Source organism: Cupriavidus sp. GW821-FHT07C08 (assembly GCF_059419025.1).
The window spans coordinates 1-57,671 of sequence record NZ_JBWKQZ010000010.1 but is presented as its reverse complement, the minus strand read 5'-3'; the positions used below and the strand labels follow the sequence as shown (position 1 = coordinate 57,671).

At 58.2% G+C, this 57,671-nt stretch carries 45 protein-coding genes and 2 pseudogenes (1 of these 47 running past the window's edge); 12 read left to right on the top strand and 35 right to left on the bottom strand.

Annotation, left to right across the window (positions count from 1 at the left end):
- The 7 genes from AC07UK_RS15095 to AC07UK_RS15065 all read right to left on the bottom strand — a co-directional run.
- Window positions 1-4,087 carry the 5' portion of a beta strand repeat-containing protein gene (locus AC07UK_RS15095; RefSeq protein ID WP_494687372.1) on the bottom strand. Its footprint begins 7,382 nt before the window's first position, so 4,087 of the gene's 11,469 nt are visible here — the first part of the coding sequence; it begins with the start codon at window positions 4,085-4,087; its stop codon lies off the left edge, out of view.
- Window positions 4,088-4,230: 143 nt separating this feature from the next.
- Entirely contained in the window at window positions 4,231-5,139 is a 909-nt protein-coding gene (locus AC07UK_RS15090; RefSeq protein ID WP_494687373.1) for a peptidylprolyl isomerase, read from the bottom strand.
- Window positions 5,140-5,157: 18 nt separating this feature from the next.
- Complete coding sequence (locus AC07UK_RS15085) at window positions 5,158-6,894, bottom strand: ShlB/FhaC/HecB family hemolysin secretion/activation protein (protein ID WP_494687414.1); 1,737 nt, start codon at window positions 6,892-6,894, stop codon at window positions 5,158-5,160.
- 35 nt (window positions 6,895-6,929) lie between these two features.
- A complete protein-coding gene (locus AC07UK_RS15080) occupies window positions 6,930-9,080 on the bottom strand; it encodes a two-partner secretion domain-containing protein (RefSeq protein ID WP_494687374.1) in 2,151 nt (716 codons plus the stop codon).
- 550 nt (window positions 9,081-9,630) lie between these two features.
- On the bottom strand, window positions 9,631-10,581 hold the full coding sequence (locus tag AC07UK_RS15075) for a hypothetical protein (protein ID WP_494687375.1): 951 nt from the start codon (window positions 10,579-10,581) through the stop codon (window positions 9,631-9,633).
- Between the two features lie 68 nt (window positions 10,582-10,649).
- On the bottom strand, window positions 10,650-11,261 hold the full coding sequence (locus tag AC07UK_RS15070) for a hypothetical protein (RefSeq protein ID WP_494687376.1): 612 nt from the start codon (window positions 11,259-11,261) through the stop codon (window positions 10,650-10,652).
- A gap of 171 nt (window positions 11,262-11,432) precedes the next feature.
- Window positions 11,433-12,329 carry a hypothetical protein gene (locus tag AC07UK_RS15065; protein ID WP_494687377.1) on the bottom strand — a complete coding sequence of 299 codons (897 nt, stop codon included), beginning with the start codon at window positions 12,327-12,329 and terminating at the stop codon, window positions 11,433-11,435.
- 217 nt (window positions 12,330-12,546) lie between these two features.
- On the opposite strand from AC07UK_RS15065, the gene AC07UK_RS15060 reads away from it, so the two are divergent.
- From AC07UK_RS15060 to AC07UK_RS15050, 3 genes are all read left to right on the top strand, one after another.
- On the top strand, window positions 12,547-12,792 hold the full coding sequence (locus AC07UK_RS15060; RefSeq protein ID WP_494687378.1) for a helix-turn-helix domain-containing protein: 246 nt from the start codon (window positions 12,547-12,549) through the stop codon (window positions 12,790-12,792).
- Between the two features lie 1,374 nt (window positions 12,793-14,166).
- A complete protein-coding gene (locus tag AC07UK_RS15055; RefSeq protein ID WP_494687379.1) occupies window positions 14,167-14,676 on the top strand; it encodes a hypothetical protein in 510 nt (169 codons plus the stop codon).
- A gap of 502 nt (window positions 14,677-15,178) precedes the next feature.
- Window positions 15,179-16,342: an RNA-guided endonuclease InsQ/TnpB family protein gene (locus AC07UK_RS15050; protein WP_494687380.1), complete on the top strand. Its 1,164-nt coding sequence runs from the start codon at window positions 15,179-15,181 to the stop codon at window positions 16,340-16,342.
- Between the two features lie 46 nt (window positions 16,343-16,388).
- Here AC07UK_RS15050 and AC07UK_RS15045 read toward each other — a convergent pair whose 3' ends face one another.
- The 7 genes from AC07UK_RS15045 to AC07UK_RS15015 form a co-directional block, all read right to left on the bottom strand.
- A complete protein-coding gene (locus AC07UK_RS15045) occupies window positions 16,389-17,075 on the bottom strand; it encodes a hypothetical protein (protein WP_494687381.1) in 687 nt (228 codons plus the stop codon).
- Between the two features lie 69 nt (window positions 17,076-17,144).
- Entirely contained in the window at window positions 17,145-19,469 is a 2,325-nt protein-coding gene (gene cap2-3 / locus AC07UK_RS15040; RefSeq protein WP_494687382.1) for an anti-phage 6A-MBL system cap2_3 protein, read from the bottom strand.
- Window positions 19,403-20,554, bottom strand: coding sequence for an anti-phage 6A-MBL system MBL-fold protein (mblB, locus tag AC07UK_RS15035; protein ID WP_494687383.1), 1,152 nt, complete (start codon window positions 20,552-20,554; stop codon window positions 19,403-19,405). Before mblB ends, cap2-3 begins: the two co-directional genes overlap by 67 nt.
- A 1,771-nt stretch (window positions 20,555-22,325) precedes the next feature.
- A complete protein-coding gene (locus AC07UK_RS15030) occupies window positions 22,326-23,627 on the bottom strand; it encodes a methyltransferase domain-containing protein (RefSeq protein WP_494687384.1) in 1,302 nt (433 codons plus the stop codon).
- Window positions 23,628-23,693: 66 nt separating this feature from the next.
- Window positions 23,694-24,266, bottom strand: a complete 573-nt coding sequence (locus AC07UK_RS15025) for a hypothetical protein (RefSeq protein WP_494687385.1) — start codon at window positions 24,264-24,266, stop codon at window positions 23,694-23,696.
- A gap of 139 nt (window positions 24,267-24,405) precedes the next feature.
- A complete protein-coding gene (locus tag AC07UK_RS15020) occupies window positions 24,406-26,013 on the bottom strand; it encodes a methyl-accepting chemotaxis protein (RefSeq protein ID WP_494687386.1) in 1,608 nt (535 codons plus the stop codon).
- Between the two features lie 73 nt (window positions 26,014-26,086).
- Complete coding sequence (locus tag AC07UK_RS15015; protein WP_494687387.1) at window positions 26,087-27,202, bottom strand: patatin-like phospholipase family protein; 1,116 nt, start codon at window positions 27,200-27,202, stop codon at window positions 26,087-26,089.
- A gap of 826 nt (window positions 27,203-28,028) precedes the next feature.
- Between AC07UK_RS15015 and AC07UK_RS15010 the strand changes: the two are divergent.
- A pseudogene (locus AC07UK_RS15010) lies at window positions 28,029-28,325 on the top strand (transposase); the annotation flags it as partial.
- Between the two features lie 39 nt (window positions 28,326-28,364).
- On the opposite strand, the gene AC07UK_RS15005 reads toward AC07UK_RS15010, so the two are convergent.
- Window positions 28,365-28,643 carry an HU family DNA-binding protein gene (locus AC07UK_RS15005; protein WP_494687388.1) on the bottom strand — a complete coding sequence of 93 codons (279 nt, stop codon included), beginning with the start codon at window positions 28,641-28,643 and terminating at the stop codon, window positions 28,365-28,367.
- Window positions 28,644-29,063: 420 nt separating this feature from the next.
- On the opposite strand from AC07UK_RS15005, the gene AC07UK_RS15000 reads away from it, so the two are divergent.
- Window positions 29,064-30,227, top strand: a complete 1,164-nt coding sequence (locus AC07UK_RS15000) for an RNA-guided endonuclease InsQ/TnpB family protein (protein ID WP_494687389.1) — start codon at window positions 29,064-29,066, stop codon at window positions 30,225-30,227.
- Between the two features lie 181 nt (window positions 30,228-30,408).
- A complete protein-coding gene (locus AC07UK_RS14995) occupies window positions 30,409-31,236 on the top strand; it encodes a hypothetical protein (protein WP_494687390.1) in 828 nt (275 codons plus the stop codon).
- A 733-nt stretch (window positions 31,237-31,969) separates the two neighbouring features.
- Here AC07UK_RS14995 and AC07UK_RS14990 read toward each other — a convergent pair.
- On the bottom strand, window positions 31,970-32,215 hold the full coding sequence (locus tag AC07UK_RS14990; RefSeq protein ID WP_494687391.1) for an AbrB/MazE/SpoVT family DNA-binding domain-containing protein: 246 nt from the start codon (window positions 32,213-32,215) through the stop codon (window positions 31,970-31,972).
- 85 nt (window positions 32,216-32,300) lie between these two features.
- Here AC07UK_RS14990 and AC07UK_RS14985 point away from each other — a divergent pair, with 85 nt between their 5' ends.
- Window positions 32,301-33,071, top strand: coding sequence for a hypothetical protein (locus AC07UK_RS14985; RefSeq protein ID WP_494687392.1), 771 nt, complete (start codon window positions 32,301-32,303; stop codon window positions 33,069-33,071).
- Between the two features lie 68 nt (window positions 33,072-33,139).
- Here AC07UK_RS14985 and AC07UK_RS14980 read toward each other — a convergent pair whose 3' ends face one another.
- The 5 genes from AC07UK_RS14980 to AC07UK_RS14960 form a co-directional block, all read right to left on the bottom strand.
- Complete coding sequence (locus AC07UK_RS14980) at window positions 33,140-33,388, bottom strand: type II toxin-antitoxin system Phd/YefM family antitoxin (RefSeq protein ID WP_494687393.1); 249 nt, start codon at window positions 33,386-33,388, stop codon at window positions 33,140-33,142.
- 119 nt (window positions 33,389-33,507) lie between these two features.
- Window positions 33,508-33,906, bottom strand: coding sequence for an AbrB/MazE/SpoVT family DNA-binding domain-containing protein (locus tag AC07UK_RS14975; protein WP_494687394.1), 399 nt, complete (start codon window positions 33,904-33,906; stop codon window positions 33,508-33,510).
- A gap of 58 nt (window positions 33,907-33,964) precedes the next feature.
- The gene (locus AC07UK_RS14970; protein WP_494687395.1) at window positions 33,965-34,255 is read right to left on the bottom strand and encodes a hypothetical protein; all 291 of its coding nucleotides are present in this window, start codon (window positions 34,253-34,255) and stop codon (window positions 33,965-33,967) included.
- Window positions 34,256-34,313: 58 nt separating this feature from the next.
- The gene (locus tag AC07UK_RS14965) at window positions 34,314-34,634 is read right to left on the bottom strand and encodes a hypothetical protein (RefSeq protein WP_494687396.1); all 321 of its coding nucleotides are present in this window, start codon (window positions 34,632-34,634) and stop codon (window positions 34,314-34,316) included.
- Between the two features lie 21 nt (window positions 34,635-34,655).
- A complete protein-coding gene (locus AC07UK_RS14960; RefSeq protein ID WP_494687397.1) occupies window positions 34,656-35,105 on the bottom strand; it encodes a hypothetical protein in 450 nt (149 codons plus the stop codon).
- A 1,298-nt stretch (window positions 35,106-36,403) separates the two neighbouring features.
- On the opposite strand from AC07UK_RS14960, the gene AC07UK_RS14955 reads away from it, so the two are divergent.
- Window positions 36,404-36,778, top strand: a complete 375-nt coding sequence (locus tag AC07UK_RS14955) for a helix-turn-helix domain-containing protein (RefSeq protein ID WP_494693877.1) — start codon at window positions 36,404-36,406, stop codon at window positions 36,776-36,778.
- Between the two features lie 15 nt (window positions 36,779-36,793).
- Here AC07UK_RS14955 and AC07UK_RS14950 read toward each other — a convergent pair whose 3' ends face one another.
- Window positions 36,794-37,039 (bottom strand): AbrB/MazE/SpoVT family DNA-binding domain-containing protein, encoded by a 246-nt coding sequence (locus tag AC07UK_RS14950; protein ID WP_494687398.1) that lies wholly within the window; start codon window positions 37,037-37,039, stop codon window positions 36,794-36,796.
- Window positions 37,040-37,293: 254 nt separating this feature from the next.
- Between AC07UK_RS14950 and AC07UK_RS14945 the strand changes: the two genes are divergently transcribed.
- Window positions 37,294-38,265, top strand: a complete 972-nt coding sequence (locus AC07UK_RS14945) for a hypothetical protein (RefSeq protein WP_494687399.1) — start codon at window positions 37,294-37,296, stop codon at window positions 38,263-38,265.
- Between the two features lie 10 nt (window positions 38,266-38,275).
- Here AC07UK_RS14945 and AC07UK_RS14940 read toward each other — a convergent pair whose 3' ends face one another.
- From AC07UK_RS14940 to AC07UK_RS14915, 6 genes are all read right to left on the bottom strand, one after another.
- Window positions 38,276-39,889, bottom strand: a complete 1,614-nt coding sequence (locus AC07UK_RS14940; RefSeq protein WP_494687400.1) for an IS200/IS605 family accessory protein TnpB-related protein — start codon at window positions 39,887-39,889, stop codon at window positions 38,276-38,278.
- The gene (locus AC07UK_RS14935; protein ID WP_494687401.1) at window positions 39,889-40,500 is read right to left on the bottom strand and encodes an IS607 family transposase; all 612 of its coding nucleotides are present in this window, start codon (window positions 40,498-40,500) and stop codon (window positions 39,889-39,891) included. The genes AC07UK_RS14940 and AC07UK_RS14935 overlap by 1 nt, the downstream gene beginning before the upstream one ends.
- Before the next feature lie 21 nt (window positions 40,501-40,521).
- Complete coding sequence (locus AC07UK_RS14930) at window positions 40,522-41,016, bottom strand: hypothetical protein (RefSeq protein ID WP_494687402.1); 495 nt, start codon at window positions 41,014-41,016, stop codon at window positions 40,522-40,524.
- A 285-nt stretch (window positions 41,017-41,301) separates the two neighbouring features.
- Entirely contained in the window at window positions 41,302-41,892 is a 591-nt protein-coding gene (locus AC07UK_RS14925) for an aminotransferase class V-fold PLP-dependent enzyme (RefSeq protein WP_494693876.1), read from the bottom strand.
- Window positions 41,879-42,658 carry an RNA-guided endonuclease InsQ/TnpB family protein gene (locus tag AC07UK_RS14920; protein WP_494687404.1) on the bottom strand — a complete coding sequence of 260 codons (780 nt, stop codon included), beginning with the start codon at window positions 42,656-42,658 and terminating at the stop codon, window positions 41,879-41,881. Before AC07UK_RS14920 ends, AC07UK_RS14925 begins: the two co-directional genes overlap by 14 nt.
- A gap of 138 nt (window positions 42,659-42,796) precedes the next feature.
- Window positions 42,797-43,945, bottom strand: a complete 1,149-nt coding sequence (locus AC07UK_RS14915; RefSeq protein ID WP_494687405.1) for a DUF4344 domain-containing metallopeptidase — start codon at window positions 43,943-43,945, stop codon at window positions 42,797-42,799.
- A gap of 95 nt (window positions 43,946-44,040) precedes the next feature.
- Between AC07UK_RS14915 and AC07UK_RS14910 the strand changes: the two genes are divergently transcribed.
- Window positions 44,041-44,361: a hypothetical protein gene (locus AC07UK_RS14910; RefSeq protein ID WP_494687406.1), complete on the top strand. Its 321-nt coding sequence runs from the start codon at window positions 44,041-44,043 to the stop codon at window positions 44,359-44,361.
- Window positions 44,362-47,637: 3,276 nt separating this feature from the next.
- Here the strand turns inward: AC07UK_RS14910 and AC07UK_RS14905 are convergent.
- Together AC07UK_RS14905 and AC07UK_RS14900 are read right to left on the bottom strand one after the other, a co-directional pair.
- A complete protein-coding gene (locus tag AC07UK_RS14905; protein ID WP_494687407.1) occupies window positions 47,638-48,780 on the bottom strand; it encodes a patatin-like phospholipase family protein in 1,143 nt (380 codons plus the stop codon).
- Between the two features lie 32 nt (window positions 48,781-48,812).
- Window positions 48,813-49,637, bottom strand: coding sequence for a ComEC/Rec2 family competence protein (locus AC07UK_RS14900; RefSeq protein ID WP_494687408.1), 825 nt, complete (start codon window positions 49,635-49,637; stop codon window positions 48,813-48,815).
- Window positions 49,638-49,926: 289 nt separating this feature from the next.
- Between AC07UK_RS14900 and AC07UK_RS14895 the strand changes: the two are divergent.
- A pseudogene (locus AC07UK_RS14895) lies at window positions 49,927-50,073 on the top strand (thiamine pyridinylase); the annotation flags it as partial.
- A 36-nt stretch (window positions 50,074-50,109) separates the two neighbouring features.
- Here the strand turns inward: AC07UK_RS14895 and AC07UK_RS14890 are convergent.
- Together AC07UK_RS14890 and AC07UK_RS14885 are read right to left on the bottom strand one after the other, a co-directional pair.
- Window positions 50,110-50,562 (bottom strand): hypothetical protein, encoded by a 453-nt coding sequence (locus AC07UK_RS14890; protein WP_494687416.1) that lies wholly within the window; start codon window positions 50,560-50,562, stop codon window positions 50,110-50,112.
- An 80-nt stretch (window positions 50,563-50,642) separates the two neighbouring features.
- Window positions 50,643-51,146, bottom strand: a complete 504-nt coding sequence (locus AC07UK_RS14885; RefSeq protein ID WP_494687409.1) for an IS607 family transposase — start codon at window positions 51,144-51,146, stop codon at window positions 50,643-50,645.
- 230 nt (window positions 51,147-51,376) lie between these two features.
- On the opposite strand from AC07UK_RS14885, the gene AC07UK_RS14880 reads away from it, so the two are divergent.
- Window positions 51,377-52,249 (top strand): hypothetical protein, encoded by an 873-nt coding sequence (locus AC07UK_RS14880; RefSeq protein WP_494687410.1) that lies wholly within the window; start codon window positions 51,377-51,379, stop codon window positions 52,247-52,249.
- A 193-nt stretch (window positions 52,250-52,442) separates the two neighbouring features.
- On the opposite strand, the gene AC07UK_RS14875 is transcribed toward AC07UK_RS14880, so the two are convergent.
- The 3 genes from AC07UK_RS14875 to flgK form a co-directional block, all read right to left on the bottom strand.
- The gene (locus AC07UK_RS14875; RefSeq protein ID WP_494687411.1) at window positions 52,443-53,183 is read right to left on the bottom strand and encodes a hypothetical protein; all 741 of its coding nucleotides are present in this window, start codon (window positions 53,181-53,183) and stop codon (window positions 52,443-52,445) included.
- A 973-nt stretch (window positions 53,184-54,156) separates the two neighbouring features.
- Window positions 54,157-55,386 carry a flagellar hook-associated protein FlgL gene (gene flgL / locus AC07UK_RS14870; protein ID WP_436224337.1) on the bottom strand — a complete coding sequence of 410 codons (1,230 nt, stop codon included), beginning with the start codon at window positions 55,384-55,386 and terminating at the stop codon, window positions 54,157-54,159.
- Window positions 55,387-55,432: 46 nt separating this feature from the next.
- Window positions 55,433-57,352, bottom strand: a complete 1,920-nt coding sequence (gene flgK / locus AC07UK_RS14865) for a flagellar hook-associated protein FlgK (protein WP_436224338.1) — start codon at window positions 57,350-57,352, stop codon at window positions 55,433-55,435.
- Window positions 57,353-57,671: the final 319 nt, after the last annotated feature.

Below are 57,671 nucleotides of genomic sequence, written 5' to 3'. Positions count from 1 at the left end.
CATCCCGACCAGCGCTGAGCACCAGCGTACCCACCGCGCTCGTGCTGGCGCCAAGCGACAGATCCAGCCCCGTGGAGACATTGAGCTGCCCACCGCCATGGATGCCTCCAGTAGCACGGAGACTGCCCTGGCGGGCCAGCAACGACAGGTCGCCCACCGACTCCACGACCCCACCGACGGCGATATCGCGCCCGGCGTCGACCGAGAGAACGGAACCCGCGGCAAACTTGCCGTTGACCGCAACATCCCGTACTGCGGCGACTTGAATGGCGCCGGCGGCCGCTGCGTTGCCATTGACCTGCACATCGCCACCACCACTGTTACCAAGTGCCTGCACGCTCAGTGTCGACGCGGATTCGAGATTGTTCACGGCGACGCTGTTGCCGCCGACAAGCTGAACGGCCTGTCCCTGGATCAGCCCGGCCTGAGCGATGTCGCGCCCGGCGGCCAGGGTCGCCTGTTGCGTGAATGTGATCGTGCCCGTACCAGCGAGGTCGCGCCCGGCCAGCAACTGGCCGCTGCCCTGACCATTGAGGACGCCATTGATGATGATGTCGCGGCCACTGGCAAGGGCCATGTCACCACTGCTGGTGGTGATGCCATCGAACTGGATGTCGGTGCCGGCCTGAATGCCAAGTGTGCCCTGGCTCGCGATGGTTCCCGTGTTCAGGACCGAGCCTACGGCCGCAGTCAGTGCGGTGTTTCCGGCAGACTGGATACCGCCACTGATGTTGAGGTTGCCCGCGGCAGATGCCGCGACATCCGCGCCGCCAACAATGACGCCAGTCAGGTTCAGGTCCTGTCCTGCCGAAAGGTTCATCGCCGAACCGGCCTGCACGTCGTGCAGGGTGGCGGAGCCCGCTGCCGTCACTTGCACTGAACCGCCGCGCAAAGAGCCGGTCAGGTTGGTGTCGCCCCCCGATCGCACCGAGGTGGCCAGGCCAAATGCCGTGTTGCCGTCTCCGCTGATGGTGCTGCCCGCGACCAGCGTGCCATTGCCCTGGCCGGCCAGCGTTCCGCCCAGCACGATGTCACCACCGGCCGTGAGAGCGGTATCGCCCAGCGCAGAGGTGGAGTTTGGCCCCAGGACGATCGCCTGTGCGGCATAGATGGCCAGATTGCCACCGGCCTGCAGGGTGCCAGCGTTGCTGACCGATCCGGTGCGCGCGACAACGGAGACATCCTCGTTGGATTGCAGCGTGCCGGCGATGGCCGTATCTCGCCCGGCATCAAGGTTCAATGCCCGAGCGGTTTGCAGGCTGCCATTGACCACGATGTCCCGGGACGCTGCGAGGGAGCCAGCACCCGCGCCCTGCACGGTGCCGTTGATATGGATATCCCCACCACCAGCCGTCCCTGCAGCGCTCAGGGCAAGGTCGCCGTTGGCCCGGACGTTGTTTACAGACACCGAGCCCGCAGCCACCCCGTTGATGGCATTGGCCACGAGGCTCCCGCCTACCGACAGGTCTCGTCCAGCGTTGATCGCTACGTTCCCGGCTATCGCGGCAGTACCACCGACATTCACATCGTTGCCAGCGATGAGCTGCGCATTTCCCCGGCCCGAAGCGGCACCTGAGATCGAAATGTCACGCCCCCCCGACAGAGCGATGTCGCCCACGGCGTCGGTGGCGCCATCCAGCGCGATGTCGTTGCCGGCACTGGCATTGAGCTTGTCGCCGACCGTCAGCTTGCCGGAAGACGTGACATTTCCCGTGGTCGCCGTGAGGCTCAGTCCGTTGACGGCCTGGATCGAACCACTGGCACCCACGCCGATGTTTCGACCCGCAGCCACGTCCACGCCGGCTCCGCCAGCCAGCGCACCATTGACCAGCACGTCGCGGCCGGCCGTCACGGCAGCGGCCCCGACGGCGGCTGCATTGCCGTTGAAGGCCACGTCGCCACCCCGTGCGATGACAGCGAGCGCACCGCCTGCCTGGACGTCCTGAAGGCTCACGCTGTTGCCCGCCTGCACCGACAGGTCATTCGACAGCAGCTTGCCGGTGAGCGCGACGTCATTGCCAGCCTGCAGGGTCGCGCTCTGACCAAAGGCAAGAGAGCCCGATCCAGTGAGATTCGTGCCAGCTCGCAATGTCCCATTCTGTTGGGCGATGAGCACGCCGGCGATATCAATACTATTTGCGGCCTGCAGATTCGTGTCGGTGGTGGCGAGCAGTGAGCCGGCAATCGACAGATTCCCGCCAGCCGTGACGGAGGTAGAGCCGCCGCTGGCCAGCGAGCCCGCGATCTGGGTGTCGCCCCCGACGTTCAGGGCGATATTGCCGTTGGCGGTGCTCTGGCCTGTGATGGCAAGATTCTGCCCCGCCGTCGCCAGCAGATTGCCGCCGCTCTTGAGCGTGCCGTCAGCAACGACATTGCCGCCCGCCGAAAGCGTCGTGTCGGCAGCGGACTGCACGGTCGCGCTCCCTTGAACGCTGATGTCCCGGTTGGCTTGCGCATTGACTGTGGTTGCGCTGAACTGACTGGCGAGACGAATATCGCGGGCAGCGGTGAGCGTTGCTGCACCGGCAGCCGTGGTCGTGTCCGTCACGGCGATATCGCCGGTACCGTCACCGCCAGCGGCCGAAAGCGCCAGGGCGCCCCCGCTTTGCAGCGCACCCGCCTGCAGGCTGGCGCCGGCCGATAACGCTGTGTCACCCGTGGCTTGCGTGCTTGCCACAGTGAGATTGCGCCCTGCGCTTGCGCTCAATTGGCCGCCAGACTGGATTGTGCCCGTCGAGCTGATATCGCCAGTCGCGCTGATGGTGTAGCCGCCGACACCAACATGCGTACCGCTGAGCGCGACGTTCCCCGTTGCGAGCAACGTGGATTGCTGCTGCGCTGCGGTGCCAGCCAGCGAGACATCGCCATTGGCCGAGATCAGCAGGTCCCCGGCGTTGGCGGCCAGTTGCCCATCCATGCGCACGCCCATGCCGGCAGCCGTGCCGATCACCTGGATCTGACCAGCCGTGACAGCGCCGAATGCCGTGGCGTCGATGGCATATCCGCTGTTGGCCCCGCCATTGGCGGCGGATATCGCTGCGGCCGTGTTCACGGTACCGTTGGCCGCAGTCGCATAGGTTGTGCCCGTCGCAGAAGTCGATGCCGGCGTGACAAACTGGCGGCCAGCGACGACGTTGATCCGGGAGCCCGCATAGAGCGGTGCATTGACACCAATGGTTTCGCCAATCAGGTCTATGGTGCCGACCGTGCCCTCGATGCCCGAGCCGGGGCCATTGACACCGGCGTTGCCCTCAATCTGGATATGGCCGCCGGTGACGTTGAAGCCCAGCGCCTTCGCATTGGAGAAGTCCGTCACCGTCCCGGCGGGACCGGTCAGGAACTGTGGCTGGCCCGTGGTCAGGGTGACACCGAGCGTGTTGGTGAAACCCGTCCCTTGCGTGGTGATGCCGTTCGGGTTCGCGATGATGACCGTGGCGGGCGCGCCGAACACTTCGAGCGGCCCCTTGAGCGCGCTGGCATAGCCCACCCCGGTGGAAGTCACCTGGTTGACGATGGCATTGGCTGCGCGGTTGCCAAGGTTGGCGTTGGCATCCAGCTGGCCACCCGTGAGGGAAGTGCCCCCCAGCAGGCTGTTGTTGAGAATCAGCCCGACCGGATCGATATTGAAGCTCTGGTACTGATTGAGCGAGATGCCCGCGGCATTGGGCGCGGTAATGTTGACTACCGGAACGCCGCCGCTGGCGCCCGTGGTCTGCGTGATGGTCGGCCGGAACGCGATCGGCGCGGCGGGATCGACAATCGGCGCGGCTTGTGCCGCCTGCATGGCGAAGCGCACGCGCGAGGCAACCTTCGCCTGAAGCGTTTCCCAGGCTTCGTCGGTCCACGAACGATTGCCCGCGTTCAGCGTGCCGGCTGCGATACGGCCCTGTTCGAAGGTCACAGAAAGCGGCATCAGCCACATCAGCACCGCGATCATGCCCGCCAACGCCCGCTTCCATACCGGCAGGCGACGGGCGGCAGGCAACGCTGCGCCCGCACCTGTCAGCATGGCATCGGCGCGTGATACCTCACGCACCACACCGGCGTGGTCAAGTTGACGAAACACGGTTCGCATACGCTTGTTCATGGCTTCTTGTCTGCGCTTCTTCTTGTGACGGGCCCGCAGGCAACGGCCTGCTCCCGCGCGCCGCCCCCTCCTCCGGCCCGAGGTGGCGCGGCACGGCAGCAACCGGCAGGCTGCCGCCATGGTCTGCCTGGATTGCTGGAGGCTTACTGCTGGATACGCGCGCTCTTCATCAGGTCAACGACGACCTGCTGGGTCGCCTTCTGGACCTCGATCGTCTCGAGCTGCTTGCGCAGCGCGTCCTTGATCTGTTCGTACTGGGGAATCTGGGTCGGGCGTTTTGCCTCCACGCGCAGCAGCCAGAAGGTCTCGCCCACTTGCACCGGCGCAGCGGACACAGCCCCCTCCGGGAGCTGGACCAAGGCCGCCGCCAGCGGCAAGGGCCAGTTCTGGGTCCGGCCTTCCTGCAGTGGCAGCTTGAACGAGACCCAGTTGAGCACGCCGCCTTGGGCGGCCGTGGGTCCCTGGCTGTTCTGCCGGGCCAGTTGCGCAAAGTCGCCGCCCTTCTTGATCTGTTCAAGGAGCTTCTGCGCCGTGTCCGCATCTTTCACGATGATGGCACTGGGCTTGTACTCGAACTCGCCGAGCGTCGCCACGATGGCGTCGAATTTCGCGCGCACATCGGCCTCCGATACCGGCCCAGGCTTGATCGCATCGCGCAGATAGTCCTGAGTCATGGACAGGACCTTGGCCTGCTCCATGGCCAGCCGGACATTGGGGCGGGTATCGTAGTGCCCCTTCTCAGCGGCCTGGCGGAACAACTCCCGGGCGATGAGCTGGTTCTTCACCGCGTCGCGAATCTGTGGCGTGACGGGTGTATTGACTGCTCTCAGCGCTGCATCAAGCTGCTCCTGGGTAATCGGTGCCCCGTTTACCCGTGCGACCACGCCCGCAGGCAGCGGGCCGGTGTCCGCCGCTTGAACGGCTGTCTTGTTTTTCGGCTCCGGCTGGGTCCTGGCAGCGGCGCAGGCGTTGTGCGCCCCAATGGCCAGGACGCAGGACAGGAACAGTGCCTCACTGCGCAAAAACAGCCGGTGGATATTGAAGGTGGTCATGTTGGTATTCCCCATTTCTTAGATCGACCAATTGAGCGTGGCCAGCAGGACGGTGGCCTTCTTGCCAAGCGAGCTCGGCTGGATCAGGGCCTGCCCCAGCAGGAGCTCCCCGGAAATCGCTTGCTGGCGGTACTTGCCCTGTGCCCGCACGCCAATACCGGAGCCGGCCAGCGTCGGCCATCCGCCCAGTGCGTTCAGGTGCGCCTTGCCGCCGTCAAGAAAGACATAGGGCTCGATGCGTGCGCCGTCCCATGCCCGTGCGTTCTGCCAGGCCAGCTCATTGCGCAGGTAGAAGCCGCTGTCACCCGCAATGCCGCCCTCCATGAAGCCGCGCACCGAACTCATTCCGCCGAGATAGATCTGCTGGGTGCCGAACAGGGCGACGGGGCTGAACTGGCCGCGCAAGGTACCCCGGTAGGCCCAGGAGGTTTGCAGCAGCGTGCCGGCCGTCAACTGCACCGTGCCGGTCATGTCCACCTTGTTGAACTGGTTGTGGGCATCACCCCGGCCTATCGTGGGATTGTCATGCACCGCGTCCAGCCAGGGCACGCCGCGCGAGAAGCCAAAGTCATAGGTCGCCGTTGCCGGCTGCCCGTTGGCCGTGAAGCGGACAAAGCCATTGGCAGCCATCCGCAGCACGGAAAGGCTTTGTGGCGACAAGGCCAGGCCTGCAATGCTGCGCTCGGTGCGCGTCCTGGCGAAGGTCACATCGATACTCATCCTGCCCATGCGGGACCGGCTCAGGACGGAGTTCCAGCCCAGGATCTGACTGAACGTGCGGCCTTCGAGCAAGGCCGCGTCTCCGATGACCTGCTGGTACTCCGATACCGAAGTGGTGTAGCTGAAGGTCTGGTAACCGACCGGCACTGCGCTGGAAAGGACCAGGGCATTGCTGTCGCGGGTCCCGACGAAGCTCAGACCGATCGATTCCTGCAGGCCGATAACGTTGTCGGCTTCCGCTCCCAGCCGGTAGCGCAGCTTGCCCGTCTGGGTGCTGCCGTAGTTGTCCATGCCGAGGTCGTAGAAGAAGCGGTCGCCATAGCGGTTGGCAACGGCAATCACCGACTCGCCAGGCGACTGGCCGGGCAGGATCTGCAGTTCCGCCTGGTTGCGGCGCAGTCGGTTGATCTGGTCGACGCCCTGCTCCAGGTCCGCCAGCCGCAGCACGTCTCCCACACGGGTACCGAAGGCCCACGCTGTCCCGGCATCCGTCAGCACCCCTCCCCCGTCCGTTTCGAATGGGCGAGCGCCGTCCGGGATCGGGCGCAGTGGCTTGCCGTTCAGGGTGAGAGCACCCACCTTGCCTGCGACCACATTCACCTTCAGTACACCGGAGGCCAGGTTCTGCGGGCCGAGATAGGCCCGGGTCGTGATGTAGCCGTGCTCGATGAACGCTTCCGTCACTCTTCGCAGCAGCAGGTTGACCCGGTTGCGCCCCAAGCGTCGGCCGAGGAACGGCGCGGCCACCGCCGCCAGTTCCCCTTGTGAAAGAACGGTGTCGCCGCTGAATTCGACTTCGCGGATGACGAACATGGGCTCCACGTCCGGCAACGAATCGATGTCCTCGCCCTTCGCCACCTCCGGCACAGGCGGCGGCGTGGGCACAGCGATCTCCGCTGGTGCCTGGGCTGCCTGCTGCTGTTGCTCGCGGGCCCTCTGATCCTGCAGCAGCCGCTGCCCCGGATCCTGCTCCGGCCGCACAGCCGGAAGACTTACAGGTGGCAATGCCTGAGCCAAAGCTTCGAATGCGGTCAAGGCGGCAAGACTGGCCACGACGCCATAGCGCGCAATCACAGCCCGAACCACGACACCAGTCCCAGATGGTTGCGCTGCGTGACCGGCGTGCGGTACGGACTGCGTATGGTCGTGACACCGCGGCTGGCATTCACACCGCCCGATGCCACGAACGACCCCCCTTCAATCTGGCCTTCACCGTCGATTTCAACCTGGCCACTGCCAGCGCGATACAGGCCGCCCGTGTCGGTGCGATAGATGGTCGCCCAGTTGTTGCCAAACCACGCCTTCATGTCGTGATCCCGCACAAAGGCCGTGTACCCCGTGACACCCCGTGCGACGACCTGTGGCGCCGACACGTGCAGGCCGCCGACTGCCAGCACCGTGCCGCCGATATTCAGAATTTGCGAGCCTGCCGCGAGCCTGATATCCCCGCCCGCCTCGATCATCCCGCCGAACGACTGCACGGTGCTTTCAGCGTGGTAGCGGCAAAGAAAAACGCACGACCGGTCGTATGAGACCTGCCCGGTGAACACCGCCTCATTGGTAAGCGTGTTGTTTGCCTGAATGCTGATCTGACCGCTGTTCGACAGTATCGAACCACCGTGATTGATGACGTTGTTTGCGGTGATCCTGATATTGCCGGCGTCTGCCGTAACGTACGACAGCCGCGCCGAGTCAGCGAGCGAGCCATAGTCGACCGTCATGCCGCTTTCGCGCTTGGAGAACACCAGCCATCTCGGACTGCTCCGCTCATAGCTGACCGGTGCGCCACCCATCACGCCTTCGGTGTGATCGATGATGTTGGCAAAGTCACCACCGGCGGTAATGGCAACGTTCTGGTTCGACAGGATCCGCGCGTTGCGATTTGTGATGTTGCCACCGGCACTGAGCGAAACGTCGCCCTCCTGGCCGAACAGGATGCTCAACTGCCCGCCCAGCGTGGTCTGGTTGACGATATTGCCGCCGGCAGCCAGCGTCACGGCGCCCGCAGATTCAGTATTCCCCTCGATGCCTGTCCTGCCCTGCACCAGGGTATTCACGCTGGTGATGTCACCCGCGCTCTTGAGCAGGATGCCGCTGTTGGCCGACGCCAGCGTACTGGTATCGGCTCCCATATGCTTCAGCGTGATGGACGCCCCGTCCATCACGACCGCATCGCTCGCCAGCACCCGGCTTTCCGCGAGCAGAATGTCGCCGCTTGCGGACACGGTGAAGCCACCGCCGTTAGCCCTGGCGTCGACATTGGAAAACGCGACCGCATCCTTGGCGTTGAGGCTGATGCCATTTGCTGCGGTAATCGTGGTATTCACCAACTGCACGCTGCCGTTGGAAGTCAGCGTGAAGTCACCATAAGTCGCATTGAGCGGTCCGGCGCTACGTACACCTGGCCCTTTGTCGGTCACGATCAGTTCGATCCGTCCACTGACAAGGCTGCCTGCCGACGTAATGTCGATGGCATAGCTCGTGGCCACGCGCGGCTGGGCCGGGGGTGTCAGTTGCAGCCAGTCGTGGCCGTTGTCCGTCGGCGAGAGGCCTGTGTTGATGACCGCATTGCTGTCGCCCGCCGACAGGCGCGTGATGGCGGTCGGCGAGGTGTACGTATTGGTAACGGTCCCCTGGATGCTGATGTTCTTGGCCAGCAGGTCAAGGCCAATCAAGGCGCCGGTCAATCCTTGTGGCCCTACTACAATCGTGCCTGCGGACGTGGCCAGATTGACGTTACGCTGATAGGTACCGGGTGCGATCTGCACATCAGTAAAACTGACCTGACCCGTTGACAGTGCCAGGTGGCCGGTATTGACGAACGAGCCACCATCCACGGTAATTCCGTTCGGATTGGCGATAACCACGTTCGCCCGCGGCCCAGTCACCGACAATTCGCCGGAAATCAGTGTGGGGTTCGTGCTGGTGACCTGATTGACGATCGTGCGCGCATTAATGCCCGTGTTGTTGAGCGTAGCCCCAGCTGCACCGACGTTGAATTGCGTGTAGGTGTTATGAGATACGCCCGAGGTAGTCGGGGCGATATTGACCGTCTGCCGCCCATTGACGGCCGTCACTACGCTTGTGGCAGTGGCGCCGTCCACAACGATCCCTGCACCAAAGCTGAACGTGCTAAGAAGCGTAAAGCCTAAAAAAATAAAGCAAAAGCTAGCAGGGCGTCTGCCCAGACGCCTGCACCAGATACACTTGTTGTTGACCATGTCAGTCGCGCCCCGATTGAAACCGGGCACGCTCCTCGCGTTTCTTTTTGGTGTTCGCGAATGGAACGGACACTCGCCACTAAGGCGACCTCGTGTCGTTGTTTACGACGGGGCAAGGGATTCACTGCACCCTACTAAAGTCGGTGGGCAAAATCCTACGCGCCTAAGGCGCCCGACAAAAAGAATTTTCGGCGCCACATACCGTAGATTTAGCGCCCCGGACACCATGAAGGCTCGCCGCGGTGGAAACGCGCCTCACGGCGAACGTGCCGGACGTTTGCTTTGGCTCCGGCAGCAGTTCTGACGTCGCATGCTGAAGGGGAGGATTGGCAGGAAGCGTGGCGCCATGCCCGCTCGCATTAGGTGTTCTTCCTGGGCTCCAGGGGCGAGACGGTGGGCAACCGGCTCTGCCAACTGCTGCCGGCCGAGAATGACCAGTTCCGACTGAAGATCCGACTGCTTGCCGGCCGCTGGCGAGGTCAAATACCTAGTTATCGAAGACGTGGACTTCGCCGACCGCCGCGATAGTCGCGCTCGCGATACGCTCTAACTATCTCACTTTCGTCAGAATCACGGAGACTCTTGCACCCACACTATAATCGAACGCCCGCTCCGGGCTTTGATTGACTGATGAAACCGCAAATCCGAATTTCTGCATTGAGCGCAGCAATGTAAATTCATCCACGGATGGCTGGCATCTATACGTCAGGCTATCAATAGAGCTTCCAGCGCGCAGCAATTGAGTTGACGTGCAGAAGATTTGCGCCCCTTTGGGAAGCTGAAGAAGTCGCTCTTCGGCAGCCCTCCGCTCCCTCATCACTGCCTCCATGGCCGGTCGCCTTGCCTCGGCCGCCTTCTTGTTGGCAGCTATCTGTTGCGCGAGCCTCTCCTGGCTGCGAATGTTGTAGGCAATGGAGGAGGCCTTCGATATCTGTTTCGCCTCATCATTTGCGATAAATGCGAGTGATTGCACATCTCGATGGGTCTTCAAATATTCGACCAGGTCCGGGGAGGTATTGACGTCTTCCAAGGGCTCCTCTTTCGCATCTACCAGCAGATGCCGAAACTGGACGCTTACTATTGGCTCGATCGTCCGGCTGGATACTGGGTTCCCAGCGTATTTCATGACGAGGTTGAAGCGCTCTACCGGCAACTCCTCCCCATCTGACGATAGAGCAACCGCAGTCTTGCAAACTGCATCGGCACATCGAAGGGAGACGAAGGCCTCCTTCTCGAAGTATTTGGACTCAGGGCCACCAAAAAACCCCTTCTTTGGAAAAGTCACGTAGTAGCCCGGCTCGAAGTTCGCCAAGCCGACTAATCGCTGCTTCTCGGCATACACGCTGTAGGTATTTTCGATAATCGCTTCGTCGTATTTCTTGATTATGCGAACGACGAAATCGTTATCCGCAGGCCATACATATCCTCGAGCCCCTGCAGAGATGCTTGTGACTAGGAGCACGATGCCAACTAGGGCGAGAGACTTGATCGGATGTTTCATTTTCACCGCCAATGTGAGGAGCCGCGCTGGAGATGTAAGTTTCCACTCACTTTCTAGCGTTGTTGTTTCTATTGGAAGGTAAGCTTGTCCACGTTTGGCAGATCACCAAGCTCAGGCTGCCCCTCGAGTCGAACCACCTTAGAGTTGGTGGCTGCTTCAATAGAGCGGACCGTGTCGACAATCGTCTTATTGACCCACTGGTCTGCAGTTCCAGTAAGAGCCCCGGCGGCATCTCGAATCAAGCCATTGATTCCGCCGCTTTTCTTCTGAAATACAGCGTACATATCGACTTGATACCCTTTTTTGTACCGGTAAAGACAGGTGTAGAGATTGAGGTTCTCAAAACCTGTGATGTGCCGATTGGCTTTGGATGTCCAAATCGCACCGTCGCATTTGGCGACACGCGGTGTGGTGGTGCCCGCACTGTTAGCCAGATTCAAAATATTGCTGATACCCGTGCCCTTGAACGCGTCAGCCACGTCAACGATGTCAAAACGCCCTGGCTCATCGGATACCTTCTTTCCCATTTGAAGCGGCCGATTTTGGACGACGGAATTAGTATTCCGGGCGAGACCATCTGCCGATGCCTTGATTATGGTCTCTGGTGCCACCGATGTTTTGACGTCGAATATATGGTAAATCTCAACGGTTTCATGTCGATCAGCGAGCTTTTCATTCAAGGCTCCGCAACCTGACAGCGCAGAGGACGCAATTACGACTGCGAAAGGAAGTATTTTTTTCACTGCATTTGACCCCAAAGTTTTTTATCGTGCCACCGAGAAGAGGAGCGCCTAGTTCTGTGGTTGTTTAGTGGCGGCTTTGCATGCACCAAAGCAAACCTCACTCGGCCCCTACGTTGTACTGCTCAAGTGATAGATATATTGAAAAGACGAGCCGCTGATGTAGAGGGCCACCATGTGGTTGGCTCGTGGATCGTTGCCAGTCGGGTCTAGTCCGAAAACGCCTTGAACGGGAACCACGCCGGATGTCGTTGTCAGCGTGCCGCTGTACTCGGCAATACCTGTGGCTGCGTCAAAGCCAGTACTGGCTGCTTTCAAGGTGCCTTGAGGAAGAATGCCCGACATGTTGCCCGCGGCATCGATGGTGAGGCTTACGTTGGACTGCCAGGCCCACGCCGTTGGGTTGCCGGGGACGCTGACGACCACGCCATAGGAACCGGCGTAGCCCCCGGAGGTTGCGGGGAGCCTAGGCATGCCGGCGACGCAAGTGAGGCAATACGGCCCGGAGATACTTAATGTCGTTGGAATGAACGACCCATTCTTCAGTACTCCGGCCTTCGATGCGCTACCTGTCTCTGTCAACGTTACAAAAGTACGCGCTGGGCTATAAAGGCCGCTGCCCACATACGTGTCTATTGGAATAGAAGATAGTGAACCCTCACTTAAAACAGGAGTCCCAGTGGCCATGTCGAAGTACTGCACATTGGACAGCGTGGCATTGAACCAACCTGGCGTCGTCGCCTGCGCTGCTGTGTCCAGCTGCGCGCTGTAGCGCCCCGAAAGCAGATTCTTGTTGTCGCATGTACCGTAGACATTGGCGCGGGGCGTTACTGCAACATATGACACAGCTCCCCCACAAGTGAACCAGCCTGATAACACAACCGGCCTTGTGTTGTCGCTTGCACTCGTACTACCGGCGTTGCCACCATCACCGCCGCCACATGCGGCCAGGGCGGCTACAAGCGTGTAGAGGGGCAATGTCAAAGCGCCACGAATGGCCTTCCTCATAAGAATTTCCCTACTTTCGTCTTCAAATTGACAGTCGCGGCAGTGAGACCGCTCGCATGGGCAGCAGCGGAGGCAAATCAAAAATTCCGAGCTTGCTGCGATATTTCACAATATATTGTGCATTGTAATGTCGACTAATGTATTTGCACAATATATTGTGTAGATAGCAAGCGACACAGTCCCCAAACTTGCCCCACTGTATTGCACTGGGGGCTGGATGGACCGGATTACCGCCTTCGGGCGTGTTGTTCGCAAGGCGAGGGTTGCAAAGGGGCTTTCGCAAGAGCAGCTCGCTGAGCGAGCGAACCTGCACCGCAACTTTGTTTCGCTGGTCGAGCGCGGTCTGAGCAAAATCGCCCTGGACTCCTTGTTTTCGTTGGCTGACGCTCTTGAAATGCGCACCTCCGAGCTTATTCGCCTCACAGAGGAAGAGGCGCATAAAAAGCCCAATGCCTCCCGTTGACGGCAATTCTGAATTGCGCAAGCCGATCGTGGTTCTAGCTGGAGAGCGAGGCCTGATGACCTCGGCCCACGACGCTGGCGTCTAGTCGCGCAGGTGCGCCGGCCGGCTGCGAACCATCGCTCGCGCACCACCTTTACGCTATTTGAACTCGCGCCAAGCAACTTGTCGCGATCTGCAGTCTTTCCTTACAGCTAACCGTAGGATTTCATGGTGCCCTCCCACCGGGGCATGGACATCCGTGCCGGCGCGCGGAAAACGCTCAGACAGCTTCAGCCAGGACGTGTGACGACGCCCCGCGCGGCGCCACGCAGTCGCTCCGGTCGCTTGCCGGGGTACTTCACCGCCCCGATGGACGACGACAGGCTGGATTGATCAGAATCAGTTCACCACAGCACGTTGGTACTTGATCGCCTGTTGTAAATATTTGGCATAGAGACAGGCTTAAGCGTTGCGTCGACTATTTCCAAATCTCACCTTATATTAGGCACCTTCCTACATGAACTAGGAATAAAATAAGTTATTATTAGATAATTCTTACAACAAAATCAGCCATCTACGATATAAAACGGTCGCCATGAGAGGGATAATAAGATCCCCAGTATTATTCTTCGTTCTTTTCTGTTGGACTGCTTCCACGTCGCTCCGCAGGGGTGTTGAGCGACGTGGATTTTTTTGCGACGTGTCGGCGAGCAATCATCAAGAAATCCATAACAACCGCAGCTTGCAGTTGGCGAGGATGCTTCCCGGGATAACGGAAAAATTGGTGTTGTAGCTACGCCAACGCCTGCGTCCTCGATGACGACCCTCGCATGCTGGCGAGAAAACGGGGCAGAGCCGCCCCGACGCAACACCCACCGACTGAGTACGGCAAAGTACCGATCTAGTGCAGCCGCATCGCAGTTCCTTCAAATATATTTGCCCGCACCATACGAAAGCGCACGTCATGTTGGGCTGAGGGCGTCCAACCCAATTAATTATGACGCGACTGCTCGGCCACTCGCGCAATCTTTCAAGAACGTCACCAAGCGATGGAATTATAAGGATGTAATCAGCCGCCCATTAGTTGTTTTTAGAACGTCCGTGAACCGCACCAGGGCGAGCCAGCGAAGCCAAAGGCAAAACTTCGGCCCATGTGAATTCCGATCGTTAGCGCCTTTAGGCGACCGAATGTGCATGACGCCCTTTCCCCTAACAGGCCACCAGTGATGGCGCTGCAATGTCTGTCGCTGCTTGCGCACTCACGCTATCTGGCCTCATAGGTCCTTTGCGACCCCGCAGGTTGATTTTCCCTTAAAAAAAGGCGGCTCAGTCGCCGTTCTTTATGGCACCTGCCCCCCCGCTTCCGGCCACCTACATACCGCACCGAGGAAACTTATGGCACAACCATCTAAAAGCGCAAGAAATAAGGTATTTTACACTGAACTCGCCATCTACACAGTTCAATTGCTAACCTTCGCACTTATCGCCCTCTTGATTAGTAGTTTCCTTACGAACGAGGATATGCTTCGCCGAATTCTAGAGGAGCGCATTAACGATTTGTCGCTACGCGAACTGTTGGTCAATTTGCTCTCCATTTTTATAATGATTGGTATTTTGAGCTTCATCAAGGATAGGACCGGGCTGAAATTCTTCGACGAGATTCTATCGTCTGCATACGAAGAATTTCCTAGAACCATTTATTTGTTTGGAAGCAGCGTTGGAGGAACGCTCCTAACGATTGCGTTCTACCTAATTTCAGACAGCAAAAGTAAATCTGGTGACATAAGGATGGGGTACGGGACGATATTATTGGCTCTCCTATTTTCCATTGCATTCTTTCTCACGGGATATCTATGCAAAATCGGAGCAAAGAGCACCCCAAAACAAAAATCAGTCTCGCCGTGAACGCAACTGGCAGGAATATGCACCCAGCGACAAGCAGTGCAGCGATTGAACCAACAATTCCGAGTGTGATATATTTCATTAGCAAGAATTCCTAGCGTTATGCCAGCTTGGCCCTCCAGGATGGGGAACCTCTTTGTGCAAAACGTATAGCTAGGATTTTTAGCTCTGTACTCCAGAGGCTAGTGTGCCACCACCGGTGCCAGATGCTCTCGCCGCGTGGTGATCTGTTTTTTCTTGCGCGCCAACGCCTGAGTCAGGTTCTTACGCCGCTCCTTGAGCAGTTCGCACGCTCCTTGAATAGGTGCCCGAGGATGGCTAAAGTGCGAGAGAGTTCGGCCTTGTATGCCATCGCCTTGCCACCGCCGGCGGCCAGACGTGCGTACGGCTTCTCCTATGACCGGTCCGCCCTATAGGACCGCCGCGCAAGCCCCGTCTCTTCAGGGCGGGGTAAGCGGCGCAGGGTCCGCTATCGGGAAGGCTAAAACCGAGTCCTAGACTCGGTATGTTAGCCACCTCTCATACTCCGACCGTTACTCGCGTCCTGCGCCTGCGCATCAAGGACAAGCACGCCGCCTGGCTTCGTGCTCAGGCGCGGGAGGTGAATTTCGTGTGGAATTTTATCAATGAGCTATCGGGACGCGTATTCGAGCGCGAGCGGCGGTTTATCGGGGCCTACGAGTTGCAGAAGTACACCGACGGAGCGACCAAGGCGGGTCTGGCCTTGCATAGTCACACAGTTCAGGAGGTTGGGCAGGAGTACTGTCGTCGCCGAAAGCAATTCAAGAAGGTCAAGCTGCGTTGGCGCGCCAGCGGCGGCGCTCGCCGCAGCCTGGGCTGGGTTCCGTTCAAGACCGGGGCGCTAAAGTATGGACACGGCCAGGTGCGCTTCAACGGCCAATGGTTGTCCCTCTGGGACAGCTACGGTTTGTCGCGATACGACTTGCGGGCCGGCAACTTCAGTGAAGACGCGCGCGGGCGCTGGTACCTGAACGTGACCGTCAAAGTGCCAGTCGCTGCCCGCTCGGAAGGCCGCGCGTCAGTCGGCATCGACTTGGGGCTGAAGGACTTCGCCGCGACGAGCGACGGACAGGTGCTGGAGGCCCAGCGGTTCTACCGTCGGTATGAAGCGGCGACCGGCAAAGCTCAGCGGGCGCGCAAGAAGAAGCGCGTCGCGGCCCTTCACGCCAAAGTCAGGAATTGCAGAAATGACTTTCTGCACAAGCAGTCCACGGCGATCGTACGGCGGTACGGCGCAATCTTCATCGGCAACGTGAACGCCTCTGCGCTCGCCCAGACCAACATGGCCAAATCCGTGTTGGACGCAGGCTGGAGCGCGTTCCGCACCATGCTCCAGTACAAATGCGATAGCGCGGGCGTGTGGTTCGAGGAGGTCGATGAACGCTATTCCACGCAGACCTGTTCGTGCTGCGAATCCCGAACAGACCCCACCGGTCAGCAGGCTCTCGGTATACGAGAGTGGACCTGCCCGGTGTGTGATGCCTCACACCAGCGCGACGTCAACGCAGCGAAGAATATCCTGCGTACGGGACTGTTTAGCATGGAACAGGCATTTGCCACAGCGGCCGGTAAAGCCGCTGTGAATGAGGCTTCGTCAGAAGCCGGGGGCGGACGTGCCCCTCTTGCAGAAGGAATCTCCGTCCTTTAGGGCGGACAGGACGTCAATTCGATCCCGTCCCAAACTCGTCCCGCACTCAGGTTGCCGGCGAGGTGCTTTTCGCGGTTCTAGTGCTGCTGATTTTTCTGGATGCATGCACAGCAAGGACATTTTGTACGAAACGTATCCCCGTGTTCCTGGCGGCAAGCATGGCAACTAGATACTGCCCTAGAAACCATCCCGCTGATATCCGAGCGGACGACTTGTCTATGCTACTGAAGTACATTGCTGTAGGGACTGCCAAGGCGAGGAGCAAGGACATTGCTGCCATGTCGCGGAACAGAAGGTAGTTCTTATGACTATCTGCGACTGATGGATCCGAGTCGACCTGCTTGTAGAGACCGTACCACTTTGCGTTTTGGTCTCGCTCGTCAAGGGGAAACTGACCAACATGCTTCTTCAGCTTCGCCAAGTCGATTCGATGGTCTGCTGGCGCGTAGACGGAAAAGGCCCGACAGCCTGGGAGCGGATACTTGATGCGCCAGAAGACAAGTATGGCCTTGACGTCAGCGGAAATTAGCAATGAAAGGATCAAGGCTGGAATCGGGAGCAGTGTGGTCAGGCTGCCGCGAATCACCGCTAATCGGGTCGGCGTCAATTCCTCCACTGCCGTGTGAAAGGCCCAGACCAGAAGAACAAGGCAATCCAGGATAAGTGTCGCCACCAACCATCCCAGATTCCGGCCCTTGAGCGTTTTACTGCTGTAGTCTTTGGTGTCTCTCATTCGAGATACTCGGTATTGACGGTGAAGTGATCGACATCATCGGCCTGAAATTGAATTTCGCAAGGCATATCAGCGTGCAGCCCCTTGCAAGACTTGAACATCCTTCTCGCCAACGATGAGCTGGACGGCGGGTAGCCCGTCGTCTGCCATGCCGAGTGCTAGGTAAGCAAGCTGTACCAAATCATCCCGACTTGGCGACGCGGAATGCCCGGGCGGGTGGCTGTGCCATTCGCCGATATAGCGCACCATTCCGGCTGTTCGTGCGGAGACTTCGTTGACGGCCTCTGCGAGCCCTTCTATGCCGCGCTCGAAAGAGGTTGGGGTGGCCTTGCTGTCTGGGGGAGGGGGAAGCCCCGTGACAACGACTACGGCCTTGATATTGAAATCATAATAGCCAAGCAGTACCCCACCGGTTTCGTTGGGGAATCCTTGCTGGCGCAATTGGCGCAACCGCTCCAGCACGCCCTCGTCGATGTATAGATTGAGTCCATCGAATCCGAAGCGTTGTTCTGCCATCACTGGTACGTCGTGTACTTCCATGCCTCCGCGCGCCGGCTCGCGCTGCCAAACGCGAATTAGAGCGTCCTCGCACCTTGCGGCGGCTTGGACCTGTTCAGCCAGTGTGCTCGCATGGAGCATCACACGCGAATACGGCATTATGAGCGAAATGTCGCGACAACTTGCGCCACTCCAGAACGTGCCCGTATGGCCCGCGAGATGAATTTGCCCCCAGTCCTTCTCGATCAGAGCACGGTAATACTGCGCTTCTAATGTGCGGAGCCGCTGGGACCGCCCTACATCTTCCGCAAGCAGCACTGCTCCATTGCCATTGGGCGTGACGAAAACTGAGAAATGCCGTGGCAACGTGTCGACGGCACTAGTCGCCCTAGGATATTCAAGGGTGGTTGAGGCGTCGATGACTAAGGTGGCGGCAGTGAGTGCCTGCGTAACAGGCTCCTGTCCGAAGTCGCACGCATCAGCCACGATGGAGGCAATCTCAGTGGCGCCTTGCATCACTGCGGCGTGCAGCTTGGCGGCGACCGTAGCCTTGGGTTCACCGATGTGCTGTGCATAGGCTACATGCCGGGAGAGGTTGTGCGGCTTGACGTGATCCTTGTCGATAGTGGTCCAACGTCCCCAGCCACTGCGGCCCCAAAGGTTCAGCAGTGCGCTGCCGAGGGAGCCGGCACCAATCAATACACCCGCTGGCCCTGCCTCCGTGATACCAGACTGACGCCGTGCTGCCGCGCCGTCGTTGTGCTTGAGCACTTCCATCGGTAGCACGGGTTGGTCACGCCATGCTGCAGAGGGCTGCTGGTTCAGCAAGTCCTTATAGTACCGGCCCTCATGTAAAAACAGCGCACCACAGGCGGCACCGAGTTCGAGCGTACCGACTGGTACGAAGAACGCTCGGTGAATCATCCGATCCGGCTCGGCGTCGGCCGCGCGACTGATCGGAATATGCAGGAGAATGACGGCTCCCGCGTCATTACTCGCAGCGGCAACCCCTGCTTGACCGATACCCGCCTGGAGAGCCGCCCGCAAGGGGCCAATGACATCTGCGTCGCGCCGCGCCAGCAGATCAGCCAACTCCCCCAGCGTTGCCGGATCGCGCTCGACAAAACCGTGAACGATGGGCGGCAGGACCAGTTCAATATGCTTGGCCGTCTTGGTCTGCGAGATGTTTTGAGCAGCTGGCACCAGGAAGCAAGTGAATCCCTCGTCTGGACGTTCTTGTTGGCGAACGACGACGAACCGTTGCTCGGGATTCTGCTGCAACTTATCCAGATGCCACGGGAGGACAAGTTCGTACTTGCTTGCGAAGAACAGGTGCTCGACCGGCTGGTCTGCCGGATGCAGTTCTCCGCGGGCACTTTTTTCCAGCCACCACTGGATGCGACGGAGAAATGCTTGAGGTGTCCAGGTGCGCATCACTGCTGCACGCGGCTCAAAGTAGAGGCAAAGACTTGCTGGCGCGCCTGGTACCCCTTGGTTCTGGTGCACCAGGACGGGGAAGTCCTGTCGCAATGCAAGAACCTCGATCAGCTCGTTGGCGTCAGCCGGCACAAATAGTGCCAAGCGCTCACGATACTGGATGCCAACCGGGCTCTCTGGCGGAACGTCATCGCACTCGACCTCAACGACGAGGCATTCAAGCGTGGGGTTGCCGTCTTCGGGATGACGGAGAATCTGGACGAGCGAATAGTCGCGCTGACGGCGAACCGCATCAAGCAGCTCTTTCGCGCGCGGAATGGTCAGCCCGCTAGCGTCCTTAACTTCTACGACGTTCGCGAGTTCGTGGTACGCCTCAGTCATCATCCTACTCGTTAGCCGGCGCGCGGCGGCGTCGAACTGATGATGGCCGGTGCACCGATAGATGCCGAGCGCTTCCACGTGACACCGCCGCTCGCGATCTCGAAGACGATCGGCTCGGGCTTGTTTGCGTTTGGCTCTTCCATGGTCACCAGAAACTTGCGTCCGCCGACTTCTTTCAGATAGCGCTCGTAAGTGTTGCGAGCCTGGATGTGCGGCGGCTGCTTGTCTTCGTAGGATTTCTTGACGTCAGCAATGGGCTTGCTACTACTGACGATGTAGGCGTCGCGCTTCCCATGCAACAGCAGCTCTTTGACCAGCGGCTTCGGTTCGGTCTCCTTGTCACCTTTCTGGCCTTCCTCGTTGAGAGCCAGATAGCTGCAATGGTGCGGAATGTTGTAGAGATTCCAGGCAAGGCGATCTTCGTTCTTATGGTACTTCGTAGTGCGAACGATGTCCTCCATTTCCTCCCACGTGGCATCGCCAACTTGGAGGAAGTCGTAATGCCCGCCGTCTGCTCGGAAACGCACGTTAAACACCAGCGAGGCCTGGTTACGGATGATGTCCCCGTCGTCGCAGTGCTTGATGAAAGGCGAATGGCAGAAGAACTCGACGCCATCATTGGCAAGCGTGAATCCAGGAACCAAGGTGCCGGCATCGATGAAAAGGTGATCGCGCGCCGTAGCTGCTTCTCCTCGTTCCTTCAGTCGAGGCTCCAGCCAGTCCATCAACTCCTGGGGCCTCGAGAACACCAGAATGTCCTTGCCTTCGAGCAAGCGGTGCCGCGCTTCCTGCCGCAGCAATACAAACTCTTCTTTCTGGTGATCGTTGTCGGCCTCCTCCAGCAGCATGGCGGCAGGCACCCAAAGCTCTCGAATCTTGATTCGGCCCTCGCCGTGATACTTCTTGGCGTGCTGAAGCTCGAAGAATTCGGTGCTGCCCTGGATATGGTCCAAGTCAGCATGGGTGAACGCAACTACGTCGAAATAATCCCGATCGGCCGCCTTGAGTTCATCCTTGAGACGAGTCTTAAGGTCGATTGCCGGAGTGTCCGCATCTTCTGCATTGCCGCGATGACAGAAATCGAACAAAACGCGGCGTCCGTGGGAAAGGACGATCTGCGTAGTATCCCCATTGCCTACCGGGTAGAAGATGACTTTATGCATGTCTGCCAAGGGATGCTCCTTGTTCAAGAAGGGGTGGTAGCTTGTTTTCGGGTTAGCACTCTGCTGCGGAAACTATATGTAGTAACTTTGTTTGTGTCAACCACTACATATAGTGTACGAGATGGCTTATAGTGCATCATGCGTCACATACGGAGAATGGCATCCGGTCGTCGCGCCTTTGGCACGCCTCTGGCCCGAGGGGCCCGTGCGCTCCGCCTGCTCCAGAGCCAATACGTGCCTTCAACGCAGAAATGGACTGGTCGGCTACAGCCGTACATGTGAGCGAAAAACTTAAAATGCTCCATAAGAGCGCACCCACGCCGGAGCACAATGAGGATAAAGCCAATCGATTTGATTGGCTTCCTTCATTTACTGAACTCGAAGAAGCCTCGCAGGATCCCTGATAATGTCAATAGGGTTTCCGATCTTGTAGTAGAAGACAGCGCAAGCTCCGATAACCAGAAGTAGTCCAATAATCCTGTTTATCTTTTTGGCTCGTCTTTTCTTACCAAACGGGTCTGATGAGTTACATTTTGTGTTCCCACACATTTCGGCCATGTAACTTAGTTGGTTTCCGCAATCAATGCATTCTTTAAATTTTTCAGACATGTCCTACCTTACTGACCTCGTCTTGTCCGTGATTTTTCCGCCGCACCGTCAACCCTCACTCCATTAGCTGCCGCGACGGAACTCCCTGCTCGATTAACGGCTCGATGGGCAATCCGAACACCCCACTGAAGTCTGTAGGCGAGCGCCTACAAAAAAGGACATCTGGCCGCAAGGACGACAGTACTTCTTCGGGGAAGAAGCCATTCCTCTTCGACCAACGGCGTCGAGACGTCTAGTCGCCTATACGACGAACGGAACGAATGCAAACCAAAATGCGCGTGCTCACTCACCATTCTGGTGATAGAGGTACACGAAGGCACCGAACGTGATGGCGCTATTGTTTTGCGATTTCAAATTGCGGACGCGGTGTGGCATTGGCTTCTTGCGGGCTCATGCCAGCGAGTGGAGCGGTTCCCCGCCCCACCTGGTGTATTTCGACTTCCAGTCCTAACCACTCACTTGGCGAGATCGCTCACAAGGTCACTAAGAAGTTGGATATCTTCCGCAACTCTGCGTCTACGGAACCATTTTGAAGACATACATAAGTGGAGGCACATTCCCAACTTTGGATGAAATAACCCAATAAATCTCCACTCATAATTAAGCTTCCCCTCGATTAGACCATATCCGAATAACTCTGCGCCGAATTGCTCGGCAAATGAAAGGTCCCCTTTGAAGTAAACGTACGTAGGTCTCACCCCTAAAATAGTTCTGTGTCCTTCGCAGGAGCCGATTGTTTTCAGCCTACCAGTAGCGTTCATCGTGTCGACTAGTGGCTTGATTCCCGGTTCAACGTAAAAATCCTCCATCCTTATTCTCCCGAAGTGATAACGCCTGCGAAGTCCACAATGGACATAGTTAAAAACAGGCGTAGGTCATTCTGGTGAGAATAGGGATGAGTTTTATCCAATCGCGCTAGTTAGCGTCCATGATATGGTGTGAGCCAGAGAAAGATCTTGCAAGCTGCGATCGCCGGAGCTTATTCCACGCAAACATTCTACTGCGAGGCACGAACAGCTCCCACGAAGCTGACGCCTATCGGTGCCCGAGAGCGGGCCCCGTTCGGTGCGTCAAGCGCAGAAGAGGCCGGATTGGTATCCCACAGCACGCCTTCCGGCGTCGGCCTGGCGATGCTCTTTGCACGAAAGTGATCATGAACACCTCACTCCGTCCGTCGCGCACATACGAATTGACCAACCACCGGACATCCAGATTCGTTGCGGATTACCACATCCTGAATCAACTCAATTGCGAATCCGGCGCCGTCTAGTACTGCACGTAGGTAATCCTCGCAGTGGCGATAGCGGCCGCTCACGTTTAGCCGGAAGCGTCCGTCGCGCGCCGATGCTAGCTTTTCCGTGCTAAACATCAGCAACCCACCTGGCTTTAACGATTGTCTAATGAGAACCATCAAATCATCCAGCCGACCTTTGTAAACCAGCACATCCATGCAAGCAACCAAGTCGAAGCGTTCGTGCTGCCCTTCAAGAAACGCCTCCATGTCAGCCCGGTGCACTTCGTCATAGCAATGCTTCTCCCGCGCCTTTTGCAGCATGGCCTCAGATAGGTCAACCCCAACCAGCCGAGCCGCGCGGGACTTCAATAACTCGCCTATCAAGCCAGTGCCACAACCAAGGTCGAGGATACATTGACTGGCCGGCGCCAGATCCTGTGCCGCAAGCCAGTTCCCGACCAACTGCGGCCCGGCGTATTCCAGGTATGCAAGGACATCGTCGAATCGCCCGGCGAAGTCATCGAACGTCCGCTCGACATATCCCGCAGGACATTGCTCAGGGGGCTTTCCCGCTTCGGCCTGGTGTGCTGTCAGCAAGTGTGTCGGAATCGGATCGTCCGGTTCTTCCCTCTCCCACTGCAGCAGTACATCGATGGCCTCGGCTGGTCGACCTAGCTCGTGGTAAGCCTGGCTCAGGACAATTCGCGATGTGCACTGAGCCGGTGCCGACACAATCCCCAGGCAATTGAACCTCCGCCCCTCAGCGAACCGCTTCTCCTTCAGCAGCAACGCCGACATTAGGAAATATGCGTCCGGGCAGCTTGGCTCAATCAATATTGCTCGGTTGAAGCTATCCTCTGCGTTGACGGCATCCCCACATGCATCCTGTGCAGCGCCTAGATTGGTCCAGAAGAAGTATTTCTCTGGGTCGAGTACCACCGCGCAAGTATGAGCCTCGACAGCTTCCGCCAACTCACCCAACCTGGAATGCACGATACCCAGATTGAAGTGCCACTCTGCGTGCCCACATTCCAACGCAATGGCTTGGCGCAACTGCTCTCGTGCATCTTCCAGCCTGCCCATCTGTAGCAGCAGAAAGCCCAAGTAGTGTCGTGCTTGTGCAACATTCCGGCCGCTCTGGACTACTTCACGGTATAGGGTCTCTGCCTCAGCCCATTCGCCGTTTAGATGCTTGCGCTGCGCTGCAAGAAAATGCGAATCGGGAATCATCTGCTTCCGATCTTCCTCAAAAAGGGCTGGCTCGCCAAAAATTCACTGACGGCAAGTCGCCGCACATTAGGCTAACAATCGCATAACCCACCGACGAAGCGGGTCCCAAATATCCCTCTTCTCCTCGGCGGGATTAGCTTCAGGCAGGGAGGTCTCGCGCCTGTCGAAGGTAAATTCCTGCGGGTCGCCATCTTGGGATAGCGCGAAGCCTAGACCTTTCAGTGCATTTACCGCCCACGTGGACTTCCTATAGCAACGTGCGTAAATACGAAATTCCGGTAAGGAGTGCAATAGCTCGTGCTGCACCAAAGCACGAAAAAGACCTCTTCTCCGATAGGCTTTCGCGGTGCCGGCGAGATGAAGCTCAATTCCCTGCTCTTCAAACAACACAAGCAGGAAAGAAGCAGGCACGCCTTCGTACATAGCCACAACTAACTTCGCTTTTACGAAACGCGGAACCCGCGAACCTCCCCGACGCTTCGACATGCGCACGCCACCATTAGTGAGCACACTACGTAATATGGAAGTTGCTTCCTTCTCCACTGACGAGGCGAAATGTCGTTGCCGAGCCCCCTCCCGAAGTAGTCCGCTCACCAACGTGAGGTCCGCCTCGGTTCCAGCCCTTATCTCGATATGCATTTTGGTACTCCAAAGACCCGCCCTTTCTCATCATCGACAGCGTCGGCGTCGTCTTGACCACATTCCCTCGTGGCACCGGTATGGCGGACGGTGGACCTTGCTGGAGAGCGAAGTCCCGAGGAGAGCAAGGCAGCTTAGTTCAGCGGCGAGCCGAGAATTGAGAATCGGACCGTGGCGCATACAGTGCAAGCGGGGTGCCTGGCATAGTGCCCACCCGGAAGGCGGAGGCGGCTTCGTCCAATGTCACTGCCTGCTGCTCAAGGGACTGCGACGCTGCGGCCGCCTCTTCTACCAGCGCGGCATTCTGTTGGGTGACACCTTCTATTTGGCTGATTGCTGCATTGACCTGCGCTATGCCGTGGCTTTGCTCTTCCGAGGCTGACGCGATTTCGCCAACCAGTTCGTTGACGCGGCGGATAGCCTGTCTGACTTCGGCAACGGTCTTGCCCGCTTCCTCAGCCTGGTTCGAGCCCTCCCTGACTGCGGTGACCGATACGTCAATCAGAGCCTTGATTTCCTTGGCTGCCGCCGACGAGCGTTGCGCCAGGCTGCGTACCTCGCCAGCGACCACAGCGAAGCCCCTTCCCTGTTCACCGGCACGGGCGGCTTCCACCGCGGCGTTCAGCGCCAAGATATTGGTCTGGAAGGCAACCCCCTCGATCAGGCTCGTGATCTCGGCGATCTTGGCGGCACCCTCATTGACACCGCCCATCGTCTGCACTAGGCGCTCCACCACAGCCTCGCCCTTCTCTGCAGCATCCGAGGCATTCAGTGCCAACGTGTTGGCCTGACGGGCATTGTCAGCATTCTGCTGCACCGTTGCCGTCAGTTCGTTAATGCTCGAAGCCGTTTCCTCGAGCGAGGCAGCCTGCTGCTCGGTACGCGAAGATAGATCGGTGTTGCCGCTGGCAATCTGGCGGGAGGCGGTGCTGACCGATTCCGTGCACTGTCGCACCAGCGCGATGGCGCCAAGGATGCGATCAAGCAGCTGGTTGAAGGCCGTGGCAGTGTGGCCGATTTCGTCCATCCGTTCCACAGGTGCGCGAACCGTCAGATCCAGCGACTGGTTCACCTGTTGCAGCGTGGTACGAATGCCTTCCAGACCGCGTCGCACCACTCGGCACAGTTTGGTGCCCAGCAGCAACGCAATGACAAGCGCCAGCGCCGACCCGCCCAGCACGGCAGCGATGGCATCATGATAGGCATCGGTATTTTCCTTCACCTTCGTATTGGCCAGCGCGGTGTTGTAATCAACGTGGTCGTTCATGGCCTTGCGCAACTGCTTGGCCCCCTTGTCAAGGGCGCCACCGGGCTCCAGCACTTGGCGTGCGCCTTCCATGTCGTTGGCGTTTGACGCCGCGTAAAAAGGTACTACAGCTGCGCGGTAGGCTGCCATGCCAGCGCGATCGGCCTCTAGCATCTTCCGGTCGGTGTCATCCTTGATGTCGTACTGCTCATAGTGATGCAGGGCCTCTTCGAAACGCGTGAACGCGCCGTTGATCACCTTGTCCATCTCGGCCTTGAAACGTGAATCGGTCAGGACAAGGTGACGGTACCCAAAGACGCGGAGGTCGCCCACCGCCCCCTTAGCAGCGTCCAGGTCCTTGAAGCTCGGCAGGATGGCCGATTGCAGGTAAAGCAGGCGCTGCTGGGACTGGCGGATCTGCCAGAGTGCGAAGGCATTTACGCCCGAAAGCACCAGCGCAATTAGAACGAGTGTCAGGACGATGCGTTTGACAATGGTCATTGAAAAGTCTGCAAGGGTGAATGAAAGACGTAACACAGCGGGCGCTCTCGCGCCCGCCGTGCAGACCACCTGCTCAGGCGGCCTCTTGAAGCAGTAGCACTTCGCTCTCGTCGGCGTTCAATATCGCGGCATGTTCGTCGCAGAACGCGAGGCCGGCACGGTAGCCGATGTCGAACAACCTGCGGAGATTGGAGGCGGACCAGTCTGTAACCTCCGGCCAATGCTCGGGTGCGATGCCGCCCATGAGGTCAACCTTGAGCAGGTGCCGCCTAGGCTTGCCGGTGGCATGGTCAATGTTGTGCTCCAGCTCGAACAGCCGGATGTCCTGCTTCGACAGCGCCACGAGCGGGGTGATGATCGATTGCACCCAGGCGTCGTAGAGATTGCGCGGTGTGCGGATTAGCTTTTCGGAACCAAGAATGTCAAGAATCACCAGCGTGTCGACGTCGCGGTGCAGGCCTGGGCCGGCGTCGCCGTCCGAAACCAACGCGCCGAAATTGATAGGCTGGATGGCTGCACCCTCGATATAGTCGTCACCGCCTATGCGATAAGGCGGATAGATGAACGGAAAGGCAAAGGCCGCACGGATATGATCGGGCGTGATCTCGTCCTTGCCCCAGATTTCCATCCGAGACTGGGTGACGTTGTAGGCGTTGATATAGAAATGCGATTCGAGCTGGCGTAGCGCCTCGAAGTCGATCGCCTGCTCTGCAAACGGCAGCGGCGCGCACAGGCCCAGGCTCTGCGGCATCAGCGCGGTGGGCGACCAGCAGGCCAGCATCAGCCGCAGCCAGTCGGCATGCACGCCGCCGAGACTGTCATCCGCAAATGCATTGAAGAATGGCCGGGTAAATGGCATAGCGGCCAGCGACTGCCGGTACACATCGGCGGCATTGCCCGGCTTCATGAAGACCTTGTAATTGACGGGGAAAAACTGGTAGATCTCGTCGGACACACCGGCCTCGACCCAGCGCTCCAGTGCGCCGCGCCGGTCGCCGCCCTGCGGCACCATGTAGAGCAGCCCCATCAAGGCCCCTGCACCGGAGGTGGAAATGACGTCAAATTCGACGCCTTGGTCGAGGAACGCCATCAGGGCGCCTGCGATCAATGTGGAGTTCGGCGCGCCGCCGCCGATCAGCAACGCCTTTTTGGCGTTGCGGCGGACGGGTCGCATTGGAGTATCGGCCATGCACTCACCTTCTTATCGTGGGCCCGCCCCGATGGCGAACCCTTCTTGTCGTCTCCTCCTTTCTTAACAACGCCTGCGCGCGCAGGCACTGGCGCGGACAGCGACTTCTTTCTGAGATAACGACAAGGAATCAGACAGGTGAAGGGCTAATAATTTAGGGATAATCGGAATTTAATTTCAGTAAATTCCTACAATTTGATCGAAAGAAATTCTAGGATCGCTTTTTCAAATGAATCCGTCGACCTGCGCCCTTATTCCATTATTCTATGGATATCCAGCAGTCGCGCGCCCGATACAGGCGACGAAGTTCACGCCAGAATTCGAGCCGCCTCCGGCGATGTATAGCTCGCCGCATCGGGGCGGGAACCCACCAAAATGAACTCGACTCCTCAAGAAATTCCGCCACTTCATCCGAATGAAACCGAACATGCGAAATTCTGAGCAGCATTACTCCGGTCAATGGTGCTGGCACGAACATGCGCCACCGATACATATCGAGGAGAACCGCTTGCGGATAAGGTGGTGGTGCGTTGGGGCCCACCACTAGGGGAGCCGCGCCTTCCCACTTCAGTCTGACCGTCGCACCTGTGTCCTCGTGAATGTTTTGCCAGTATTCGCTGCGCGAGTCATAGCAGTTTAGGCCGCTGTCCGCATCTTTTGGGTACATGGACTTAGGGATAAATCTGCCTGTTCGGATAATAGCGATTGCCTGAAAAATTCCCGTCTTATGAAATAAGTACATGCTTCCTGGCCCGTGGTAGTAATCAAAGGTAAGAGATAGCCATTCGTTGTCTGGCAGCGTCGCAGGCGAAGCGCCACCTAGCAGGCTAGCGTGGTGGATAGCCAATCCGTGAAAGCATCAGCGGTGGCAAATGTGCTTGGCGACGACGCGGAAAAGAGGATCGTCGAGCCCAAGCGGTATATCGCCGTGGATACGAATGGACAGCTGCTGGTGGTGAACTTGACGCCTGCGGACATCGCCGACAGTACCGGGGCGTTGGCGGTCTTGGCGGCCTTAAGGAAGCGTCGGCCGAGCATGAAGCATCTGTTTGCAGATGGCGCGTACGATCGTCGCGCGTTAGTGGAGAAAACCGCGACGATCGACTTCGTTGTGCAAGTGGTGTGATAGGCTCTAAGAAGGATCAGGCATCAGTTCGCCTGCTTAGCTATTGACAGCGTCCTTGAACTTCTGGCCAGCTTTGAACTTCACGGTCTTGGCCGCCTCAACTTTAATCTCCTCGCCGGTCTGAGGGTTGCGCGCCATACGCTCGGCGCGCTCGCCCTTACTGAAGCTGCCGAAGCCGATCAAGTTCAGAGTATCACCTTTGGCCACGGCGTCCATGATGGCCAGGAGCGTCACATTCAGCGCTTGCTCGGCCTTGGTCTTCGTAAGGCCGTTCACGCCAGCCGCGATGGCGTCGATCAGTTCGGTTTTCGTCATGTTGCTCCTTCTCAAGTTGATGGATTGCTAGTGCCGTCCGGGAGGGATAAGTGTGTCGCACACCGCGATGAATCGCGTTGTCTGTTAATAACGGCTCAGTTGGACAAGAACTTCAGCCAGCAACCACCTAAGTATAGGCCGGCGGCGGCAGGGCCCGGAGGCTGTACCCCATCCGCCGGCCGACCGTCACGTGAGTGTCGCTAAGTCGTGGACGTCGAGGTAGGAGGTGGCAACTGGTTGCATGCGTAGTGTAGCAACCAGATCCATTTCAGACGCCGCTCGTTCCCATACGCCGATCGTTGCGCGTGAAGCGACATCTTTGACCCAATAGAACCGTCGCGCAAGCCCCATCTCTTCAGGGCGGGGTAAGCGGCGCAGGGGTGTGTTGTAGGAAGGCTAAAACCGAGTCTTAGACTCGGTATGTTAGCCACCTCTCATACTTCGACCGTCACTCGTGTCCTGCGCTTGCGCATCAAGGACAAACACGCCGCCTGGCTTCGTACTCAGGCGCGGGAGGTGAACTTCGTGTGGAATTTCGTCAATGAACTCTCGACGCGCGTGTTCGAGCGTGAGCGGCGCTTTATCGGGGCCTACGAGTTGCAGAAGTACACCGACGGCGCGACTAAGGCGGGTCTGGCCCTGCATAGTCACACGGTGCAGGAGATCGGGCAGGAGTATTGCCGCCGGCGAAAGCAATTCAAGAAGGTCAAGCTGCGTTGGCGCGCCAGCGGCGGCACGCGCCGTAGCCTGGGTTGGGTTCCGTTTAAAACCGGAGCGCTGAAGTATGGGCACGGCCAGGTGCGCTTCAACGGCCGCTGGTTGTCGCTGTGGGACAGCTACGGTTTGTCGGGCTACGACCTACGGGCGGGCAACTTCAGTGAGGACGCACGCGGGCGCTGGTATCTGAACGTGACCGTCAAGGTGCCAGTCGCGGCGCGCTCGGAAGGGGGGGCGTCGGTCGGCATCGACTTGGGGCTGAAGGACTTCGCGGCAACAAGCGACGGAAAAGTGCTGGAGGCCCAGCGGTTCTATCGTCGGTATGAAGCGGCGCTCGGTAACGCTCAGCGGGCGCGCAAGAAGAAGCGGGTCGCGGCACTTCATGCCAAAGTCAGAAACTGCAGAAATGACTTTCTGCACAAGCAATCCTCGGCACTCGTACGGCAGTACGGTGCCATCTTCATCGGCAATGTGAACGCCTCCGCGCTCGCCCAGACCAACATGGCCAAATCTGTGTTGGATGCGGGCTGGAGTGCGTTCCGCACCATGCTCCAGTACAAGTGCGATAGCGCGGGCGTGTGGTTCGAGGAAGTCGATGAACGCTATTCCACTCAGACCTGTTCCTGCTGCACGTCGCGGACCGGTCCGTTAGGTCTCGCAGGATTAAGCCTGCGAGACTGGACCTGTTCGGCGTGCCAAACAAGACACGACCGAGACGTCAATGCTGCAAGAAACATCCTGCGCATGGGCCTATCGAGAATGGAAGAAGCTTTTTCCGCAGCGGCCGGTCAAGCCGCCGTGAATAAGGCCTCGTCAGAGGCCAGGGGCGGACGTGCCCCTCTTGCAGAAGGAATCTCCGTCCTTTAGGGCGGGGAGGACGTCAAGCCAAGCTTCGCCCTCTGAAGAACCGGCGTTTTGCATGGATAAAACTCTCGCCTAGACAACTCGTACGACCCAGGCTCCATTGCAGTCCGGGTTCATACGCCATCCAGCGTTGTTCTGCCCGTGGACATCCTGGCTCTTCATGGACCTATCTTAGCTGAACGAGATGAACCAAATTACCGCTAATACCTATGATGATACGCACCAATCTTCTCGCGACGCATGCGAGCCGACTGTGACCACGAAACAGGACGGCGCCTTGCCATGTCAACTCGAGATGGAAATTGCCTGCCTTCCAGCAGATGCTCGAGCCGATATTCTCTGTCTTGGTAAGCATCTCCCTACTCTGACCCCCGACGCTCGAGCCACCGCTTATATGATGCTCCGCTTAGATAACCCAGAGGTCTTTTCTGCCTTCGGTGACGTCATCCGAGGTGACAGGCTAGTGTGCGTATATGTTCGGGAGGAGGACCTCTACCAGGATGCCATCAGGAGCTGGAATGGAGTCCATCTCTACGACCCTCGCGGTGACGACCGATCTTTCATCTTCTGTAACGCCAATTTCGACGGTCGGCAATCGTCGAGCTGGCTCAATATTAATGTTCTCAGATATTTCTACGCCGCCCTGCACGACTCGATGAATACTGGACTCATTTACGCTCTGTTGATTGGTCCGTCCAAGATTACTCTCTTCACGTTTGCGTTCGACTTCCATAGCTTAGGACGTAGAGCAACGGCGACACCGTCAATAGCGGAGACGCTTACGGAAGATTCGAAGCCACCAGGCCTGTCTTTGCCTGAGCATAAGGCTGTCGAGTGGGGCGACGATGACGTGGGTGACCTCCAGGATGACCAGCTCGTTGACGAGTCCCATAACGTCGAGCTGACGCCCACATTCAGTGAGTGTTTCGACTGGTTCGGAGTGAAAAACGGAGAGATTTACTACGGCGACTACCTCGACGACGACTATTTCGATCGAGCGGAGCCAGCCTGAGGCCCCCCCGAGGAGACTGAGACGTCGCGAGCGCCGGCACCGCGTCCGTCCGATAGAGACGAAACTATACTTTACGGGGGCGTCAGCCAGCATGCCGTTTCCTCGCGTTATGCCTTGCAAAGGCTCACAGCCGACCTTGTCATCCTAGACTGAGAACTGGACGACAACATCAGTGGTACATGCGATGGCTGTGACCAACATCTTCAAGGCTGTGGTCGAACTCTTCCAACGGTCCACGACTGCAAGCAATGCAGCCGGGCAACTAACGCTAGTTGAACTCTCAGAACTGGCAGCGAGAGATGCCGCAGAGTTCGAACGCCTGCTCACTGCGGCCGGATTGCCGTGCATGCCGGCAATCCACCACAGGCCGGCTGCGCGACGGAAATGGAGCGAACTCCGTGGCTTTGATATGACCACGTTCAATCATGAGGCTTATCTAGCGGCCCTCCGAGACAGACTGGGACGGAGCAACTCGCCGTCGCCATAGCGCTCCAGCAGTATTCCCGGCCGCCCCAAAATGTGCGCCAAACATCATTGGCCGTTAGTTTTGAGATTTTGGTTTTTCAACGGCCAATCCTTAAGAATCAAGAAGTTATGTTCTCACCTACGCCCTCTCTGCTGGCAAGGCTGCAGCAGCCGGATAAGGCGGTCGTGCTCTTGCGTAGTCGGGACCGATAGTCCTCGGTACCTCGAGAGCTGGAACGGACTAGCCGCATCGCCAGCCGTTGATATATCAGTAGCGAGCTCCGTGCCGCAACTCCTCCAGGACCGACTCGCTCATTGGCATCGCATCGCGCATTGCTGCCAGTTCCTGCGCGAATGCGTTTCGATCCCATTGCACGCTGCGAATGGTTAGGCCGCCATCCACGGTCAGGCGAAGTCGCACTTCGTCTCCCTGCTTGAGGCCCAACTTGCGAGCGTATGCCATGGGAATACGTAGCGCCAGGCCATTTCGCCATTTCCGGATTCGCAGCTTCATCGTAACCTCTTCGGATGTGCGCGTGGATAAAAAAGATTTCTATAGGTTTGCATCGGCTATTTCGCCGTACCTCAGGAAATCTTACATGGACCGTACCACTCATCAAGACGCCCTCAACTTACTGCACGCACAGGCTGAGCTATTTGCATCGCACCTGAGCATAACGCTCGGCACACAGGTCAGCAAAGACCAAGTCAAGACCGCCATTTTCTCAATTTGCCGAGCCGACGGACAGCCCGTTGAGGAAGTTACTCCGGAAGCTGTGACCATGGCTGCCTTCGCTGCTATCGCGCCAGCAATCGAAGCAGAAACACTTCTACGCAAAGCACGCGATAAAGGGATTCAGGTTGGAAGAGCCATCACAATATTCTCCGAAACACAGTCGCCGCTTGAGCAAGCCTACGCGACCTGTGCCCAGGAAACGCTAGTCAGTGAGGGCGAGCTCGAGTTTGACCACGGGTGTGCCGTATCAGTTTCCTCAGAGAGCGGCGCATATGTACAAGGCTGGAAGTGGGTTTCCCGCTCGGCCCTTCCGGCATTTGAAACAATAGCCTCTGCCCTCTTGTACGGCTTTCAGTCTCTGCAGGTGAGCAATCATAAGAACCTAAACGAGGAATTCCTCCGCCGTGACGTCATCCTGGACACAAGCGCGCTTGAGGCAATGTTGCGCGGAGACGTACTTGACGACAATATCGTACTCGCTCGCTTCGAGGGCACCGACTACGCCAGGGAGCTCACCGTCGGCATAGCGCGGCAACTCATTTGGTCCCACGAAGAGCAGGCCTACCTGCGGTATACGGACGATGCAAGGACGCAGCACGATGGACAGGTAAGGTTTGTATTTGGGAGCGAGTGAAAGACGGTGGTCCTCCCCGCCAGACTGTCCGCAAATGCCCTGAGAGCGACATGCGTATCGAGAGAGATTCAAGGCCGCTTTCCCTCCGTGAACATCCGCGCCACGTCTTCGTTGTGCGCATCGATAGATTCTGGCACCTCGAACAGACCTTTTGCAACACCGATACGCTTCCCGGCGTCTTCGCGCTCCATCGGCACGAGCTTGGCCGCCGGGCGGCCATTGCGAGCAATGACAATCTCACACTCTTGTCCCTGCTCGATGGCTTCCACCAGGCGGGACAACGAAGACTTCGCCTGCAACAGGCTCACGACTCGCATCACATGCTCCGATAAATGGCGCCTAATCTGCGACAGGGTCGGCGAGAAGCGGCTCTGCCGGGGATATTGCGCCTGTTCGCGAGTCTAGGGCAGATTCTCGGCGCGCCGAGCAATGGCGGCTAAGACTTCGCAATCGCTGCTGCAATCGTCAGGATCGCCACCATCGCGCCCAAAGCTGCAACACACAAACCAAGCCTCATCGCCACGCGGTCAATATTCTTCTGCGACGCGGCGAAGCGCATGAGGCCTTTCCTGGCCGGCGCCGTACCGCCCGTGTCGTTTTCCGCGCCGACTGACGGCATTTGCTCCCATTCCTCCGTGCGCGGAAGGCCCTGTGGCATTTCTGCCATCAAGTCCTCTGCCCTATAGCGAGGTCGGCGAGGCACCGCAACACTCATCCGTTTGCCAACAAGATGTAGTTCCACTCGGGAGCCATCTGTTAAGCCGTTTCTCTCGACGAATTCGCGCGGAATCATCAGCACCAGGTCGTCGCCGACACGGCGTAGTGTTCGAAGCATCCGAAACCTCCAGCCAACAGTATTTGGTACCAAACTCCAACGGGACGCGATACTGCACTCAAGCTTCCTCGTCGGCTGCCCCAACGTACTCGTGGGAGACGTCAACCGTCTCCTTGAAGCCAAAGAACGCCGCGTAGCATTCCCATACGAACTCCGCATCGTCGTCGAAGCCGGGTGGGCCCACTAAGATGTAGCGGCGGCCACTGGCGGTGATACCTGTTCGCTTGCCTAAATTGAACGAGACAATGGGCGTACTGACGCGGCCGTCCTGGTCTGCAATGCTGAAGCCAACGAAGTGCCTGAACACAAGATCTGCCTGCAACACGCGCCACCGCTCAAGCCAGACCACTGGTTGCTCTGCAATGGAAGCTGACGGCAAGAGTGACACGAACAAATAGCCCTAGCGCTCATTGCACCGATGCGGCATATTCTTCGCTCACATCCTTGGCCTCCTCGACAGAGTTGCGGGCCGCCCACGACAGCCAAACGTACAGAGCTTCATCGTCATATCCTGGACCTCCGGACAACACGTATTTGCGCCCGCTCACAGTGACGCCTGCCCGCATGCTGAAATCAAACGAGATGATGGCGGAACTCACTCGCCCACGGCCGCTCTCAATGCAATGGCCAGCGAAATGGCGTTCGCGCCGTTCTGTCTCGAATACTCGCCAGCGTATAAGCGTGGCCTCTGGTTGCAAAGGTACCGGTGTAGCCCGCCAGATTGGCATGATGAGTCTCCTGCCATGGATTCACCGCCTGCCATCAAGAAAATCTTCCCAGTCCCAGTGATACGCACAGTTCTCCGGGTCCGCATCGCTTTCAACCATTGGCCTGGATGAGCTCTCCATATTGCGCCAAAAGAGCGTGCGAGCTGGCTCCGGAATCTCGCCCTTACGCACATATGGCACCTTGCCAACATGATGGATAGGGACTACGGGGACAGACGGACGGCTGGGCAGCTCCTCCTTCCCGGTTAGGACTACGGCAATACCTCTGGCGACAAGATCCCAGATGCTGGCCGCGTACCTCGGATAATCGCTGAGAACAGCCTGACCTACTTGGCCGAATGGCTCCTCGTTCAGCGTCATGTGGTATGTGCCCAGTCGCTTACCACGAATCCGGCCGAGTTCAGCCACCGCTATTGTTCTGCGAGCACCTTCACGGCCGCCGGGAATCAGTTCAATCGTGATGCGAAGCACCGCTGTCTCCATGACTCGTTAGCATCTCAAGTGGTAGGTACTCGTCGCTCACGTTCCACGCCATTAGGACGCTAGGGTCGAATACGGAGAACGGTCGAACGAGTTCGTCCATGCCATCCGTAGCTGGATCGCCAGATAGAACGTACCTAAAGCCACCAGAGGTAATGCCTGTACAGGTATGGCGGTCGAATGACAGGACGGGCGAGCTCACCATGCCTCGGTGAGTCTGCACACAATAGCCAACCAGATGCCTCGTCCTTTGGATTGTCTCGACGACTAACCATCGTTCGAGTGTGATGGTTTCCAAGCTTGATGGGATGCTAGCCATTAACGTATCCTCCTCAATCGAAGGTGACAATGCGCACCGTGATTCCGCCTCCTACGAAAGTAGTGGCATCACCAGGCGTGATAGTCCATTGTCACAACCGTCCCCGTCGTATGTCGTATGGACGTGGTGCGGTACTCCCATTGCCGCCCCTGGGCTTGCTCCATGAGAAGCCTGTGCCTTGCTTATGGAGGTACTCGGCACTGACATCGACAACATCGGTGACACCCCACAGTCGTATGTAATGGCACCAGACAAACTCGGCCTCCTCGTCGTAGCCAGGCGGTCCAACTAGCGTGTAAGGGCGACCGTTGGACGTAACACCGGTACGTTTGGCAACGTGGTACTTCACGATCGGCGTGCTCACGTAAGCCTTATCGTCCTCAACGCTGTGACCAACGAAATGCCTGGTACCCAGGTTCGTGCGCATTACGTGCCATCGCACGAGCCATACCCTCGGCCGCGTGCTAGCGCGGGGGGCCGCTCCGGACCTCATCGGCATGACGACAACCTTTTCAATGCAAAAGGCTTCCCTACTAGCACGCCAGGCGCTAGAGAGAAGGTGCGCGACCAAGCCTCGAGCACCGACTCGGGCGCAGGTGTGGTCGGCGTTACTACGAGCAACGACTAGCCGGCCTATTGACGGCCTGTCGCGTAGGTTGCAAGCAAGGGGAAGAATTGTTGCCAGGATCTAGTTCTGCTTGTGGCGGCAACGGCTGGCGCGTCGCTCGGACGCGTGAATGCAGTGTAGGCCGCTAGCAAGGAAATGCAAGGCCGCGCGGAGATAGGGCACAGGACTTCCGCCAAGTCCGAAGTGTGGTTAGGTTGAGTGTATCCCGACAGGGTGCCCTGTTGGACAAACGTGATGGGAGCCGTTGCCTGCAAGGCTCGAAGCTACTTGAGATGCAGCTGGCGGTCCCTTGGAGGTCGCCCTCCTAAGCCACGTCTTCGGACACTACACTGCAGATAAGCAATGGAGAAAATGATGCCCTGCCACTCCGCCACGCAGCCGCCCGAAGACGCGCTGCTGACTATTGCAGAAGTAGCAACTCGGCTCGAAGTGAGCCGGCCATACGTATCAATGCTTTGCGATGCAGGTAAGCTAGGTGAGGTCGTCGTGACTGACGACGGACGTAGGCGCATCCGAGCGTCCGCCGTGGAGGCATACTTAGCTGTAAGCGCCAAACAGTCCAAGGACGCGCCGTGTCCTCGCCAAGCTGGTGTCGACGCTGAACTTTACGACCATCCGGACGAGCACTTCCGGAATGAGATTCGCCAAAATGAGGCTGCCAAGCCTGTGGAACCGACCTCTGCTCGGACCTCTCCCAAATCGCGTTCGTCGCCGTGAGGAGAGGCATTGCCATCAATAGCGCGCTCCGTGCCGCAGTTCTTCCACGACAGACTCGGTCATAGGCATCGCCTCGCGCATTGTCGCCAGCTCTTGCGCGAAGGCTGTGCGGTCCCAACGTGCGGTACGAAGGCTTATGCCGCCGTCTGCAGTCAAGGTGACCTCCACTCGGTCACTTTCCTTGAGGCCAAGGTGCCGAATATAGTTCGCGGGGATACGCAGAGCGAGACTGTTGCCCCATTTCGCGAGTCGCAAGTTCATCGCCCTGGAGATACACGGTGTGGGGCTGTTGCCAAGGTCTAGTGCTGATTGTGAGGGCAACGGCTGAGGCGCCGCTAGGGCGCGTGACTGGAGTCTAGACCGTTTCCCGCGAGATGCAAGTGTGCCCGGCGAAGGAGCGGCTGCCCCGTCTCCGTTGATCGGAACGAAATTTTCCCAAACGTCTACCGTTAACAACAGATAGGCTTTCAGTAAGAAAATCTGAACCGACACTAACCTAAAACGGACAGCAGTACATGGGTGAATTAGCAAAAAATGAATATTGCGAAGAGTGGACCGCCTTCGCAGTGAAAGACGTCTACGAACTTGAAGGCATAAGGTTTGAACATTTTCAATGCGCGTTCTGCGACACTCCGTTGTCACCAGTCGCAATATATCCAGATGGAGGGCGGACAGAGCCGTTCAAAATTGCGCCGCATTTTAAGATAAAAGTCCAAAATCATGCTCAAACATGTCCATATGGAGGTTCGACTCTCGCAGCATACGGCATTGTTCAAATTTCCCGATCCGAAAATGAACTGAATCTCGAGATGCCCGAGCGGCTGGTGTCCATTCGACCTGCACGTCAGGAAATCGTCCCGCGAAGTGATGAACCCACAGGGCTGGCATCACCCGAAGAAATTAGACGACGGGTACGCGCGAGCGCAGCATCGGCCACAGCTGCGCGTCAATATACGACTGGACTTCTGAAAACCCTGATCGATGCAAGAGATAAAGCAAGGAGGCTTATCGAGAATCTTCCGAAAATCGTATCTATACGTGACGACAAAGACCGTACGCGGGCTGTCTACCAGATTCTCGCAACCATTCCACTGAGACTCTATGAGCAAGCCTCGGACTACAACCGGGCCTTTCGCAGGGTCAACTTTGCGCCCCCAAACGACGCTTACATCTATTATGGAAAGGCAACTGTTGGGGTGTTTCGAAACGGCCTCCTTCTGGTCGCCGACAAGGAGATGGCGAAACGAGATTCCAAGGAGACGGTTCCTTTTCATGTGCACGTGGTATGCGATATAGAGAACCCGGCAAATAGGATGGAGACGCAGACAATTGAGCGCCTTTCCGAGGCAATGCGAGAGCATCTCCCAGTCTACTGGTACGCATATGGAGCACCGGCCCTCAACAACGAAGGAGCTCATTATGTGCTAGTTGTTCGGGAACCATCTCACATTTATATTTTCCCGCGGCCTAGAAAACCCAGGCGATGAGCTATGACCGTCACTTTAAAGATGTGCAAATCTGAACATTCAGAATGGCGCAAGGCTGACGGTGGTCCTCGCTGGAGGGCGAAGCCGGAGGGCTTCGGCCAACGGTGCTGACGCCTGGACGCGCAGATGCGCGACCGGCTGCGAGCCATTGCTCGCGCACCAGACTCCTGTACGCTGTGTGAATCTCCCCCCAAGCACCTTGTCGCGATCTGCGGTCTTTCCTTACAGGTAACCGCAGGACTTCATGGCGCCCTCGCACCGGAACACGGACACCCGTGCCGGCGCGCGGCAAGCGTTCAGACAACTTCTGCCCGCGGCGGGCAATTACGCCAGCTGCGGCAGCATGCACGCTCCAGCCCCGTCGCGCGGCGTACTTCACGGCCCCGATGGTCGACGTGTAGGCTGGATGAATCAAGATCAGTTCGACCCCAGCCCGGTGGCATTTGGCCGCGAGCTGTTGTCGGTATTTGGCATAGAGCAGGCCCGAAAGCATGCGGGCGGCCTTGGGACTTGCCTGGCCCAGTGCCTTCTTCTTGGCACTGAAGTCCAGGTCCTCGGCCACCAGCGGTTTTCTGGCGTCCCGGGCCAATCGGACGGCCTGGCTCAAGGCGTCAGACAGCACCGCCTCGCGCTGCCCAGAGGTGGCATCCTCTCGCAGCAGCGGCAAGCGCAGGGTGCGGAGCATGTTGCCGTACAGGTCAGTCTCGGTCACCGCCAGGTGGTCGACATTGAAGTCGACGCCGATGGCGCCGTGCTCGACCGCCAGCGTGGAGCGCTCCGCCGCTGGGTGGTTGAAGGCGACGAACGCCCGCCACCCGCGCTCGTCCCGATGCAGCCGCCAGCTCAGGGCAACGTTCTCGGCGAGCGCACGTTCGATGGCAGCCCGGTCGTAAGCGAAGTCCACGTCTTCGATAATCAGGTACTTGTCCTCGCCCTCGGCGAGCAGGCGATCGGGCAGGCGGATCTTGAGGCGGAACTGGCCATTCTCGGCCGGCAGCAACTGGCAGAGCTGGTTGCCTGCCGTCTCGCCCTTGGAGCCCAGAAAGAATACCTGGTGCGAGCGGGCGTGGCGCCACGCCTCCTTCCAGCCCTCCCGGTCCCCATTGGAAGTCAACGCCAGGTGAAACTGCTGCCGGAACAGCTTGCCAGTGCCAAAACAGATGCCGGGCACGTTCGCCGCGAGGCGCGCTTCCACTGTTTTGAGCTTCGACTCCAGGCGCGCTACGGCCACGGTATTGGCATGGGCTTGCCGCTTGAGCTTCTGCAGACGTGCCGGTGCCATGCGGAGTCGGTCGCGGGCGACTTCGGCCAGCCGCTCCTGACGCGTGGTGAGCTGCTTTCTCTGGCGCGCCAGCGCCTTTGTCAAGTCCTTACGTCGGTCTTTGAGCAATTCCCGCGTCCCGTCTATTTGCCCCTGAACATCGCACGCCAGAGCGTTGAACAGGCGTGCAGGGATGGCGTAGGTGCGACAGAATTCGGTCTTGTACGCCATCGCCTTGCCACCGCCGGCGGCCACGCGGGCGTACAGCTTGCGCTTGAGCATGCCATAGAGCTCGCCGTAGCGCTGGAGGATAGCCTGCGCTTCTTCGCTCAGGTGCAGGCGGGTCTGGGTGGTCGCCTGCATCAGCCCGCCACCGCCTTCAGATTCTTCCGGCTGCGCGACCCATAGAGGCGCGACGAGAAGACGGTGAAAATCTCGACCAGGTCCTCGGTGAGCTGCTGCTCACGGGAAACATCCGCAGTCGCATCGAGCACCACGACCTCGACGCCAAAGAACTGGCAAATCTGGAACAGCAGGTCACTGCCAAAGCGCAACAGCCGGTCTTTCGTCACGATGACGAGGCGGCCGACGCGCCCCCGCAGGATGTCAACCAGAATGCGCTGCAGGCCCTTCTTCCGATAATTCAGCCCGCTGCCCAGGTCCGTCACGACCTCGACGTGGGCGAATCCTGCTGCATGACAATACTGCTCCAGGCGGGTAGCTTGCGTTAGTAGCTGCTCGCGCTGGTCATGAGACGAGACGCGGGCATAGCAGATGGCCTTGCCGGCTGCAGGTAATTGCGCGCACGATGCGCTTCGGACCGTCTTCGAGGCGTAACGCCGATGGCCGCCTAAAGTACGGAGAGCAGGCAGCAGGCGGCCCTGGCGATGCCAGCGCCGCAACGTGGCGACAGCCACGCCAAGCGCCGCTGCCGCCTCGCCGATCGATAGAAGTTGAGTTCCCGGTTTGTTCATAACCGGGTATAGGCATGCTCTTTAAACGCGCATGATCAGGTTCGCGCAGCCTAAACACATACTGCTGGAAACCCGACATGAGGGATACATCCAGTCTGGTACGAAGGCTTCAGCGTAATCCTCACCTGGTTGAGGCCATTCAAATTGATAATACGGCCATGCTGACGGCGGTGTTTGCGAGGATATGAGGCGCAACTTTACGACACCTTTCCTATGAATTGCATGAAGGGTCCTAGTAAAGCTCTGAAAAAGCAGCTTTCTATCCTCTTCCGTCAGTCCCGTGCCATGCGTAATAGTTATGACAACCCAGCGTCCACCTAAAAACAGCAAACGCCAGGGTTCCTCAAAATAGCCACCCGGATGGACACTCCCATCTTCCAGTACTTCGTCAATCTCTATTTCGCGAATCCACGAAATTTCTTCGAGGTCCATCGAACAGGAAATCGCGTTAGCCGCCTCAAGCGCCTCCTTCAAATTATCGGGTACATAGTCGTCGCTAATCCGTACTTCATACATGCCTTATCCCCTTCTCTAAAAATTCGTATAGCGAAGGGATGAGCAGGGCGAGTGCTCGAGGTCCAGAGGTTCTACCGTCGATACCAAGCGGGGCTCGCGTGGTCCGATGTTGTGGGCAGACATTCTCTCTTGCAAAAGGAATCCCCGCAAATCTGACCATTCAGGGTGTCGTAAGGCGGACGGTAGTCCTTGCTGGAGGGCGAAGCCAAAGGGCCTCAGCCAACGATGCCGACGCCTTGACGCGGAGACGCGCGGCCGGTAGCAGGCCCCTGCTCGTGCATCACCTTAGCTGGCGGCGCAGCGTCGTACAGCCTCGACGAACTTCATCACCTCATCGTCGGTCGTGCAAATATGCGGTGACGCCCGAACAATCGCTGGGAGGCCGCGCGCCAGCATGTCCAATGGCGTGAAGGCTGTCCCATTCACAGCAACTACTTGTCCCATATCTTGTAGACGCTCCTGCACCGCGGCTGCGGCTATGCCGTCCACACAGAATGAAACCAGGCCGGATCGCTCTCGGCCGAGGTCAAGAATTCGCACACGATTCACGTCCGCCAAAGAGGATCGCAACTCATCTGCTAACGACGTCACGCGGTCTTGTATGGCCTCCATACTGATCGCAAGCGCTTCACGGATCGCAGTCCTCAACCCGAGGCGCAGCGCCACCGATGATTCAGAGGTTTCAAATAGGCGCGCATCCTTCCTTGCCTGGTACTCTGCCCCATTCCAAGGGGCAGAAAAATGGTCGACTGTACGGGGACGAAGGCGCTTGAGGAATTCTCGGCGTACATACAGGAATCCCGTCCCTCCTGGACCGCGCAGCCACTTCCTCCCCGGTGCTGTGAGGGCGTCGCAGTTGAGTTCACATACATCCACCGGCACTGTCCAACCGCCTGCGCAGCATCAAGGACAAATGGAATTGCTTGTGCAGAAAGTCCCTTCTGCAATTTCTGACTTTTGCGTGAAGCGCCGCAACGCGCTTCGTCTTGCGTGCCCGCTGAGCCTTGCCGATCGCGTCTTCATACCGACGATAGAAGCGCTGGGCCTCGAGCACCTGTCCGTCGCTAGTCGCGGCAAAGTCTTTCAGCCCGAGGTCGATGCCGACCGACGCCCGCCCTTCTGACCGAGGCGCCTTCTCGACCTTGACGGTCACATTCAGATACCAGCGCCCGCGCGCGTCTTCACTGAAGTTGCCTGCCCGTAGGTCGTATCCCGACAAACCGTAGCTATCCCACAGCGACAACCAGCGGCCGTTGAAGCGCACCTGGCCGTACCCGTACTTCAGCGCCCCGGTCTTGAACGGAACCCAGCCCAGGCTGCGGCGAGCGCCGCCACTGGCGCGCCAACGCAACTTGACCTTCTTGAATTGCTTTCGGCGACGACAGTACTCCTGCCCAACCTCCTGAACTGTGTGACTATGCAAGGCCAGACCCGCCTTGGTCGCTCCGTCGGTGTACTTCTGCAACTCGTAGGCCCCGATAAACCGCCGCTCGCGCTCGAAAACGCGTCCCGATAGCTCATTGATAAAATTCCACACGAAGTTCACCTCCCGCGCCTGCGCACGAAGCCAGGCGGCGTGTTTGTCCTTGATGCGTAAGCGCAGGACACGGGTGACGGTCGAGGTATGAGAGGTGGCTAACATACCGAGTCTAAGACTCGGTTTTAGCCTTCCCAATCATAGGTCCTAAGCCGCTTACCCCGCGCTGAAGAGACGGGGCTTGCGCGGCTATCTTATTGGGTCAGATTTGCACATCATTAAAGTAACGCTCAACCCGCTAGCCTACTTTGCAGCAGTGCTGTTCAATATCGACCTGCTAGCAAGATCGCGAATTGCGTTGTTTGCACGAATCCAGGTATCCCGACAGCCCTGAGCCCTTTGTGGAGAAAGGATCTTCTGTTCGAGTAGGGCTGGAATCAGCTCGGGATATTTACCCCCAACGAGGCAGCCGAAGTTCGAGTAACGCTGCAACGAGCTGTTGTGCTCGTCAGAATAGCTAGTATCGGAACTATCGAGGCCCCACGCCGTGAATGCCGCAAGCAGCGTCCTAACTCCCCACATCACGGACCGAAGTTGTTCTACTGACGTGGCCGTACTGCGCAACAGAAGGGTACTAGCAAAATTGTCCGCTGCCGGCTCGCGAGGACCCAGCGAGCTATCATACCGCTCATGGTGTAATGTCGCGTGCCCGAGTTCATGAAGAACTACGAATAGCAATGCGCCCCTTACACGGGCCTCAGCCTGCTCCATCGTGATCCCCTCTTGGACAGCCTCCTGGCGCACAAAGTCCCATAGATTTTCAACTAGCTCATAACAAATGACCACGACATCTTGCTGGTCAATGTAAAAGGCACTGTTCTGGCCACAAGGCTTTGCCACCACCCTAAGTGACTGTCGCACGCCCACCACGCTGCTGGTCAGTGTATAGGCCTGCTCAAGGACCTTTGAAGCCCTTAACCAGGAGACCGTGCGGTCGTTATAGCCAGCGTACGAAACTCGAGCACCAGGCTCCGACTGAGGAATCGCAAAGCTCAAAAGAGGCGAAGCCGATAAGTCGGCGTCGCGTCCTTCTTTGAGCTCCCGGATTCGCTGCTGGTACGCTGAGGTCAGGCAAGCTACGTCCTTGCACTGGTTACGAACAAGATTACGCCAATCACGCTGACCTGCCTCCGCTCGTGTGCTCCCCTTAACGCGATCGAACAGTTCGACCATTACCTTATCGAGTGTCGACAGGTTGCTGTCACCGCAAATCATTATTTCTGTATTCGTTTTAGCATTATCGCACCATGCCGGCTTGCTATACGACACCGCCTTGCTATTCGATACCAAAAACAAAAACGTGATGATGGCCCCTATGATTAGTACAGCCCACTTCCGCGCACTGTGGCTTCGAAAGACATTATCCAAAAGGAAGGAAAATTTAAAAAACATTGCTACATTAACCTCACACAACTTAAATACGTTGACCTATGCCTCTTATGTTCATAATTTTCGCTATTGCATTGGCCGCCGCTCCCTCTGTAGCCATGAGTTCCGAGTTGCCAACACCAATTTCATCACCGGAGCAAATCGCCATCTCCTCCAAGCCCACGATTCTGCATCGTGATAGGGATTTACTTGTCTCCGACGCCAACGAAGAGTGGTGTCGCGCCAAAGTGAAGATGTTTGTGGCCTCCTCGATCCCCGCATCAGCGATTACGGTGAACGGAAAGGCAGGCCTGCAGATGCCCATGAATGCGTGTCGGCGAACGATGAACTCCCTCAAAGTTAAGGATTACTTTCTCCCTGAAGGTATTCCGGACACGTCCGCCCTGCGGGAACGCTCTAACGCTTTTCTTCCAGACTGAAGCTGCTGGAATAGCGGAGACGCCAAGTTAAAGACGTACTGCATGCTCCGCCCCATCTCAATCGCTGAGTCTTGATATTACGGACTTCTGCGTTCGAACTTTAGGCTTGCAAACATGCAGACGCGCACCCCCATCCTTTCATTCCTGACCAACCATTCGAGAGGAGAACGGGCACCGCGAGGAAACCGAAAGGTTAGGAATATCCCTATACAATAATCAGCGTTATCCGAGATATTGTGTAATCCGGTGAGATGTCAGCCAGAAACGACCGTACGTGCGCGTTGTCATACGAGGAACTATAGGCCGACACTTTCGCGTCGGCGCATCAGTTCAACAATCTTCTACGTTCCTTCCGTCCGGTTCGAGCTTGCGATGGCAGTACGCGCTACGACATCGTGTACTTCGCTTAATACGCCTAGGTGTGAGACATGTGGTTTTGCCAGCGTGCTCGACCATCGGGCGCGATCAAGCGACCGCGAAAGGAAATCGCGGAATCGTGCGGGGGAATGCTCTCAGATTCTGCCTGTTCCGGGTCTCACCAGGCGAATCAGAATCGACGAGTACAGGCCACCGGAATCAGTGGTTTCTTCCGCACCTTCCCCAATCGAGCAGCTACCGTCTCCGTTGCAGGTCCGACAAAACCTTGCACGGCAGCGCCGGCGGCAACAAGTCGCAATTGATTTGCCTGCAATCGCTCGGCATCCATGTCGCCGACCAGGACACGTGTGAAAGGTGCACCGGATGCTACTGATTGACGGGGGCTGCGACAGAACCCAACGCGGGTGAAGGTTTCGCCCCCCTTGAATGCGACCGGGGTCGCAGAATGGGTCGATCAGTACACGCTGCTTGAACTTCGCCTGGGCTTTGCGCGTGGCATGAAGATACTGGGTGAGGTAAAGGTGCTTCACATCCGGAACCCATCTACCAACCCCGCGCCCGTGGGGACCAAGCTCGATTGGCTGCTCAGGATGCGGATCCAGATACTCATCATCTGACTTGTCTGCGTTCAATTGGTATTGGTGGGGTTGGAAGGGATCGCGTGTGTCGCGTTTGCAAATATAAGCGGAAAATGCCCATATGTATCTGAATACAGCCCGGCATTTCCCTCCCCTGATCGCAACCGCTTGGCGAACATATGGCTGTTCATGCAGAGGGGGCATCTTCCCGGCCATCTTTCAGAGCGACAATAGCCAGATTCAGGGGCACCCTTCCCCTTCTGTCTGCAGCCAGCGGACAAAGTCGGCTTCCCGCCAGCGGAGCGGAAAGCCCGAGCCCAAATAGACCGGCGGCGGTAGGGTCCAGGGGCGGGATCGCAGGCGCCGGCGGACTGTCACAGGGGTAAGACCCAGCAGCTCGGCTAGCAGGCCGCTGAAGTTCCCCCCGCTGCAAACGGTATGCGTTCCGCCTGTGCAGGTGATCACTGCTCAATTTCACAATCCGGAAGCTGCGCGCCCCTGAATCGAGTTTTTCGGCTGTTGGGCGCCCATTTCCGGCTTTCTTTGCCTGATTACTGCAACTGCGGACGGATCTGTCCCAGGGAACGCATGCGCACGAGGTTGTCGGCGACCATGCTTAGGACCAACATCCGCTTTACGCCAGTTGCAGATTTGCACCGCGTCTCAGTGACGGTTCACATCGTGACCAGAATCCGCTTCGCTTTCGATGACACAGCGTGAGCGAATGCTGTTACTTCGCTGTGCCCGGGAGCGATAGCAGCAACAGCTGTTGCACACACCTCACCATGACAGCCGCCCCGAAATATGTGAGGCCGCGCCCCCCATGGAACCAAAACATGGCATGGGCGCTGCCCAGACACTGCTGTTCCTGTCGGGAATCCCCATCCATTTTCAAGATGAGCTGCGATCGTGTCGAACATCGGATGGCGATAGGAGTTGCGAGGTCCTGCAGAGAGGACGGAGGATGCGCGCCGCTTCGGCCTTGGGTATGTGGCGGAATGCAATCGACCTCCATGGTGTGTCATACAGAGCATGCTGAAGGAGTCTCCTGCGACAACCGATGGGATGTAGACATAAGCCGCATCGCCCGGGAGAAGGCAATTTCTCGTGCTGTTTCGCTTGGGACGCAAAGTCACCGCCAAGCCTGAGTCGTTAGCAGTACGTCCAGTACAGCGCTCTATCGTCACTGGACCCTCTGTGACAGTAGCCGGCCATGTGTGATCCCAGATGTGCAGTGTACCGTGAGCATACAGTTCAGCGGCAAAGGCCAGCTGAATGGGCGTCATCGGAACAGGTGGAGTTAGCCAAGGGGTATCAAGTGCTTCCGGATGTCGCAGCGCTGAGGACCAGTGGTCCCAATCCCAGTGGGAGAGGACCACCATTGGCTCCGCAGTGAAGCAGAAGCCCGCGAAGTCATCGGGAAAAGTCTTCCGATTGGCGAGGACGCCACCTCCAAAGTCCACGTACAGCTGGGGGAGATGCATGGCCGAGTCGACTGCGGCCTGGCATGCGCCCTGACCAACATCGTAGAAGGCAACACCACCGGCGACAGAAAGACTGGCAAGACGCGCCCTGAAGAAATCTTGCGAGTGTTGTGGCGAAGGGCGCGTGGCGAGCGCCAGGGCAATCCAACCCTGCGAACTCATCGGCCCCTTCTCCTGCCATCCCGGTGGGCGACGCTCATGAAACGAAATCTTTACGTCTGCACCATCCGAAAATAGGCTCGTGTATATCCTCGCATCGGCCTCCAGACTAGACGTCGGTTCGTATCCAAATTCGAACCACGCAATATCCCCTGGCTGCGCACCGTCAGGAAAAGGCGGCAAGGTGTATGTGGTCAGTTCCAGCACCGACAGCGGTGCCGTCCGATAGACTTCGGTCCAAAGCTCTCCACCTTCGATTGACGACTGAGCGTGAAACCAAGAGGTGTCGACACACTCGAGATAGACCGGTTCGAGTTCCCTCGACTGATTGCGCGTGAAGTCGTTCTCCGGCTCTGGCACCTCAATGGCAGCGTACACCCTGCCTCCACGGGGCTCTTCGCCATGGCCTTCTCCAGGTGGAATGAAGAAACGGTTTCTAAACCCGTCCCCTGCACGTTCATAGCCCCGCCGCTCGAATGGACGACGCGGAATGCCGTCGCCCTCCTCATTCTGAAGCCAGCTACTCGACGGCTTGGGAGCGTTTGATGGCTGATTCATCTCTTCCTCCGTGCATTTTTGAACCCTACGACTTAGCGAATGCTGGGCGAAGATTCTCGTCCTCTTCCTCGATTTCCTCTTATCATCACGATCGCGAGATCCTGGTCACGGCAGCGTGGTCATTTTAACGTCTCATGTTCCTTGCCTTCGGGAACTCCGAGGCCGTACGTTTCGTAAACCCGCTTGGCCACTGCGTACCCGTGCTCAGCCAGCCCGTCGAACTCAATCTCTGACAAGCGGCGGAGCGTCGTCGGGAATGTGCAGGCAAACTCTGCATTCCTGTCTGTTGCACGGTCAAAAAGTGGAGAGTCAATTTGTATGAACGCCCCTGCATTCGTACGCTTCAAGTACTCCACGAAGGTACGCACCCGGAGATTCCTTGCTTGGTCAGCCATGATGTCTGCAACTCGTTTCAGCCGCCATGGATTGAGCGCAACAGCACTGAATCCCTGTGCAAGAGGCGCGCCGGCGTCTGAAGCTATCACGATGCCCGCTAGAACTTTTGGCTTCCCCTTACCTGCATCGAACAGCGGTTCGAGTCCGAGGTTGTCGTACACACCGCCGTCGTACAGGTGAAGCGGATTAAATTCTGGCTCAACCGGTTTGGCAGCGCTTTCCGGCTCACCCCACCCCCGTTTTTTCCACTGGTAGTCCGCAGTTGGCAACGCTAGTGGACCAATTCCCCCTGGGAAGGCGGCCGAGACCGCGACGGCAATCGACACAGGCAAGTCGCCGGCTTCTGCATAACCTCCCTCGTAGTCCCCAATAGTGGATCCTTTGAATCGAAAGCGCTTTCCATTCTCTGCGGCCGTCGCATTGATGGACCAAGTTGGGCTAAGTGGGAGCTCTCGCAAAGTAAAGTCCAAGTCCCAATGCCGTTCAAGAGCCTTTCCGACCAGGTTCGCGCGCGACAACAAGTATTGCCAGTTGAATGGACGGATAAGTTGGATCAGGCCATCGCTGATTAAGCTACGACTGCAGACCTTCTGTTTGATGGCTGGGTAGACCTTAGTTATAAAGGCCTCAGAGCTAGGCCAGCATCTCTCCGCATTGGCAAATATCAGTCCGGCGGCAAGACTACCACCTGACACGGAGCTGATGTGGCCGACCTTCTCCATTAGGCCTAGCTCGGCGAGTAGCTTCAGCACCCCGAGGTGAAATACCAACGCACGAACACCTCCACCAGAGAGTGCAAGCGAAATGCCTCTATCAGCGGAAACAGCCACATCAGACGTGATGTGATGCCGAGTGGCGTCGTTCACGTGGCCATCGAGGCACACCCGGGTGGCGTCTGTCATTGCGGCTTGAATTTGTAGGTATTGATGCCATCCTTGTCCGCAACAGTCTTAAGCGACTGCCCCCCTTCGCCCCAACAAGTGGCGAAGTGCCCTTTGGCGTGGGCAACAAAGAGCTCCTTTGCCTCTGGATCTGGGTGACCGTACTGATTGTCGATACCAGCGCTGATGAGAACTGTGTGAGGTTTGATAAGTTTCATCGCGGCCGCCGAGATCCCGTTCTTTGACCCATGGTGTGGGGCATCAAGAATGTCAGAGGCAATAGCGTCTTTGAAGATGCGTGTGATTGATTCCCACCTTTCATTCTCAGTATCGCCAGTGATGAGATAGCTTCGTCCTGAACTTCGCTCCTTGATCTTGCAGACCAAAGAGCAATTGTTCGAAGAGTTCATGTCTTCGGCATGAGGTGAAAAGGCCTCAATAACGAAGTCTTTCGAGATCTTATTATAGAAGCGAGTGTCGTTCTTCTCGAGGGAGACGGAGTACTTGTCGAAAGTCTTCTGCTGTTCGAAGGCCTTGATCGCAGCAAAGCAGGCATTCGCTGTCTTCGTATCCTTGAAGTACTTCGGATACATAATCCAGTCAGGGCGATACTTGTTCAGGATGAGCTTAATACCAACTTCGTTGAAGTGATCTGAGTCAAAGCCTGTGACCATTAAACCGACGATTTTCTTCCCTGAAAGTATTTTCGCCAGCGCAGCCTTGACGTTGATCACATCGTTAGCCGGGTTCAGTGGAACGTACGTGTCGACGATGACGGCCTCGGTGTCACCAGTTACAACGACAAACTGCCCCTGCCCGACATTGAGTGTATATACGATCATCCTTTCTCCTTGAATGTTTGCTCACTAAGTCAATGTACCCAAATTTGATGGCGACGATCGAAACGTTAGCAAGCCGGCTCCGCGCGCATGTTACAAGTAGGACGGCTAAAGCGTAAATTTATTGACCCCCACCTCAGCAGGATTTCATTTTTATGAGATCGCTCTATCGAGGGATGCCGTGTTCTTTCTTTGTCGATGAAACCTGCGTCATATTGAATCAGCCGATCCTGAGCTTAATAGGAAAATTCTTACATACCTCAGAGGGGTGGCGATGGTGGGTGCTAACTGCCACTGGCTTGAACCATTGGCATCAAACGAGATACAGAACATTGACGACTTCGTTCCCTACGCGATCGAGGGAGTCAAAGTTGGTGAAACGTACTACAGCATCCCTCAACTTGGTTGTCCTAGCCTGCTGTTCTACCGTAAGACCGACACTCCCGTTACTTTAAAGATGTGCAAATCTGAACATTCAGAACGGCGCAAGGCGAACGGTGGTCCTTGCTGGAGGGCTTCGACCAACGGTGCTGACGCCTGGTCGCGCGGGCGCGCGACCGGCTGCGAGCCACTGCTCGCGCACCAGACTCCTGTACGCTGTATGAATCTCGCCCCAGGCACCTGGTCGCGATCTGCGGTCTTTCCTTACAGGTAACCGCAGGACTTCATGGCGCCCTCGCACCGGAACACGGACACCCGTGCCGGCGCGCGGCAAGCGTTCAGACAACTTCTGCCCGCGGCGGGCAACCACGCCCGCCGCGGCAGCATGCACGCTCCAGCCTCGTCGCGCGGCGTACTTCACTGCGCCGATAGTCGAGGCATTGAACAGACGCGCCGGGATGGTGTGGGTGCGGCAGAAATCGGTCTTGTACGTCATCGCCTTGCCGCCGCCGGCGGCCACGCGGGCGTACAGCTTGCGCTTGAGCATGCCCTAGAGGTCGCCGTAGCGCAGGAGAATAGTCTCCGCCTCTTCGCTCAGGCGCAAGCGGGTCTGGGTGGTCGCCTGCATCAGCCCACCAGTGCCTTCAGGACCGTTCGGCTGCGCAAGCCATAGGGGCTGGTGAGAATCTCGACCAGGTCCTCGGTGAGCTGCTGCTCACGCGAAACATCCGCCGTCGCATCGAGCACCACGACCTCGACGCCGAAGAACCGGAAAATCTGGAATAGCAACTCACCGCCAAAGCGCAGCAGCCGGTCCTTCGTCACGACCTCGACGTGGGGAAATCCTGCCTCATGACAATGCCGCTCCAGCCGGGCCGCCTGCGTCAGTAATTGCTCACGCTGGTCATGAGAGGAGACCCGGGCGTAGCAGATGGTCTTGCCGGCTGCGGGTGTCGGCGCGCCCGATGCAGTTCGGACTGCCTCTGATGCATAGCGCCGATGGCCGCCTAAAGTGCGCAAAGCAGACAGCAGCCTGCCCTGACGATGCCAGCGCCGCAACGCGGCTACAGCCACGCCATGCGCCGATGCCGCTTTCCCGACGGATAGAAGTTGTGTTCCCGGTTTGGTCATAACCGGGTATAGGCACGTTTTTTAAACGCGCATGATCAGATTTGTGCAGCCTATCCACATACAGCTACATACCCTCACTCTGAAGGCTGGCGTTGCGTGATGAGGATAAAACGCTCGTCTAGACAATTTGTACGACCTAGGCTCCGCTGCCGCCCTATGGTCATACCCATCCAGCGTTGTTCTATCTATGGACATCCTGGCTCTTCATGAATTTATCTTAGAAAAAATAGATGAACCATTTCACCCCTAACGCCTACGATGATGCGAACCAATCTTCACTAGACGCATGCGAACCGACTGTGACCACAAAACAGGACGGCCCCTTGCCGTGTCAACTCGAGATGGAAATTACTTGCCTTCCTGCAGATGCTCGAGCTGATATTCTCGTCCTTGGGGAGTATCTACGCACTCACTCTCCCTCCGCTCGAGCAATCGCTTATATCATGGAGCGCTCCGCTAACCCGGAGGTCTTTTTGGCCTTCGGCGACACCATCCAAAGCGACAGTCTAGTGTGCGTATATGTTCGGGAAGATGACCTCTACCAGGATGCCATCAAGAGCTGGAATGGCGTCCATCTCTATGACCCTCTCGGTGAGGACCGCTCTTTCGTTTTCTGTGTCGCCAATTTCGACGGCAAGCAAGCGTTGAGCTGGCTCAATCTTGAGGTTGCCAACCTTTTCTCTTGTGCCCTGTACGACTCGGAGAATACGGGAGCCGTCTACGCTATGCTAATTGGCCCGTCCAAATTAACTCTCTTCACGTTTGCGTTCGATTTCGAACAATTAAAACGTCAAGGAGCTTTGAGGGCACAGTCGATAACCGAGACGCCCACGGAAGATTCGAGGCCATTAGGCTGGCCATCACCCGAGCATCAAGCTATCGATTGGTTTCCGGATGGCCTGGATGACGACCTCCTTAACTTATTCGGTAACGTCAAGCTAACGCCCACATACAGTGAGCCTATCGACTGGTTCGGGGTGAAAAATGGAGAAATCCACTACGGCGACTACCTAGACGGCTACTTCGGCCCAGAGGAAGAGGAAGAGCCGCCAGGCGAACCTGAGCCCGAGGACACGCCCGCAGAGTCGACGCTAGCTACATGAGGCACGAGGTCCGCCCGGGGACGTCAAACCGTTAAGCATGGGGCGGCGGTGCACAGAACGCCGGCGGGGAAGGCGTTCGGTGGCTTGCTAGTCCCTCGCCGAGACCAATGTTCAACTATGGCGAGGAGACAAGGCCTGTCGATGAGGTGGGCTAGTTACCAGCCGAGAGCAGATGCCGCAGTTGATGTCGGATTCAGCCCTTAAGCAGGCCCTTGGCAGGCAAGTGTCGCCGGGCGTCCTGCTGCCATTGCTCCACCTCCGCTTCATCAATCATGCGACGCTCCAGTAGCGTGCGCACATGAACCGCGCTGAGTCTCTCGCCATCCTTGAACGCAGCAAACGCGGCCTCAAGCAGAGCGGTCTCGATATCGCCATCTAGAACAACGCGCTCGTTCTCAGCTTGAGCTTGTAGGGCCTGGACGGCCTTTTGCAGAGGTTCGTCACGCCAATAGGACTCCAAGGGGCCGGTAGCTGACAGCCAATCGTCAACGTACCAGACGGGTTCCCGGGTCTCCAGTTCCAGCAACATTTCCTCGATGCGCTCCTCAGCCGCCTCGGCGTCCGCATTAGCCTTGGCAACGTAGGCGTTACCGTCCCAGACTATTTCGATGCCGTGGAATACACGCTCCGCCAGCGCTCGAAACGTGGAGGATTCCAACAGGTCGGCCAGCGCCGCACCTGCTACCTCGGCGGGCACTTCGTACCACCGGGTTCGGCCGTAACAAACCTCCTCCGGTTCGGCGGGACCATACTCATGGTTATAACCAACCGTAATAATGGCGCGCTCACAGTCGATTGCGATGTGTGCCGACTGCGGGAAATCCTCGTCAGCATAGTGACGGTATAGAGGCGCCACCCGTCTACGCAGACCGCCGAGGTCACATTCGAGTTTCAGCAGCTCCGCTGGACCTGCGTGAGTGTTTGCGTTGATCATGATTCCTCCCGAATCTATCGTCAAGTCATGGTCCGATTGTATTAACGAAAAAATCCAAGAGCAATGTTTTCAATTACCACGATATTACGTATATATTGTTAAGGCAATTTTCGATACACACTTATCAAATCGTAAGTCATTGATATATAAAAACATTAATCACCCGATCCCCCCTTAAATATCTTCACAGCGCCCTCGATTAAGGCTTTACAAATGGGGCTTCATCCCTCGAAATTCTTGATAAATCGACTGTGACGTTTTGAAAACAAAATGGCGGTGCGCGTCGAGCAGTCTAGGAAGCACCCGTCGCTAGGCGGAAGTTGGTTCCAGAATTTACGATAAGCCTAAGGGAAGGGCAGCGAGGCGTGGGTATCGAATACCGGCGGCCATTCTCGCGATGTCGGCTTGCTAAAAGCCGTGCCATCAAACTATTTCCGTATGGGATTCTGGGCCCTCATCTCCTTCTGCCTGCAGCCAACGAAGAACGTCGGCTTCCCTCCAGCGGAGCGGATAATCTGGGCCCAAATAGGCCGGCGGTGGAAGGGTCCACGGACAGCGTCGTAGGCGCCGGCGGACTGTCGCGGAGGTCAGGCCTAGCAGCTCGGCTAGGTCGCGGATGTCGAGGTAGGTGAATATTGGTTGCATGCGTAGTGTAGCAACCAGTTTTTTTCAGACGGCTCTTTCTAATGCCTTTACAATCAGCTTATCAATTGATGTCAACAGGGCGAAGAGAAGGAGCAGCCTCTCTTATCCCGCCCATCAAGTTAGCGTCCACTGACCGAATAATTCGGCCTATCTTCACGCGCACAAACACAGCGAAGGTGGCACAGCCGGCGTGGCAAATATATAGCTGCAACCCTTACCCAGCAAGGGCTGCAGGCAAGTTTGAGGTGCAAAGCGCGTATCTATTTGACAGATTTGCAGCTAAGTTTTTTTCGTTGCCACTTCCTCAATAGCGGGCGCCCCACCCGCCTTACAAATATTTAAACAAATTCATCCCCTGAATCTGCATAAACGACTGCTGCGCCCCCTGCAGCGCTGTCTGCCGCTGGTAATACTCGGTGATCGCCTTCGCGTAATCCAGATCCTGCAGCCCCGACAGCGTCTGCGCATAGGTCAGGTCGCGATTGGACCCCACGTCGTCCAGCGCATCCAGTTCATTCATGCGCGAGCCCACCGATGCGCGCACGGTCAGCACGTTGTCGAGCGAGTTGGAGAACTGGCGCGTGGCGGTGGAGATGACGTTGCCAAGATGGGCCCGATCGCTGCTGCCTGGCGTGGGCTGGCGCAGCGTGTCGATCACCGTCTGCAGGTTGGCGAACATGTCGGTGCCGGCCTTGCTGGCGGGATCCATGGTCATGGTGTCGCCGTCCTTGGGATCGCCGGTCACGTTGAAGCTGACGCCGGCGACGTCGATATGGGCTGGCGACGTGTAGGCAACGGGGCCCTTCACGACCGGTGCGGGGGTCGTGCCTGCCGACAGGTCGGTGATGGTGTACTCCATCTGGCCGCCGGCATTGGCCGCAAACTTGACCTCCATCGAGAGCCCATAGTTGGGATCGCTGGGGTTCGTGGTCGACACCGTGCCGAACGTGGCGCTGCCGGTGTTGTTGGCATTGCCCTTGACAACATAGCCGGCGCCGCCGGTCACGCTCATGAACACTTCCCGCCCGGTGTTGCCGGCGGGCATCTGGCGCGCCACATCGACCTGCAGCAGTTGCTGGCCGTTGTCGCCGATGTAGGTGCCGGGACCCGTGCTCTGCGTGAACGGCGCGCTGCCGGAGCGGGTGCCGCCGAACAGGTACTGGCCGTTGCCGTCGTCGGAGTTGGCCAGTCCCGCCAGCTGGTTGTACAGGCCTTCCAGCGCCGTGGCCAGCGAGCCGCGGTCCGCATCGCTCATGGTGCCGTTGCCGGCCTGGACCAGCAGCGTCTGGATGTTCTGCGTGATGGTGGTCACGGACTGCAGCGCGTTCTCTTCCGCGGCCAGCGCGATATTGGCCTGCTTGCGCGAGGTAGCGTACTGGCCGTTGACGGCCTGCGCCTGGCTCACGCCCAGCGCGCGGGTGGCGCCGACGGGATCGTCGGACGGCGTCAGGATGCTGCGGCCGGTGCCGAGCTGCTGCTGGATATGCAGCAGCGAGCCCTGTTGGGAGTTCATCGAAGCCAGGCCTTGCTGGTACAGGGTGGAGCTTGCAACGCGCATATTGGTTACCTCTTCTGACTCTGCTGACGCTTGTGGGTGCCGCCGCTTACCTGCCGATGCCGATGATGGTGTCGAACAGCGTGCCGGCCGTCTGGATCACCCGGGCATTAGCCTGGTACAGCTGCTGGAAGCGCAGCATCGACACGGTCTCCTCGTCCATGTTGACGCCGGACACCGACTGCTGCGCCGTCTTGATCTGCGTGGTGATGCTGTCCTGCGAGGCCGAGGCGATCTTGACCGACTTGGCACGCGTGCCGACGTCGTTGACCAGCTGGGCGTAGCCTTCGCTGAAGCTGGACACGCCGCCGATAGTCTTGGCGTTCTGCAGCTTGGCCAGCGCCAGCATGTTGCCGTTGTCCTTGACCGCGCCGGCGTTGCTGACCAGCGTGAAGGTGTCGCCGGCCTTGGGCGTGCCGCCGAAGCTGAAGGTCAGGCCGTTGAGGGTGTAGTCGGTATTGCTGCCGTTGGACACGGGCGCCGGCTGGGACGCGAGCGGTCCGTTGGCATCGCTGAAGACGTACTTGGTTCCGTCGAACTTGGCGGTGATCGGGCCGGACAGCAGCGAATAGCCGGGGGCGACGTTGCTCAGGCTTGCCGTGCCGCTGCCCTTGTTCAAGGCCCCCGCTTCGACGTGTGCCGGCGATGCCGCGGCGATCCTGGCCGGGTCGCTGATCGCCATGTCGAAGCCGGTGGCGGCATTGCGCGTGGGCTGGATCGTGAACGAATCGTTGGTGCCCATCGCCGCATTGATCTCGACGGTGAAGCCGTCGGCGCTGAACTGCAGCGGGTAGCTGGCGCCGCCGGCGGGCACCGGCGTGACCACCTGCTGGTTGTCGGAGAGGCGCGTCAGCGTGTAGTTGGTGCCGTCGAATTGCAGCTTGTAGTCGCTGGTGGTCAGGGCCGAGGCATTGGCGATCTTGGCCGTTGCCACCGTGGTTTTCACGGTGTTGTTGGCGTTGGGGATGGCGGTGGCACCACCCAGTGCAAACATGTCGGTGCCAATGGCGCCGTTCAGGTCGATGCCCAGCTTGTGCTGCGCATTGAAGCTCTGGCCGATCGCCAGCGACAGCCGGCCGATGGCGCTCTGCGCCGCGTCCAGGGATTCGGTGCGGAACTGCAGCAGGCCGCCCAGCGAGCCGCCGGTGATCGCGCCCGGCTCGCTCTCGAACACATTGCCGTTGGGCAGGGTGTAGGCCACCACGGTGCGGTTGGGATCGGCCGCCGAGGCAACCGCCTTCAGCGCGTACGCGTCATTGCCCATCACCAGCGGCTGGCCGTTGCCGACGAAGACGTTGTAGGTGCCGCTGTCCTGCACCACCACCTTGGCGCCGACCAGCTTCGTCAGCTCCGCCACGGCCTGGTCGCGCTGGTCCAGCAGGTCGTTGGGCGGCTGGCCGCCGGAGGCAGCCTTCAGGCGGGTGATTTCCTGGTTCAGGTTGGCAATCTGCTTGGTATACGCGTTGACCTGCGTGACGGCGGTGCCGACCTGCTCATTGACGCCCGCTTGCAGCTGCTTGAAGTAGTTGCTGGCCGAGCGCACCTGCCCCACCAGCGCCTGTCCGGCCGACAGCATGCCCTGGCGCGCTGCCGGATCGGCGGGGGTGTCGGCCACGGCCTGCACCGCCGCGAAGAACTTCTGCATCAGCGGCGCCAGGCCGCCCTTCTGGTCGGCGAGCAGGTTGTCGATCTGGGCGATCTGGTCCGAGTACGCCGCCAGCGATGCGCTGGCCGAGGTGGCGCCACGCAGCTGGCCGGTCAGGAATTCGTCATAGACGCGGATCACCGTGGTGGTGTTGGAGCCGAAGCCATAGAAACCCTGGCTGGTGTACTGGCCGCCGGCCGAGGCCACGATGGTGTTCTGGCGCGAATAGCCTTCGGTCGCCGAATTGGCAAAGTTGTGGCCGGTCGTCGTCAGCGCGTTCTGCGCGGTGTTCAGGCCGGAAAGACCAATACTGAAGAGAGACATTGTGCTCTGACCCCGGATGGATGGGACTGCCGCGGCAAGGGCCGGCGGTGGTGGATGTGGAAGTTATCGGCTGGTTGGGGGCGGGACTTTAGGTGTGGAAGTGGCGTTTTCCAGATCCTGCAGGTTTGCTCCCCTCTCCCGCGTGCGGGAGAGGGGCCGGGGGAGAGGGTAGGCCTGTGCCTCGCGATAGCCTCTCTTGCAAGGGACGCTCCTGCCCTCTCCCCCACCCCTCTCCCGCCGGGCTTGCCTTTACCCACAACTTCCGGCGGCTTACTCGTTTTTCTGGAAGATCCGATACATTTCGGTGATTTCGTGCAAA

Coding starts and splice junctions, on each gene's coding strand:
- AC07UK_RS14910 (WP_494687406.1), top strand. CDS start 44,041: ATGAGTTCCGAGTTGCCAACACCAATTTCATCACCGGAGCAAATCGCC.
- AC07UK_RS15000 (WP_494687389.1), top strand. CDS start 29,064: ATGTTAGCCACCTCTCATACTTCGACCGTCACTCGTGTCCTGCGCTTG.
- AC07UK_RS14945 (WP_494687399.1), top strand. CDS start 37,294: ATGGGTGAATTAGCAAAAAATGAATATTGCGAAGAGTGGACCGCCTTC.
- AC07UK_RS14885 (WP_494687409.1), bottom strand. CDS start 51,146: ATGACCAAACCGGGAACACAACTTCTATCCGTCGGGAAAGCGGCATCG.
- AC07UK_RS15025 (WP_494687385.1), bottom strand. CDS start 24,266: ATGCATATCGAGATAAGGGCTGGAACCGAGGCGGACCTCACGTTGGTG.
- AC07UK_RS14875 (WP_494687411.1), bottom strand. CDS start 53,183: ATGATCAACGCAAACACTCACGCAGGTCCAGCGGAGCTGCTGAAACTC.
- AC07UK_RS14920 (WP_494687404.1), bottom strand. CDS start 42,658: ATGTTAGCCACCTCTCATACCTCGACCGTCACCCGTGTCCTGCGCTTA.
- AC07UK_RS15080 (WP_494687374.1), bottom strand. CDS start 9,080: ATGGTCAACAACAAGTGTATCTGGTGCAGGCGTCTGGGCAGACGCCCT.
- AC07UK_RS14990 (WP_494687391.1), bottom strand. CDS start 32,215: ATGAAGCTGCGAATCCGGAAATGGCGAAATGGCCTGGCGCTACGTATT.
- AC07UK_RS14915 (WP_494687405.1), bottom strand. CDS start 43,945: ATGTTTTTTAAATTTTCCTTCCTTTTGGATAATGTCTTTCGAAGCCAC.
- AC07UK_RS14965 (WP_494687396.1), bottom strand. CDS start 34,634: ATGCCAATCTGGCGGGCTACACCGGTACCTTTGCAACCAGAGGCCACG.
- AC07UK_RS15065 (WP_494687377.1), bottom strand. CDS start 12,329: ATGAGGAAGGCCATTCGTGGCGCTTTGACATTGCCCCTCTACACGCTT.
- AC07UK_RS14940 (WP_494687400.1), bottom strand. CDS start 39,889: ATGCAGGCGACCACCCAGACCCGCCTGCACCTGAGCGAAGAAGCGCAG.
- AC07UK_RS15060 (WP_494687378.1), top strand. CDS start 12,547: ATGGACCGGATTACCGCCTTCGGGCGTGTTGTTCGCAAGGCGAGGGTT.
- AC07UK_RS15005 (WP_494687388.1), bottom strand. CDS start 28,643: ATGACGAAAACCGAACTGATCGACGCCATCGCGGCTGGCGTGAACGGC.
- AC07UK_RS14955 (WP_494693877.1), top strand. CDS start 36,404: ATGGAGAAAATGATGCCCTGCCACTCCGCCACGCAGCCGCCCGAAGAC.
- AC07UK_RS14900 (WP_494687408.1), bottom strand. CDS start 49,637: ATGATCGTATATACACTCAATGTCGGGCAGGGGCAGTTTGTCGTTGTA.
- AC07UK_RS14935 (WP_494687401.1), bottom strand. CDS start 40,500: ATGAACAAACCGGGAACTCAACTTCTATCGATCGGCGAGGCGGCAGCG.
- AC07UK_RS14995 (WP_494687390.1), top strand. CDS start 30,409: ATGAACCAAATTACCGCTAATACCTATGATGATACGCACCAATCTTCT.
- AC07UK_RS15050 (WP_494687380.1), top strand. CDS start 15,179: ATGTTAGCCACCTCTCATACTCCGACCGTTACTCGCGTCCTGCGCCTG.
- AC07UK_RS14890 (WP_494687416.1), bottom strand. CDS start 50,562: ATGCTCAAGCGCAAGCTGTACGCCCGCGTGGCCGCCGGCGGCGGCAAG.
- AC07UK_RS14975 (WP_494687394.1), bottom strand. CDS start 33,906: ATGCTTCGAACACTACGCCGTGTCGGCGACGACCTGGTGCTGATGATT.
- flgK (WP_436224338.1), bottom strand. CDS start 57,352: ATGTCTCTCTTCAGTATTGGTCTTTCCGGCCTGAACACCGCGCAGAAC.
- AC07UK_RS15090 (WP_494687373.1), bottom strand. CDS start 5,139: ATGACCACCTTCAATATCCACCGGCTGTTTTTGCGCAGTGAGGCACTG.
- AC07UK_RS15055 (WP_494687379.1), top strand. CDS start 14,167: ATGGCACAACCATCTAAAAGCGCAAGAAATAAGGTATTTTACACTGAA.
- AC07UK_RS14930 (WP_494687402.1), bottom strand. CDS start 41,016: ATGTATGAAGTACGGATTAGCGACGACTATGTACCCGATAATTTGAAG.
- AC07UK_RS15045 (WP_494687381.1), bottom strand. CDS start 17,075: ATGAGAGACACCAAAGACTACAGCAGTAAAACGCTCAAGGGCCGGAAT.
- AC07UK_RS14880 (WP_494687410.1), top strand. CDS start 51,377: ATGAACCATTTCACCCCTAACGCCTACGATGATGCGAACCAATCTTCA.
- AC07UK_RS15020 (WP_494687386.1), bottom strand. CDS start 26,013: ATGACCATTGTCAAACGCATCGTCCTGACACTCGTTCTAATTGCGCTG.
- AC07UK_RS15030 (WP_494687384.1), bottom strand. CDS start 23,627: ATGATTCCCGATTCGCATTTTCTTGCAGCGCAGCGCAAGCATCTAAAC.
- AC07UK_RS14950 (WP_494687398.1), bottom strand. CDS start 37,039: ATGAACTTGCGACTCGCGAAATGGGGCAACAGTCTCGCTCTGCGTATC.
- AC07UK_RS15075 (WP_494687375.1), bottom strand. CDS start 10,581: ATGAAACATCCGATCAAGTCTCTCGCCCTAGTTGGCATCGTGCTCCTA.
- mblB (WP_494687383.1), bottom strand. CDS start 20,554: ATGCATAAAGTCATCTTCTACCCGGTAGGCAATGGGGATACTACGCAG.
- flgL (WP_436224337.1), bottom strand. CDS start 55,386: ATGCGCGTTGCAAGCTCCACCCTGTACCAGCAAGGCCTGGCTTCGATG.
- AC07UK_RS15015 (WP_494687387.1), bottom strand. CDS start 27,202: ATGGCCGATACTCCAATGCGACCCGTCCGCCGCAACGCCAAAAAGGCG.
- AC07UK_RS14980 (WP_494687393.1), bottom strand. CDS start 33,388: ATGCGAGTCGTGAGCCTGTTGCAGGCGAAGTCTTCGTTGTCCCGCCTG.
- AC07UK_RS14985 (WP_494687392.1), top strand. CDS start 32,301: ATGGACCGTACCACTCATCAAGACGCCCTCAACTTACTGCACGCACAG.